The sequence below is a fragment of the Streptomyces sulphureus DSM 40104 genome (assembly GCF_000381025.1).
GTDB lineage: Bacteria > Actinomycetota > Actinomycetes > Streptomycetales > Streptomycetaceae > Streptomyces > Streptomyces sulphureus.
Genome location: NZ_KB905816.1, coordinates 684,854 through 742,524, shown reverse-complemented (window position 1 = coordinate 742,524; position 57,671 = coordinate 684,854). Strand labels below are relative to the sequence as shown.

Sequence of the window (57,671 nt, the reverse complement as noted above, 5' to 3'; positions counted from 1 at the left end):
ACAGCAAGGACCGCGCCTCCGGGAACATGCCCACCGTCTCCTGACAAGGGCGCTTCGCCGGCAGAGACCTTCACTTGCTTCCATGCTCTCCCGAAGGCCGTCCATGCTCCCGAACTCCCCGCCCCCGCCTGCCCCTCGGACCGCCGCGCGCATGGCAGGGTGGCGTCGCGAGTCGGGTCGTCCCGCGGGCGGCCCGCGGGGACCGACAGGGCGTGCGTGCGTCCGGGAAGGGGGCCGTGATGCCACCCGAGCCGTTGACCGAGCAGGAGACCGCCGAGGCACTCGGGGCGTTGCCCGGCTGGGAGGTCTCGGGCGGCGCGCTGCGCCGTACCTACTCCTTCCCCGGGCACCTCGCCGCCGCCGCGATGGTCGTCCATGTCGCGGCGATCCAGGAGGAGTTGGACCACCACTCCGAGCAGACGCTCGGCTACGCCTCCCTCGCCGTCTCGGTGAACACGCACAGCGCGGGCGGCGCGATCACCGCGAAGGACACCGAGTTGGCCCGCCGCGTCGAGGAGATCGCGGCGGGCCACGGGGCGGTCTGAGACGTGCCCGGGGCCGGGCACCTGCGTGGGTGTCCGGCCCCGGGGTGCGTGCGTCAGCCGGTGGTGAGGCTGAGGCCGTACACGGAGAGTGCCGGGTTGACGGGCTGGTAGTAGGTGGTTCCGCCGGAGGAGCAGTTGCCGGAGCCGCCGGAGGTCATGCCCTGGGCCTGGCTGCCGGAGATGAAGGAGCCGCCGGAGTCGCCGGGCTCGGCGCAGACCGAGGTGCGGGTGACGCCGTTGATGGTGCCCTCGGGGTAGGTGACGCTGGTGTTGTGCTGCTGGATGGTGCCGCAGTGCCAACCGGTGGTCGAGCCGGAGCGGCAGACCGTCGAGCCGACCGCCGCCTGCTGCGAGCCGGAGACGCGGACGGCGCCGCCGTTGACGTACGGGGTCGCCGTCCAGTTGCTGTTGGTGGCGACCCAGGCGTAGTCGTTGCCGGGGAAGGTGGAGCCCTGGAAGGTGCCCTGCGCGACCTGGTTGTAGCCGGTGGTGCTGGCGCCCGGCCTGCCGCAGTGGCCCGCGGTGACGAAGCCCTGCTGGCTGCCCTTGGTCACGGAGAACCCGATGGAGCAGCGCGAGGTGTTGTTGATGTAGTAGGCGTCGCCGCCCACGAGGTCGTAGTACGTGCGGGGCGCTTCGGCGGACTTCACCGTGCGCACCGCGCTCGGGTCGACGCCTGCCTTCTCCACGATCCGCTCGGCGGCCGCCGTGTCCGAGGTGCGGACGGTGACCGCGTTGTGTCTGACGTCGACCGACCGGACGGCGGCGTCTCTCTCGACGCCTGCCGAATCGAGGGTCTTCTGCAGGGACTTGAGGTCGCTCAGGCTGTGGTCGACGACCTTGGCGACCGCGCCGCGCGCCTCGATGGCGCCGACCTCGGCCGCGTCGGTGGTGGCCACGGTGAGCTGCGCGTCGGCGCCCGAGACCCAGGCGCCGCCGAAGCTGGCGCCCAACTGCTCGGCGAGCGCCTCTTCGACGTCGGCGGCCTCGGCCTCGGCCGCGAGGCGCTCGGTCACCTGGCCCTTGCTCAGGCCGAGGTCGCGCTGCATGGCGTCGAGCATCCCGGCGGGGAGCTCGGCGGCCGTGGGGGAGCCGGCGGCGGAGTCGGGGGCCGGCTGGCCCGCGTTGGCGGGGAGTGCGGTGAGCGCGAGGACGCAGGCGGCAGCGAGTGCCGAACCGGCGGCCATGCTACGTATCCGTACCATGTTGCCTCCTCGTGTGGGGGTGCGCGGCTCAACGTAGCCACCGCTGTTCCAGCCGTGTACCTGTCAAGTTGACCCTCTCATGGTGCGATGGAAACCCTGCGTTGGCTGTCAACTCCCGTGGAAGCGCTACCGGAAGAGGCCCGGACGAGGTTGCACGGAAGGGTGATATGCCTGGCGACGCTTCGTGGCGGTGCCGGAAGCCGGGGATGCTGGTCTCGGCAGCACGTCGGCGAGGAGGAGACATGACGAGTCCGGCGTACCACTCGATCCCCGTACGCCCCGGTCGTCTGCGTGAGGCTGCCGAGCAGATCGAGGAGGCCACCGGCATGCGTGTCGAGATCGTCGGAGGAAGCCTGTCGATGTCTCCGAGCCGGACGGGCGAGCATGTCGGGATCGTCATCGACCTGAGGGACGCCGTTCGTCCCCATCTGCCGGGAGAATACGAAGCCTTCGAAAACATCTCCCTTCCCATGGCAGGGAACGACGACGACTACGCCACCCCGGACCTCACCGTGGGCCCGAGGGCCTTCAAGGACATGGACGATTGGCTACTGGAGTCCGAGGAGGTGCAGTTGGCCGTCGAGGTGGTCTCCCCGAGCGAGCGCCTGAAGGGGATCAACGAGAAGACCGCCTGGTACGCGGCGGCCGGTGTCCGGATCCTCCTCCGGGTCGATCCCCGCACCGGCACCTGGTCGCTCTTCGGCCGCCCCGACCGGCCGGGCTCCGAGTACCGCGGCGTCGAGCACGGCAAGTACGGCGAATCGGTGCCGCTCCCCGCGGAGTTGGGCGGCGAACTGGAGACCTCCGGGCTCGCCCGGTACACGCGCTGAGTCAGCCTGCCGCGGCGTCGAGGCCGGTCCCACGCGCGCCGTGTCTTCGCTCGGCGAGCCATCTGACGTACGCCGGATTGCGCGCGGCGGCCTCCCGGTGCGCCCGCCGTGCCTGGTACGTCACCGAGGGGGCGGCGTCGGCGGCGGCGGACTCGGGGTGCCAGCCGAGGAGGTGGCGCCAGCGGAGCGGGTTGCCCGCGAGGGGGACGGTGACGACGCCAGGCGTCGGCGCGAACGTCGCCCGGCACAGCCCGACGGCGCGGCCGACGCGGACGAGGTGCGTGCACGAGACGACGTCGGCCTCGTGGAGCGCGGCCGGTGTGAACCCGGCGCGTGCGCAGGCGGCGGCGAAGCAGTCGGCGAAGCAACCGTCGCCCGGTGCGCAGACCCACCACTCGCCGGCGAGCGTGCCGAGCTCCAACTCCCGCTCGGCAGCGAGCGGATGGGTCTCGGGGACCATCGCGAAGACGGGGTCCTCGCCGATCTCGCGCCAGGCGAGGCCGTCGCCGGCCGGGGGAGGGCTGTCCCCGCAGACGCCGACGAGGACGTAGTCGAGGCGCCCCGTGGCCGCCATCGCGCTCAGCTCCGTCACCGACCACGAGGTGCGCGTGCTCAGCGGGGTGTGCGGGCGGGCGGCGGCGAGGCGGTCGACGAGGCCGCCGAGGAGCGGACCGTGCGTCGCGCCGATCCGGAACCGTGGCGCGGTGTCGAAGCTGGCGGTGAAGCGGGCCGCGTCGTCCTGGAGCCGGTGGACGGCGGGCAGCAGGACCCGCGAGCGGTCGAGGACGAACTGGCCGAGCGGGGTGGGCCTCGCGCCCGTGCGGCCGCGGTCGAAGAGCGGGCCGCCGAGGGTGCGTTCGATACGTTTGAGCTGACCGCTGAGGGCGGACTGGGCGAGGCCGAGTGAGGTGGCCGCTCGGGTGAGGCTGCCGGCGTCCGCTATTGCATGAACTAGCCTGAGGTGACGCAACTCCAGCTCCATACCCGGAATTTATGCTTCCCGATGGTTGCGGGCAACGGGCCCGAGAGCGGACGAACCCCTCGTCCAGCGGGACGAGGGGTTCGTCGTACTCCGTCGACGGGAGCTGGACGCCCGGCGGTTCAGCCGACGAAGTTGTTGGTGTCCGGGTCGGGGCCCAGGCGTGTGTCGGTGTTGAGGCGGGCGATCGCGTCGAGGTCGGCCCGGTCCAGCTCGAAGTCGAAGATGTCGAAGTTCTCCACGATGCGGGAGGGCGTCACCGACTTCGGGATGGCGATGTTGCCGAGCTGGAGATGCCAGCGGAGGACGACCTGCGCCACCGTCTTGCCGTGCTTCTCCGCGGTCTCGGTGAGCGTCGGCTCGTCGAGCAGCCCCTTGCCCTGGCCCAGCGGTGACCACGCCTCCGTCGCGATGTGGTGGTCGGTGTGGAAGGCGCGCGGCAGCGACTGCGCGAGCTGCGGGTGGAGCTCGATCTGGTTGACGGCGGGGACGGTGCCGCCCAGGTCGATCACGCGCTTGAGGTGCGCCGGCTGGAAGTTGGAGACACCGATCGCCCTCGCGCGTCCCTCGGCGAGGAGGCGCTCCAGGGCCCGCCAGGTGTCTAGGTACTTGTCGACCCCCGGCATCGGCCAGTGGATGAGGTAGAGGTCGACGTGGTCGAGGCCGAGCTTCTCCAGCGAGGCGTCGAAGGCGCGGAGGGCCGTGTCGTACCCCTGGTCGGCGTTCCAGAGCTTGGTGGTGACGAAGAGCTCGTCGCGCGGGATGCCGGAGGCGGCGAGCGCCCGCCCCGTTCCGGACTCGTTCTCGTAGGCGGCGGCCGTGTCGATGCTGCGGTAGCCGGCCTCGAGAGCCCTGCCCACCGCGCGCTCCGCCTCGTCGTCGGCGACCTGCCAGACGCCGAAGCCGAGCTGCGGCATCTCGACGCCGTTGTTGAGGGTAATGGTGGGAACGTTGCTCACGCCTCAGGTCCTCACGTGCGAATCGACAGTCTTGCTCGTCATCGTCAACGATCAAGCACGCCGGTGCATTCCCAACGCGCCCTCGTCGGCGCCCGGCTCACCGGTACAGGCCCGCGATCTCGTCGGCGTAGCGCTCCTCGATCGCCCTTCGCCGCAGCTTCAGCGACGGTGTGAGAAGGCCCTCGTCCTCGGTGAACTGCCCGGCGAGGACACGGAAGGTGCGGATCGACTCCGCCTTGGAGACGTGCGTGTTGGCGGCGACGACGGCCCGGCGGATCTCTCGCTCCAAGTCCGCGTCGCGGACGAGTTCGGCCGGGCCGAGCTCCGGTTTGCCGCGCATCGACAGCCAGTGCGCGACCGCGTCCCGGTCGAGGGTGATCAGCGCGGCGACGTAGGGCCGGTCGTTGCCGACGACGAGGCAGTGGGCGACGAGCGGGCTCGCCCGTACCCGCTCCTCCAGCGACGCGGGGGAGAGGCTCTTTCCGCCCGCGGTCACGAGGATCTCCTTCTTGCGGCCCGTGAGGGTGAGATAGCCGTCCTCGTCGAGCGAGCCGAGGTCGCCGGTGGCGAACCAGCCGTCGTACAGGGCGATTCCGGTCGCCTGGTAGTGGTGGAGGTAGCCGGAGAAGATGTGGCCGCCGCGGAGCCACACCTCGCCGTCGGAGGCGACCGAGACGGAGGTGCCGGGCAGCGGGGTGCCGACGGTGCCGAAGCGGATGCGCCCCGGCGGGTTGGCGGTCGCCGCCGCGGTGGTCTCCGTGAGGCCGTACCCCTCGTAGATCGGCAGCCCCGCGCCGTGGAAGAAGAGTCCGAGCCGGCGCTCCATCCCCGAACCGCCGGACATGGCGCTGCGGCACCGGCCGCCCATCGCCGCCCTGAGCTTCCCGTAGACGAGCTTGTCGAAGAGCTGGTGCTGCATCCGCAGGGACGTGCCGGGCCCCGGCCCGGTGCCGAACGACCGCTGTTCCACGGCCTCCGCGTACCGCACCGCGACGTCCTCGGCCTTCTCGAAGGGGGCGAGCCTTCCCTCGGACTCCGCCTTGTTCCGCGCAGCGCGGTAGATCTTCTCGAAGAGGTGGGGCACCGCCTGGATGAACGTCGGCCGGAAGGAGGCGAGATCGGGGAGGAGCGCGTCGGCGGTCATGCTGGGCTGGTGGCCGAGGACGACCCGGCCGCGGAGCGCGGCGACCTCCACCATGCGCCCGAAGACGTGCGCGAGCGGGAGGAAGAGCAGCAGCGAGGGCTGCTCGCCCGGCTTGGCGAAGACCTCGCCGTAGCCGTCGAGCACGCTGTCGGCCTCGGACATGAAGTTGGCGTGGGTGAGGAGGCAGCCCTTGGGGCGGCCCGTCGTGCCCGAGGTGTAGATGACGGTGGCGACCGAGTCGGGGGTGAGGGCGAGGCGGTGGCGGTTGACGACCTCGTCGTCGAGTCCTGCACCGCGCTCGCGGAGTTCGGCGACGGCACCGGAGTTGAGCTGCCAGAGCCGGGAGAGCTTCGGCAGGGAGCCGATCACCGAGCCGACCGTCATCGCGTGGTCCTCGTGCTCGACGACGGCGGCCGAGACCTCGGCGTCGTGCATGATCCAGCGCACCTGCTCCGCCGAGGACGTCGGGTAGACGGGCACGGGTTGGGCGCCGATCGACCAAAGCGCGTAGTCGAAGAGCGTCCACTCGTAACGGGTGCGGGACATGATCGCGACGCGGTCGCCGAACCGCACCCCCTCGCTGAGCAGCCCCTTGGCGAGCGCGAGGACCTCGTCCCTGAACTCGCCCGCGGTCACGTCCTGCCATCCGCCGCTCGCGTCCTTGCGCGCGAGTGCCACCCGGCCGCTCTCGCGCTCGGCGTGCTCGAAGACGGTGTCGGCGAGGCCCCCGGCGTGGGGTGTCGTCGACACGGCCGGGACGGTGAACTCCTGCAATGGCTCTGCTCCTCGACGTGCCTCCGAAGCCGGGCGTACAGCCCTCGGCTGCGGACCCGGCGCGAGCGACCGTAACCGATCCGCAGCCGGTCGGGGGAGCGATCTTCCCTGGTCAGTCTCGCAATTGGAGCGGTTACGACGGGTTGGACGCACAGTCGTTGCCAGGCCCGCCGGTAATCTGCACGGAACCTTTGCGAGCTTGCGCCGCGTCGACCGAAGGGGGAAGGTGCGGAAGTACAGTTCCGCAGAGCGGCATTGCCGGCGTCGGCCGCCCGGCGTTCGGGCGCGGTCGGTCGCCCCCCGGCCGCCCGACCGCGACGAGGGAGCACATGCGCCGCCTGGCCGGTCTCGTAGACCCCTTCATCCTGCTGCTCTTCGGCACGGTCCTCGTCGCCGTCCTCCTCCCCGCCCAGGGTGGGGTGGCGGACGGCTTCTCCTGGGCCACCAAGATCGCCGTCGGCCTCATCTTCTTCCTCTACGGCGCCCGCCTCTCGACGAAGGAGGCTGTCGACGGGCTCCGCCACTGGCGGCTCCATCTCGCCGTGCTGCTCTGCACGTTCGCGCTCTTCCCGCTCCTCGGCCTCGCCTCCGCCGGGCTCGTTCCGCACGTCCTCACGCCGGAGCTCCAGACGGGGCTGCTCTTCTGCTGCCTCGTCCCCTCGACGATCCAGTCCTCGATCGCCTTCACCTCGATCGCGCGCGGCAACGTCCCGGCGGCGATCTGCGCCGGTACGTACTCCAGCCTCTTCGGCGTCGTGGCGACGCCGCTCCTCGCGGCCTGGCTCATCGGCGGCTACGCGGGGCTGTCGGCGACCGCGCTCGTGGAGATCGGCTGCCAGCTCCTCGCGCCGTTCCTCGCGGGGCAGTTGCTCCGCCGCTGGATCGGCGGCTTCCTGACCCGGCGCCGCAGGATCACCTCGACCGTCGACCGCGGTGCGATCCTGCTGGTGGTCTACACGGCGTTCAGCGAAGGCATGGCCGAGGGGGTCTGGGGCGCTGTCACGCCGCTGCGGCTCGGTGCGCTCCTCGCCGTCGAGGCCGTGCTGCTCGCGGTGATGCTGCTGCTCACCTGGTACGGCTCGAAGCGGCTTCGTTTCGTGCGGCAGGACCGGGTCGCGCTCACCTTCGCCGGCTCCAAGAAGTCGCTCGCCGCGGGACTGCCGATGGCGAGCGTCCTCTTCGGCAGCGGCGCGGCGCTCGCGGTGCTGCCGCTGATGCTCTTCCACCAGATGCAGCTCGTCGTCTGCGCATTCCTCGCCCGGCGTTGGGGACGTGCCGCGCCGGCCGAGGAGCCCGAGGTCGCCCACGCGCCGGCCGGCGGGCAGCCGGCCTCAGCCGGTGGGGGCGTGCGCGGGTAGCGCGATGCGTTCCGCGCCCGCGTAGACGTTCATCGAGCGCCCGCGGAGGAAGCCGACGAGCGTCGTGCCCGTCTCCGCGGCGAGGTCGACGGCGAGCGAGGAGGGCGCGGAGACGGCGGCGAGCGCCGGGATGCCGGCCATCACCGCCTTCTGCACCAGCTCGAAGCTGGCCCGCCCGGAGACCATCAGCACGGAGTCGCGCAGCGGCAGCAGGTCGCGCTGGAGCGCGGCGCCGACGAGCTTGTCGACGGCGTTGTGGCGGCCCACGTCCTCCCGGACGTCGAGGAGTTCGCCTTCGCTGGTGAAGAGCCCGGCGGCGTGGAGGCCGCCGGTGCGGTCGAAGACGCGCTGCGCGGCGCGGAGCCGCTCGGGCAGCAGCGGCAGCACCTCGACGTCTAGGCGGGGCGCCTCCGGTGCCTCCGGCTCCCAACGCGCCGTGGTGCGGACGGCGTCGAGGCTCGCCTTGCCGCAGACGCCGCACGAGGAGGTGGTGTAGACGTTGCGCTCCAGGGTGAGTTCGGGCACCGCGACGCCTTCGGCGAGGCGCACGTCGAGGGTGTTGTAGGTGTTCTGTCCGTCGACGAGCGCGCCCGCGCAGTAGGCGATCCGCACCAGCTCCGACGCGCGGCCGAGAACGCCTTCGCTCACCAGGAAGCCGGCGGCGAGCGCGAAGTCGTCGCCCGGGGTGCGCATGGTGACGGCGAGCGGCCTGCCGCCCAGCCGGATCTCCAGCGGCTCCTCGCCCGCGAGGGTGTCGGGGCGCTCGCTCACCGCGCCCTCCCTGATCCGCAGCACCTTCCTGCGCTCGGTGACCCTTCCCATGCCGCCGCTCCCGCTGCCGTGGTCGAAGGGCGCCGGGGTCCCGCCGCCCGTGCGCTCCATTCTCCGTCATCGCAAGACCGCGACCGAGGTGCCTGCACGGGGTTCGGGCAGGGGTTCCGTGGTTTGCGTCAACTTGCCCGGCGCGCGCGGACGTTGGCGTCCGGCAGGCTCCGGGCGGGAGCGTTGCGTCCCTGCTTTGTCCTCAACCGGGAAGAAGTTATTGCGATTCGCGCAGAACTTCTTCCCAACTGTGGGCGTCGCTGCTACGTTCCCTGAGCAATCCGGTCGACGCCGGCAACGGCCCACCCGCAGCCGGGAATTCGGCGGCGCGTGGCCGGCTGCGCGTCGCCACGTGAGCCCAAGAGGAGGAGCGGTGAGGCGGATGACGGCCCGGCCCGCGAACGTGCACCAGGCGCGTCTGCTGCGTCTGCTGCGCGACGGCGGGCCGAGCTCCCGCGCGGAGCTCGGCGACCGCGTGGAGCTGTCCCGCTCCAAGCTCGCCGTCGAGGTCGACCGCCTGCTGGAGACCGGCCTCGTCGTCGCTGACGGCCTCGCGGCCTCGCGCGGCGGGCGCCGCTCGCACAACATCAGGCTCGCGCCCGAACTCCGCTTCCTCGGCGTCGACATCGGCGCCACGTCGGTCGACGTCGCCGTCACCAACGCCGAGATGGAGATCCTCGGCCACCTCAACCACCCGATGGACGTGCGCGCGGGCCCGGTCTCCGTCTTCGGCCAGGTGCTCGCGATGGTCGGCAAGCTCCGCGAATCCGGCGTGGCCGACGGGCTCGACGGCGCGGGCGTCGGGGTGCCGGGGCCCGTCCGGTTCCCCGAGGGCGTCCCCGTGGCGCCGCCGATCATGCCGGGTTGGGACGGCTTCCCCGTGCGCGAGGTGCTCAGCCAGGAGCTCGGCTGCCCCGTGATGGTCGACAACGACGTCAACCTCATGGCGATGGGGGAGATGCACGCCGGGGTCGCGCGCTCCGTGCAGGACTTCTTCTGCGTCAAGATCGGCACCGGTATCGGGTGCGGCATCGTCGCAGGCGGCGACGTGCACCGCGGCACCACGGGGAGCGCGGGCGACATCGGGCACATCCAGGTGGAGCCCGAAGGGCGCCCGTGCGCCTGCGGCAACCGCGGCTGCCTGGAGGCGTACTTCGGGGGTTCCGCGCTCGCGAGGGACGCCGAGCTGGCGGCGAAGGAGGGGCGCTCGGAGGAGCTCGCGGGCCGCCTCGCCGGCGCGGGCAGCCTCACCGCCGTCGACATCGCCGCAGCCGCCTCCGCGGGCGACGGCACCTCGCTCGACCTGATCCGCTCCGGGGGAGCCCGGGTCGGCCAGGTGATCGCCGGGCTCGTCAGCTTCTTCAACCCCGGTCTCGTCGTGATCGGCGGTGGGGTGACGGGGCTCGGGCACACCCTCCTCGCCAGCATCCGCTCGCAGGTCTACCGCCAGTCGCTGCCGCTCGCCACCGGCAACCTCCCCATCGTGCTGGGCGAGTTGGGACAGCTCGCAGGAGTGACGGGGGCCGCCAGGCTCACCAGCGACCACCTCTTCTCGCCGGCCTGACCGGCGAGCGCACCACAGGCACCACGGCACCACCCGCACGGTCCGCACCACCCGCACCGCAGGCACGTCCCTGGCGCAACACCGCACCGCAGCAAGGAAGTCCGTACGCCGACCCCGGCCCCGGAGTGGACGCTCCCGGCGCCGCGGCGGCCCGAGACCGCACCGAGCCGACACCAGCCGCCCACCGCGACCGGTCCGCCGACGCGCGACCGCTCAGGACAGCCGCGCCGTCGGCCACCGCCGACGCGCGAGACCAGTCGCACGGCGACGGACCCGAGTCCGCCGCACCGCCCACCACCGCAACCCGCGCGACCCAGGCACCGATCCCGCCCGTACGCACGGAAGGCCCGCCATGGCACCACTCCTCACCATGTCAGGAATCACCAAGTCCTTCCCCGGTGTGCGCGCCCTCGACGGCGTCGAACTCGACGTGGAGGCGGGCGAGGTGCACTGCCTGCTCGGCCAGAACGGCGCGGGGAAGTCGACGCTGATCAAGGTGCTCGCCGGCGCCCACCGGCCGGACGAGGGCGAGATCCGCTGGCAGGGCGAGCCCGTCGCGCTCGACGCGCCCGTCGCCGCGATGCGGCTCGGAATCGCCACGATCTACCAGGAGTTGGACCTGGTCGAGCACCTCTCCGTCGCCGAGAACGTCTTCCTCGGCCACGAGGTGGCGAGCCGCGGATTCGTCAGGCCCCGCGCGGCCCGCTCGCGTACCGCAGCGCTCCTCGCCAGGCTCGGGCACCCGGAGATCGACCCGAACACGCTCGTCGGCGCGCTCTCGGCGGCCGGCGCGCAGGTCGTCTCCATGGCCCGCGCCCTGTCGCACGACGTCCGCCTCATCGTGATGGACGAGCCGTCGGCCGCGCTCGATCCCGATGAGGTCGACAACCTCTTCCGGATCGTCGCAGGACTCACGGCGGAGGGCGTCGCGGTCGTCTACATCTCGCACCGCCTGGAGGAGATCCGGCGCATCGGGGACCGCGTCTCCGTGCTCAAGGACGGCCGGGTCGCCGCGCGCGACCTCCCGGCGGCGGAGACGCCGACCGAGTGTCTCGTCTCCCTGATGACGGGCCGCGACGTCGAGTACGCCTTCCCCGAGCGGCCCGCCGAGCCGGCCCGCGCCGACCCGGTGCTCCGCGCCGAAGGGCTCGCGAGGGAGGGCGAGTTCGCGCCGCTCGACCTGGAGCTGCGTCCCGGCGAGATCGTCGGCCTCGCCGGACTCGTCGGCTCCGGGCGCTCGGAGATCCTTGAGACGCTCTACGGCGCCCGCAAGCCCACCGCGGGGCGCATCCTCGTCGACGGGCGGGAGCTGCCGGCGGGGCGGATCACCGCAGCCGTACGGGCGGGGATCGGGCTCGCGCCCGAGGAGCGCAAGTCGCAGGCGCTGCTGATGCTGGAGTCGGTGACGAGGAACGTCTCGGTCTCCTCCCTGCCGAGGTTCTCCCGCGGCGGTTGGCTCGACCGTGCGAAGGAACGGGCCGCCGCGCACCGCCACACCTCCGACCTCGCGCTCAGCCCCGACCGCCCCGACCGGCCCGTGCGCACCTTCTCCGGCGGCAACCAGCAGAAGGCCGTACTCGCCCGGTGGCTGCTGCGGGAGTGCCGGGTCCTCCTCCTCGACGAGCCGACCCGCGGCGTCGATGTCGGCGCCCGCTCCGAGCTCTACGCCGTGATCCGGCGGCTCGCCGACTCGGGGGTCTGCGTACTGCTCGTCTCCAGCGAAGTGCCCGAAGTCCTCGGCCTCGCCGACCGCGTGCTGGTGCTGCGCGAGGGCCGCGTCGTACACACCGCCCCCGCCCGGGAGCTCGACGAGCACCGGGTGCTCGACCTCGTCATGGAAGGGAGCCCCTCGTGCTGAACTCTCCCAAGGGCGCCTCGGCCGAGGGCCGGCAGGCCGACCCGCCCGTCGACCCCGGAAAGCCCGTGCCCCCGCCTGCGGGCACGGGCTCGGGACTGCGGGGCCTGCTCGCGGGCAGCCGGCTCGACGGGCGCCAACTCTCGCTCGTCGGCGTCCTGTTGGTGCTCGCCGCGATCGGCGCCTTCACCAAGCCCGACGACTTCCTCACCGGGGACAACCTGCAACTCATCCTCACCCAGGCGTCGGTGGTCGGCGTCGTCACCGTCGGCGTGACGTTCGTGATCATCGGGGGCGGCATCGACCTGTCGGTCGGCTCCATGGTGGCGCTCGCGTCGGTCTGGGCGACGACCGTCGCCACGCAGGACCTCGGGCTCGGCGGGATGCTGCTCTGCTCCGTGCTCGTCGGGCTCGGTGCGGGGCTCGTCAACGGACTGCTGATCGCGTACGGGCCGATGGTCCCCTTCATCGCGACGCTCGCGATGATGGCTTCGGCGCGCGGCCTCGCGCTCCAGATCAGCGGCGGCGAGACGCAGGTGGTGACGGTCGACGCCGTCCTCGAGCTCGGCGTGCCCGAGTCGTACGTGCTGGGCGTGCCGCCGCTGGTGCTCATCTTCGTCGCGGTGGCCGTGCTCGGCTGGCTCGTCCTCAACCGCACCACCTTCGGCCGCCGCACCGTCGCCACGGGCGGCAACCCGGAGGCGTCCCGGCTCGCCGGCATCGCCGTCAAGCGGCAGCGGCTGCTGCTCTACCTCCTCTCCGGGCTCTGCTGCGGCATCGCCGCCTTCATGCTCGTCGTGCTGACGGGCTCGGGCCAGAGCACCAACGGCAACCTCTACGAACTCGACGCCATCGCCGCCGCGATCATCGGCGGCACGCTGCTCAGCGGCGGGCGCGGCAGCATCCTCGGCTCGGTCCTCGGGGTGCTCGTCTTCACCACGATCACCAACCTGTTCGCGCTCAACAACCTCCAGACCGACGTTCAGCAGATCGCCAAGGGCGCCATCATCGTCGCCGCAGTCCTGGTACAGAAGGGGCGTAACTCCCAATGAGTGCAGAGAAACCGACACCGCTCGCCAGAACCAGCCGCCGCAACCTCCTCTTCGGCACCGCGGCGGGGGCAGCGCTCCTCGCCACCGGCTGTACGAGCAACGAGAGCAACGACGACAAGGCGTCCGGCGCGGAGCAGGCGCAGATCGCCGACGACAAGCCGGGCAAGAAGGTCACCATCGGCTACGCAGGACCGCAGGCCGACCACGGCTGGCTGAAGGCGATCGACACCCAGGCGAAGAGCCGCGCCAAGAATTACGAGGACGTCACCATGGAGGTGACCGAGGGCTCCAACGACAACGCCACACAGGTCGGCCAGGTCGAGACGCTGATCAACAAGAAGGTCGACGTCCTCGTGGTGCTGCCCGCGGACGGCAAGGCGCTCACCCAGGTCGGGCTCAAGGCGATGCGCGCCGGCATCCCCGTCGTCAACCTCGACCGCATCTTCTCCTCCCCGCAGGCGTACCGGTGCTGGGTCGGCGGCGACAACTACGGGATGGGGCTCAACGCCGGGCACTACATCGGCGAGCAGCTCAAGGACAAGAAGAACGCACGCGTCGTGGAGCTGTCGGGCCCCGACAACCTGGAGCTCACCAAGCAGCGCACCGCGGGCTTCGACGACGCGCTGAAGAACTACCCGAACGTCAAGAAGGTGGCCCGCCAGGCGGCCGACTTCACCGTCGAGTCGGGACAGTCGAAGATGTCCCAACTCCTGCGCGCCGAATCCAAGTTCGACGCGCTCTGGAACCACGACGACGACCAGGGCGTCGGCGCCGAGCGGGCGATCAAGCAGGCCGGGCGCGACGAGTTCATGATGGTCGGCGGCGCCGGCTCCAAGCGCGTCATGGAGGCGATCAAGAAGGACGACGGCGTCATCAAGGCGACCGTCCTCTACCCGCCGACGATGGCGGCCTCCGCGATCGACCTCGCGCGCGCCCTCGGCCAGGGCAAGGGGATCGGCGGCCTCTCCGAGTTCGAGATCCCCGCGCAGATCACGCTCTACTCCGCGGTGGTGACCAAGGAGAACGTCGACCAGTACCTGCCGATCGGCTTCACCTGATACCGCCGCGCACCCCGGCAGCAACACCGAACGACACACGCCCGACAGGGAGGAGCCCCATGCCGCACGAGACCGACGAGCCAGACTCCGCACCACCGCCACTCGGTGTGGGCATGGTCGGATACGCCTTCATGGGCCAGGCGCACTCCCAGGGGTGGCGCACGGTCGGCCGGGCTTTCCGGCTCCCGCTCGACCCGGTGATGGCCGCCGTCTGCGGGCGCGACCCGCAGGCGGTGCGCGCCGCGGCCGACCGGCTCGGCTGGGCCGCCACCGAGACCGAGTGGCGGGCGCTGATCAACAGGGACGACGTCCAGCTCGTCGACGTCTGCACCCCGGGCGACAGCCATGCGGAGATCGCCGTCGAGGCGCTGGCGGCCGGCAAGCACGTGCTCTGCGAGAAGCCGCTCGCCAACTCCGTCGGGGAGGCGGAGGCGATGGTCGCGGCGGCCGAAGCGGCCAAGGAGCGCGGGCAGTTGGCGATGGTCGGGTTCAACTACCGGCGCGTCCCCGCGGCTGCGTTCGCGCGGCAGCTCGTCGCCGAGGGGCGGCTGGGGGAGATCCGGCACGTCCGCGCCCACTACCTCCAGGACTGGCTCGTCGACCCGCGGGCACCCATGGCGTGGCGGCTGCGGAAGGAGACCGCGGGTTCCGGTGCCCTCGGCGACCTCGGCGCCCACGCCGTCGACCTCGCGCAGTTCCTCGCGGGGTCGCCGCTCTCCTGGGTATCCGGGCAGTTGGAGACGTTCGTCACCGAGCGCCCGCTGCCCGACGGGGACGGCGGCACCGGGACCGTCACCGTCGACGACACCGCCCTCTTCCACGGCCGCACCGCGGCCGGAGCGCTCGCCTCGTTCGAGGTGAGCCGCGTGGCGGCCGGCCGCAAGAACGCGCTCATCGTCGAGCTCAACGGCACGCTCGGCTCGCTCCGCTTCGACCTGGAGCGCCTCAACGAGCTGGAGTTCCACGACAACACGCTCGCCGAGCGCGAGGCGGGGTTCCGCCGCATCCTCGTCACCGAGGCGGACCATCCCTACCTGGAGGGCTGGTGGCCGCCGGGTCACGGCCTCGGGTACGAGCACACCTTCACCCACCAGGCCGCCGACCTGATCCGCGCCATCGCGGGCCGCACCGAGCCCGCGCCCACGTTCGCGGACGGGCTCCAGGTGCAGCGCGTCCTCGCGGCCGTCGAGGAGAGCGCGGCGAAGAACGGCGTGCACACGCCGGTCGTACCACTCGGCTAGCGGTCGTTCCCGTACACCGTCAGGAGGTCACCGTGCCAAGAAAGTTCACCCTCTTCACAGGACAGTGGGCGGACCTGCCGCTTGAGGAGGTCTGCCGGCTGGCGAGCGAGTTCGGCTACGACGGGCTCGAACTCGCCTGCTGGGGCGACCACTTCGAGGTCGACAGGGCGCTGGCCGAGCCGGACTACGTGGCGGGCCGCAAGGCGCTGCTGGAGAAGTACGGGCTCGAGTGCTGGGCGATCTCGTACCACCTCGTCGGCCAGGCGGTCTGCGACAACCCGATCGACGAGCGCCACGAGAACATCCTGCCGCCGCGGATCTGGGGCGACGGCGACCCCGAGGGCGTGCGGCAGCGCGCCGCCGCCGAGATCAAGGACACGGCGCGGGCCGCGGCGAAGCTCGGCGTCGACACCGTCGTCGGGTTCACCGGGTCGTCGATCTGGCACCTGGTGGCGATGTTCCCGCCGGTGCCGCCCGGCATGATCGACCGGGGATACCAGGACTTCGCCGACCGCTGGAACCCGATCCTCGACGTCTTCGACGCCGAGGGGGTGCGGTTCGCGCACGAGGTGCATCCGAGCGAGATCGCGTACGACTACTGGACGACGGCCCGCGCGCTGGAGGCCGTCGACCACCGCCCGGCGTTCGGGCTCAACTTCGACCCGAGCCACTTCGTCTGGCAGGACCTCGATCCGGCGGGGTTCCTCTGGGACTACCGGGACCGCATCCTCCACGTCGACTGCAAGGAGTCCCGCACCCGGCTCGACGGCCGCAACGGGCGGCTGGGTTCGCACCTGCCCTGGGGCGACCCGCGGCGCGGGTGGGACTTCGTCTCGGCGGGGCACGGGGACATCGCGTGGGAGGACATCTTCCGGATGCTCCATGCGATCGGCTACGCAGGCCCGGTCTCCGTCGAGTGGGAGGACGCGGGGATGGACAGGCGCGCGGGCGCTCCCGAAGCGCTGCGCCGCCTCAAGGCGTTCGACTACGACCCGCCCGAGGCGTCGTTCGACGCCGCCTTCAGTAGCTGAGGCGACGGCCGCGGCCGTGCGGGAGGCGGGGCGCGCCCGCGTGCGCGTCCCGCCTCCCGGCCATTCCGGTTGTCCGCGATCCGGAAAGACGGCGCTGCCCCACGGCGCTCTTTGTCCCCCCGGTGGATAAAGCCAACTTCCCTGCTGCCGTAGGGGTTTCCGTAAGCGACAAAGATGGCTACCGTCCTTGATGTGTTCCGGACATGAGCCGCCCACCCCCTCTCTTCCGGGCTCCGGACACATCGGGACGACCCCCTACCCGGCGCGACGGCGCGCGCCTGTGCAGAGCACGACGGTCAACGACACGTCCGTATCCGTCACCTTTCGTGATCTTCCCCAGGAGGAGACGCGTGCACAGGAGATTCCGCACACTCCGAACCCGCCTCGCGGCAGCCGCGGGAGCGTTGACGATCGGTGGCGCACTCGTCGTCACCGGCATCCCCGCCTCCCAGGCCGCCCCCGCGGACGACCGGCCGGCCGCTGCCGAGCTGCAGCAGGTCGAACTCGCCAAGGGCGTCGAGGAGACGGGCGAGCCGATGACGCTCGCCGTGCTGCCCGACGGCGACGTCCTCCACACCGCCCGCGAAGGCACGCTCTGGCTCACGCAGTCGGACGGCAGCGGCACCTCGCAGGCGGGCAAGCTCGACGTCTACGACCACGACGAAGAAGGGCTCCAAGGAGTCGGCGTCGACCCGGACTTCGAGCAGAACCGCCACATCTACCTCTACTACGCGCCGCCCCTCGACACCCCCGAGGGCGACGCACCGGAGACGGGCACCGCGGCCGACTTCGAGCCGTTCCAGGGCTACAACCAGCTCTCCCGGTTCACCCTCGACGAGGACGGCACGCTCGACGCCTCCAGCGAGACCGAGATCCTCCGGATCGACACCGACCGCGGCCAGTGCTGCCACGTCGGCGGCGACATCGCCTTCGACAGCGACGGCAACCTGCTGATGTCGACGGGCGACGACTCCAACCCCTTCCAGTCGGACGGCTTCACCCCCATCGACGAGCGCGAGGACCGCAACCCGGTCTTCGACGCGCAGCGCTCCTCGGGCAACGCCAACGACCTGCGCGGCAAGCTCCTCCGCATCCACGTCGAGGAGGACGGCTCCTACACGATCCCGGAGGGCAACCTCTTCGAGGAGGGCACGGAGGGCACCCGCGCCGAGGTCTACGCGATGGGCTTCCGCAACCCCTTCCGCATCTCCGTCGACCCCGCCACCGACCACGTCTACGTCGGCGACTACGGGCCCGACGCGGGCGAGGCCGACCCCGCGCGGGGACCGGGCGGACAGGTCGAGTTCAACAAGGTGACGGAGCCGGGCAACTTCGGCTGGCCGTACTGCACCGGTGACAACGACGCCTACGTCGACTACGACTTCGCCACCGAGGAGTCCGGCGAGTCCTTCGACTGCTCGGCCCCCGTCAACGACTCGCCGCACAACGACGGCATCGAGGAGCTCCCGGCCGCCAACGCGGCGTGGATTCCCTACGACGGCGACTCCGTCCCCGAGTTCGGCGACGGCTCCGAGTCCCCGATGGGCGGTCCCGTCTACCGCTACGACGCCGACCTGGACTCGCAGGTGAAGTTCCCCGAGGAGTTCGACGGGGACTTCTTCGCCGGTGAGTTCGGACGGCAGTGGATCAAGCGCATCGAGCAGGACGACTCCGGAGCCGCCGGCACCATCAACGACTTCCCCTGGGAAGGCACCCAGGTGATGGACATGGAGTTCGGCCCCGACGGCGCCCTGTACGTCCTCGACTACGGCACCGGCTACTTCGGCGGCGACGAGAACTCGGCGCTCTACCGCATCGAGAACGCCGAGGGCGGCGGCACCCCGGGCGAGCAGCTCACCGCGACCGCCGAAGGCGACGTCACGAGCGGTCCCGCACCCCTGGAGGTCACCTTCACGGGCGAGGGCAGCGACCCGAGCGGCGAAGAGCTCAGCTATGCCTGGGACTTCGGCGACGAGACCACGGGCGAGGGTGCCGAGGCCAGCCACACCTACGAGGAGGAGGGCACCTACCTGGCGCAGCTCACCGTCACCAACGAGTCGGGCGACACCGCGTCGGCCAACGTCCAGGTGACGGTCGGCAACACCGCGCCCACCGTCGAGCTCAAGCTGCCGGCCGACGGCCAGCTCTTCGAGTTCGGTGACGAGGTGCCCTTCGAGGTGACCGTCACCGACCCGGAGGACGGCGAGATCGACTGCGAGGACGTGACCGTCAACTACATCCTCGGCCACGACCAGCACGGGCACCCGCTCACCTCCGCCAACGGCTGCGAGGGCACCATCAAGACCTCGACCGACGGCGGCCACGACGCCGCCGCCAACGTCTTCGGGGTCTTCGACGCCCAGTACACCGACGGCGGCAACGGCGACCTGCCCCCGCTCACCGTCCACGACCAGCACACGCTCCAGCCCAAGCACCGCCAGGCCGAGCACTTCTCGGACGCCGCAGAGGGCGTCACGAAGGGCGCGGCCGAGGGGGCCGAGGGCGCCAACGCCGTCACCGACGTCCAGGACGGCCAGTGGATCTCCTTCGACCCCTACCTCCTCACCGACGCGAGCGAGCTCTCCGCGCGGGTGCAGTCCGAGGGCGACGGCACCATCGAGGTGCGCGCCGACGCGCCCGACGGTGAACTCCTCGGAACCGTGGAGGTGTCGGCGACCGACGGCTGGCAGGAGGTGAGCACGGCGCTGGAGAACCAGCCGGAGACGAGCGGCAGCCTCTACCTCGTCTTCGGGGGCTCCGGATACACCTTCGACAGCTTCACGTTGACGACGGAGTGACCCGGTCGGGGCGGGCGAGCCTCCGCCCGCCCCGACCCGACCGCCCGACGGCGCCGGCGGCGGCGCACCCGGTGCGGTGCCTCGCACGCACCGCGCCGGGTCCCTCCGCCCGCCGCGCCGAGGAGTTCCCGCAGTCTTCCCCAGGAGGAGACGTGCTCGACAGCGAAGCCGCAACCAAGCGAAGAGTCCGGACAGCCCCGCCGCACCCGGGACGTGCATACCTCGGGAGCGAACTCCCGCGACGGGCAGCGGAGTTGCTCCGGTGAGCCCCCGACTCCGCACCGGGCGAAGGGAGCCGCGCATGCGCCGCACGGCATGGACCGCACTCGCCGCGTCGGCACTCCTGCTGGCGTCCACCGCAGTCCCGGGGCACGCCGCGCAGCAGGGCGAGGAGGCGGAGGGCGAAAGCGTCCTCGTCTTCTCCAAGACGGCAGGGTTCCGACACGACTCCATCGAGGACGGCATCGACACCGTCCGGCAGCTCGGCGAGGAGCACGGATTCAGCGTCGAAGCGACCGAGGACGCAGGGGAGTTCACCCCCGAGAACCTCGCCAGGTTCGACGCCGTCGTGTGGCTCTCCACGACCGGTGACGTCCTCGACGACGCCCAACAGGACGCTTTCCAGGGCTACATCCAGAACGGCGGCGGATACGTCGGTGTCCACGCGGCGGCCGACACCGAGTACGACTGGCCCTGGTACGAGGGGTTGGCGGGCGCCTGGTTCGACTCGCACCCGGAGATCCAGGAGGCCACGGTCGCCGTCGAGGACCACGACCACCCGGCCACCGCGCACCTCGACGACACCTGGGTGCGCACCGACGAGCTCTACAACTACCGCACCAACCCCCGCGAGGACGCGCACGTCCTCGCCACGCTCGACGAGTCCACCTACAGCGGTGGGAACATGGGCGACCACCCCATTAGCTGGTGCAAGGAGTACGACGGCGGCCGCTCCTTCTACACGGGGCTCGGACACACCAAGGAGTCCTTCGCCGAACCCGCTTTCGTGCAGCACGTCCTGGGCGGCATCCAGTACGCCACGGGTGCCGCGGACGCCGACTGCGACCCCGAGCAGGCGCCCGGAGAGGAGGGTTACACGCAACTCTTCGACGGGACGTCGCTCGACGGCTGGTCCCAGGCCGGCCCCGGCTCCTTCGAGCTGAACGGGGACGGCACCATGACCAGCACCGGCGGGATGGGCCTCCTCTGGTGGGAGGAGCAGGAGTTCAACGCCTACTCGCTCAAGCTCGACTGGAAGATGGAGGGCGACGACAACTCCGGTGTCTTCGTGGGCTTCCCGCCCTCCGACGATCCCAACTCGGCCGTGGACAAGGGCTACGAGATCCAGATCGACGCGACCGACAGCGACGACCGCACCACGGGCGCCGTCTACGGCTTCCAGTCCGCCGACCTCGAAGCCCGCGACGCCGCGCTCAACCCGCCGGGGGAGTGGAACGCGTACGAACTCGTCGTCGAGGGGCAGAACCTCAAGATCTACCTCAACGACGTCCTGATCAACGACTTCACCAGCACCGACCCCGAACGCAGCCTGGAGAGCGGCCACATCGGGCTCCAGAACCACGGCGACGACGACACGGTGAGCTTCCGCGACGTGCGCATCAAGGAACTCACGGGTGAGGAGGGCGGAACCCGCTGACGGAACGCCCGCCGCCCGTGGCGCGCAGCAAGCGCACGGGAGCAGGCCGCCCGCCGCCGCGATCCGAGGGGGAGCGTGGACGGCAGGCAGCCGCGGTACGGCACACCGCAACGGCCGCACCGCGGATCGGAGGCGGGGAGGAGGACGCCGAACTCCTCCCCGCCCACCCGGAGTTGCACCCCCTCCTGCCACCGCCAACGACCGCACCAGCCGACCGCTGCCCGCGCCCGTCCCTCCGCTCACAGGGAGCCGGACGGTCGCCGGAGGGCGCGGAGACCGCCGTACGGGGAGCCGCCCCGCGCCGCCCCGGCAGCAGGGCACACCCACCGAACAGGGAGGCAGGCCGTGACCGACACCAGGCACAACCCCACCACCTCGCGCGAGCGCACCGGCGTCTGGCTCGTCGGCGCCCGCGGCTCCGTCGCCACGACGGCGGTCGCCGGGTGCGCAGCCGTCACGGCCGGGCTCCATCCGCCCGTCGGGATGGTCACCGAGACGGGCTTTTTCAGCGGCAGCGGACTGCCCGCCCTCGACACACTCGTCTTCGGCGGCCACGAGACCGCCTGCGGGAGCCTCGGCAAGCGCGCCGAGCAGCTCGCAGACGCCGGGGTCCTGCCGCACGGGCTGCCCGCCGCCGTCCGCGGCGAACTGGAGCGCGCAGACGCCGCCGTCCGCACGGCGAGCCCGTACGGCGCCCACGCGGACGACGAGGCGGCCATCGAACAACTCGCCTCCGACATCAGGGAGTTCAGCGAGGCCCACGAGGTCGCGCGCACGGTCGTGGTCAACGTCGCCAGCACCGAGGCCGCGCCGGAGGACGACCCCGCAGCGCCCCTCCCGCCGAGCTCCCGCTACGCCGCTGCCGCACTGCGCGCCGGGTGCCCGTACGTCAACTTCACCCCGTCGACGGGGCTCCACCACCCGAGGCTCGCCGCGCCCGCGCGGGAGAGCGGGCTGCCGTACGCGGGCCGCGACGGGAAGACCGGCCAGACGCTGCTGCGCTCCGTGCTCGCGCCGATGTTCGCGCAGCGGGCGCTCGCCGTACGCGCCTGGTCGGGCACGAACCTGCTCGGCGGAGGCGACGGCGCGGCACTCGCGGAACCCGGCGCCGCCGCCGCGAAGAACGCGGGGAAGGAGCGCGTCCTCAGCGACACGCTCGGGCAACTCCCCGACGGGGAGGTGCACATCGACAACACCCCCGCCATGGGCGAATGGAAGACCGCCTGGGACCACATCGCCTTCGACGGCTTCCTCGGCGCCAGGATGTACCTCCAGACCACCTGGCAGGGGTGCGACTCCTCCCTCGCCGCCCCGCTCGTCCTCGACCTCGTCCGAATCGCCGCGCGCGCCCACGAGTTGGGGCTCACCGGCCCGATCGAAGGGCTCGGCTTCTACTTCAAGGACCCCGATGCGGGCCCCGCCGACCTGCCGGACCAGTGGCGCGCGCTCCTCCACCTCGCAGATCGGCTCGGTGAGCGCCGGTGAACGACGAAGCACGCCGACGCACCACGGCCTGGCTCCAACTCCTGCGCGTCTCGGCGCTCTTCACGGTGCCGGGGGACGCCCTGGCGGGCGCCGCGGCCGTAGGGGGCCGCCCAGGCAGGGGGACGCTCCTCGCCGCCGGCTCCTCGCTCTGCCTCTACGAGGCGGGCATGGCGCTCAACGACTGGGCCGACCGTGAGGAGGACGCCGTCGAACGCCCCGAACGGCCCCTGCCTTCCGGACGGTTGGCGCCGTCGACGGTGCTCGCCGCTGCCGGTGGACTCACCGCGGCGGGGCTCGGCCTCGCGGCAGCCGCCGGACGCCGAGCCGGTCCCACGCTGCCGGTCGCCTCGGCGCTCGCGGCCACCGTCTGGGCGTACGACCTGCGGCTGAAGCACACCCGCGCGGGTCCCGCCGCCATGGCGGCGGCCCGCGGCCTCGACCTGCTGCTGGGCGCCGCGGCCACCGCCCGCGGACCCGGGATGCGGCGGGCGCTCGGTCCCGCCGGACTGCTTTCGGCGCACACGCTCGCGGTGACCGGAGTCTCCCGCGAGGAGACGCGGGGCGGTTCCGCCAGGGCGCCACTGCTCGCGCTCGGCACCGTGGCCGGCGTCGCCGCGGTTGCGGGCAGGCGGCGTCAAAACCCGTCCGACACACGTGGGTTGAGCGGCGCAGGCCGCTCCACTCGCTGGGCCGCCGCGTCGGTCCAGGCCGCCGCCGGGCTCTACGGGGCCGCGGCGGCACGCCCGTTGGCGCACGCCGCGCTCAACCCGTCCCCGCCGCTGGTGCAGCGCGCGGTGGGCGGCGGCATCCGCGCCATGATCCCACTACAGGCCGCGCTCACCGCCAGGACCGGCGCCTGGCGGACGGCCCTGCCGCTGCTCGGCCTCCTCCCCCTCTCCCGCCGGCTCTCCAGAAAGGTGAGCCCCACGTGAGCACTCCCCCTCGCACCGAATTCCGCTCCGCCCAGGGGCGGTTGAGGTACGCCTACGGCACCAACGGCCTCACCGACCTGCGGCTCCCCGACGCCCTCGCACTCCTCGCCGACCTCGGCTACGACGGCGTCGGCCTCACCCTCGACCACATGCACCTCGACCCCGAGACACCCGGCCTCGCCCGCCGCACCGCCGAGGTGGCCGCCCTCCTGGAGCGGCACGGGCTCACCGTCACGGTCGAAACCGGCGCCCGCTACGTCCTCGACGCGCGCCGCAAGCACCATCCCACCCTCCTCGACGCGGACGCCGACGCGCGCGCCCGGCGAACCGCCCTCCTCCTCAAGGCAGTTCGCGTCGCCGGGGACCTCGGCGCCCACGCCGTGCACTGCTTCAGCGGTGTCCTGCCGGAGGGCACCCCCGAGCACCTCGGCTGGCAGCGGCTCGCCGACGGCATCGGCACCGTCCTCGCCCCCGCGCAGGCGCTCGGGGTGCCACTCGCCGTCGAACCCGAACCCGGCCACCTCCTCGGTGACCTCGCCGGGTTCCACCGGCTCCGCGACGGACTCGGCGACCCGCAGGGGCTCGGTCTCACGCTCGACCTCGGGCACTGCCTCTGCCTGGAGCCCCGGACCCCCGCCGAGTGCGTCGCCGCAGCCCGGCCTTGGCTGCGGCACGTGCAGATCGAGGACATGCGCCGCGGGGTGCACGAGCATCTCCCCTTCGGCGAGGGCGAGATGGACCTGCCGCCCGTGCTCGCCGCCCTCCGCGAGGCCGAGTACACCGGGCTCGTCACCGTCGAGCTGCCCCGCGACTCGCACGCGGGGCCCCGACTCGCCGCCGAGTCCCTCCGGGCCCTCACCGACGCCGAGTCCGCTTCCGCGCAGCCAGGACCGACGCGCCCCGCCGAGTCCGCCACGGCCGGAGGGAGGCGCCGACCGTGCTGACGCCGCTCGCGACCCTGCGCACCGCCCTCGAACTGCGCCTCGACGCCGCGGCCCGTACCTGGCTGCACACCGCCCTCTCCGACGCAGGCGAGGCGGATCAGCGCGAACTCCCGCGTTGGGAACGGCACTTCGCCGCTGCCGGACGCCGGTGCGCCACCGCGGAAGGCCCCGCGCACCATCTGCCCGCCGCCGACGCCGCCCGGGTCCTCCTCCTCCACGCTGCGGGCGTCGACGCCGACACCGCGACGCGCCTCTACCGCGAGGGCACCGCCGACGAACGCCGCGCCGTCCTCCACGCGCTGCCCCACCTGGACCTCGGCGACGCGGGGCTCCCCCTGGTGGCCGACGCGCTGCGCACCAACGACACACGGCTCGTCGCCGCGGCCGTCGGCCCGTACGCGGCCGAGCGCCTCGACGCGCACGCCTGGCGCCAAGCCGTCCTCAAATGCCTCTTCACACAGGTCCCGCTGAGCGCCGTGGCCGAACTGCCAGCACGCGCCGCAGGGGACGCCGAACTCGCCCGCATGCTGCGCGACTTCGCACGGGAGCGTACCGCCGCGGGACGCCCCGTACCGGAAGACCTCGACCGCGCCCTGGCCCTTGCCGAATCCCCCTCCGAGGAGTCCTGATGCGCATCTTCGACCCGCACATCCACATGACCTCGCGCACCACGGACGACTACCGCGCGATGCACGCGGCCGGCGTCCGCGCGCTCGTCGAGCCGTCGTTCTGGCTGGGTCAGCCCCGTACCTCGCCCGAGTCCTTCTACGACTACTTCGACGCCCTCCTCGGCTGGGAACCCTTCCGCGCCTCGCAGTTCGGCATCGCCCACCACTGCACCCTCGCGCTCAACCCCAAGGAGGCCAACGACCCCCGCTGCGCCCCCGTCCTCGACGCGCTGCCGCGGTACCTTCTCAAGGACGGCGTCGTCGCCGTCGGCGAGATCGGCTACGACTCGATGACGCCGGAGGAGGACGAGGCCCTCGCCCGGCAACTGGAGCTGGCGGCCGAGTTCGAGCTACCGGCCCTCGTCCACACCCCGCACCGGGACAAGGCCGCCGGCCTGGCGCGCACCGTCGACGTCGTCCGGGAGTCACGACTCGCCCCGGAACGCGTGGTGTTGGACCACCTCAACGAGACGACGGTGGACGCGGCGGCGGAGAGCGGCTGCTGGCTCGGCTTCTCCATCTACCCGGACACCAAGATGGACCCGGACCGCATGGTCCGCATCCTGCGGCGCCACGGCACGGAGCGCGTCCTCGTCAACTCCGCCGCCGACTGGGGCCACAGCGACCCGCTGAAGACCCGGCACACCGCCGAGGCGATGCTCGCGGACGGCTTCGCCGAGGAGGACGTCGAGCGCGTCCTGTGGCACAACCCGGTGGCGTTCTACGGGCAGAGCGGCCGGCTCGCACCCGAACTCGCCGCCGACGCACCGGCCTACGGCGCCTCCCACGCGGGCAACTCCGTCCTGCGCGGCGGGGAATGAGGAAGCGGGCATGCGATTCCGCCACCCCGACGGCTCGACCGTCCACGTCTCCTACTGCACCAACGTCCACGCCGCCGAGGACTTCGAGGGCGTCCTGCGCCAACTCGTCGACTACGCCGAGCCGGTGCGCCGCCGCCTCCACAGGGACCGGCTCGGCATCGGACTGTGGCTCGCACGCAGCGCCGCCCGCACGCTCAGCGAGGACCCGGGAACCGTCCGCACCCTCAGGACGGCGCTGGAGTCTGCGGGACTCGAGGTCGTCACGCTCAACGGCTTCCCCTACCAGGGGTTCGGCGACGACCGCGTCAAGTACCGCGTCTACCGGCCGGATTGGACCGAACGCGCACGCCTCGACCACACCACGGACCTCGCCCGCCTCCTCAGCTCGCTGCTGCCCGAGGACGTCACCGAGGGCACCATCTCGACTCTCCCGCTCGCCTGGCGCACCGAGTTCGGCCCCGAGGCGCGCACCGCGGCCCTCGCCAACCTGGGCACCCTCGCTCAACGCCTCGACGCATTGGAAGAGTTGACCGGACGCGCCATCCGCGTCGGACTCGAACCCGAACCGGGGTGCACGGTCGAAACGACGGCCGACGCCGTCGACGCGCTCACGGGGTCCGAGGCGCCCCCGCACCACCGAGTCGGCGTCTGCCTCGACACCTGCCACCTCGCCGCCGGGTTCGAGGACCCGGACGCCTCACTCGACGCGCTCGACGAGGCCGGGATACCGCTCGTCAAGTGCCAGCTCTCGGCGGCACTCCACGCCGAGCACCCGGCCCTGCCCGGAGTGCGGGCCGCACTCGCCGACTTCGCCGAACCGCGCTTCCTCCACCAGACCCGCGCCCTCACCCCCGCAGGGCTGCGCTACCGGGACGACCTGGGCGAGGCGCTCGCGCCAGGCGCCCTGCCCACCGCAGGCCCCTGGCGCTCGCACTTCCACGTCCCGCTCCACGCGCCGCTCGCGCCGCCGCTCACCGCGACCCTCGGCGAACTGCGGCGCACACTCGCCCGGTTGGTCGGCGGCCCCCGGCCGCTCACCCACCACCTGGAAGTGGAGACCTACACCTGGCAGGCACTCCCCGCCGCGCTGCGCCCGCAGAACAGGGCCCAACTCGCCGACGGCATCGCAGCGGAGCTCGGCGTCGCCCGCGAACTCCTCACCGAACTCGGCCTGAAGGAGCTGCCGTGACTTCCACCCGCACCCCGCACCCGCTTCTCGTGCTCGACGTCGTCGGCCTCACCCCCGCGCTGCTGCGGCACATGCCGCGGCTGCGCGCACTCGGCGACTCCGGGAGCCGCACCCCGCTCCGCACGGTCCTGCCCGCCGTCACCTGCGCCGCCCAGTCGACGTTCCTCACCGGCGAACTCCCCTCCCAGCACGGGATCGTGGGCAACGGCTGGTACTTCCGCGAGCTCGGCGACGTCCTCCTGTGGCGGCAGCACAACCGGCTCGTCTCCGGCGAGAAGCTCTGGGACGCCGCCCGCGAGCGCCACCCCGGGTACACCGTGGCCAACGTCTGCTGGTGGTACGCGATGGGCGCCGACACCGACTGGACGGTCACCCCCCGCCCCGTCTACTACGCCGACGGCCGCAAGGAGCCCGACTGCTACACCCGCCCGCCCGAGCTCCACGACGAACTCACCGCGGAACTGGGCACGTTCCCCCTCTTCCACTTCTGGGGCCCGGGCGCCGACCTCGTCTCCTCCCGGTGGATCATCGACGCCACCCGCCATCTCCTGCGCACCAAGCGCCCCGACCTCGCCCTCGCCTACGTCCCGCACCTCGACTACGACCTCCAGCGGTACGGCCCCGACGACCCCCGCTCCCACCGCGCCGCCACCGAACTCGACGCCGAACTGGGCCCGTTGCTCGACCAGGCGGCCGAGGAGGACCGCACCGTCGTCGTCCTCTCCGAGTACGGCATCACACGCGTACGCCGGCACGTCCACCTCAACCGCACCCTGCGCCGCGCCGGGCTGCTCGAGGTCCACACCCAGGACGGGATGGAGTACCTCGACCCCTGGACCTCCCGCGCCTTCGCCGTCGCCGACCACCAGATCGCGCACGTCTACGTACGCGACCCCGCCGACCTCCCGCTCGTCCGCGAGACCCTCGCCGACCACCCCGGCGTCGACCAACTCCTCGACGAGAGCGGAAAGAAGGCGCACGGGCTCGACCATCCGCGCGCGGGCGAACTCGTCGCCGTGGCCGCACCCGACGCCTGGTTCACCTACTACTACTGGCTCGACGACGCCCGTGCCCCGGACTTCGCGCGCCTCGTGGAGATCCACAAGAAGCCCGGCTACGACCCCGTCGAACTCTTTATGGACCCACTCGATCCCTATGTGAAGCTCCGCGCCGCCGCTGCCGTCGCGCGGAAGAAGGCCGGCATGCGCTACCTGATGAACGTCGTGCCGCTCGATGCCTCACCGATCCGCGGCAGCCACGGCCGCCTCCCCTCGCGCACCGAGGAGGGCCCCGTACTGCTCTGCTCCCGTCCCGACGCCGTGCCCGCGAGCGGCGCGCCCGAGGACCCGTTCCCTGCCACCGAAGTGAAGCGGCTGCTTCTCCAACTCGCCCTGGGAGACTCTCGATGACCCGCAGAACCCGCAACGAGAACCCCGCCCTCGACCACCGCCTGCGCCGCCGCAACTTCCTCGGCGTCGCGGTCGGCGCCGCCGCCGCTGCCGCGCTCGCGGGGAACGGCGCCGCCCAGGCGGCCCCCGCCGGGCGCGGCCACCGTCCGAAGGGGCCGCTCGTCCCGGAGGGACGGCTCGGCATCCAGCTCTACACGCTGCGCGACCAGATCGAGGAAACCGGCTTCGGCCCCGTCTTCGAGGCCCTGGCCGAATACGGCTACGACACCGTCGAGTTCGCCGGCTACACGCACGGCACCGGCGAGATCACCCTGCCGGAGCTGAAGGCGCTCACCGAGGCGAACGGCCTGCGCGGGATCGGCAGCCACGTCGGCTACTACTCCGACGACCCCGACGGCTACACCTTCGCGGGGCAGCTCGACCAAGTCATGGAGGACGCTGCCGAGTTGGGCCTCCCGTACATCGGCACCGCCTCGGGCCCCGACCGGTACGGAAACACGGTGGAGGGCTGGAAGCGCGTCGCCGAGGAGTTCAACACCTACGGCGCAGCCGCCCGCGATCTCGGGATGAAGTTCTACCAGCACAACCACCAAATGGAATTCGCCTTCGCGGAGGACGACCCGGAGACCCGCCTCTACGACGTCCTCCTCGCCGAGACCGACCCCGAACTCGTCTACCTGGAGATGGACATCTTCTGGGCGTACTGCGGCCAGTACCGCTTCAGCACCCGCCCCGACGGCACCCCCGCTCCCTTCGAGCCGCTCGACTACGTCCTCGCCCAGCCCGACCGCTACCCGCTCTTCCACGTCAAGGACGGTGAGCACGACGGGGATTCGGCCGACGGATACCAGATGGTCGACGTCGGCGACGGCGTCATCGACTACGTCTCCTTCCTCCGCGCCGCCGTCGAGGACGGCGCCGAGTCGGGCCACGAGTACCTCGTGGAACGCGACGACGCCGGCGACCCCGAGCTGAACCCGCCCGGTTCGCTCCACTCGGCCGAGCAGTCGGCGGCGTACCTCCTCAAGGACCACCGCCCCGGGCGCCCCGGACGCCCGGGCCACGGGCACGGCCACGGGCACGGCTGATCCCCCGACGCCCCTGCCCGGCACGGCCGTTCGCGAGGGGGCGGGCGTGCCGGGCGGGGGTTCGCGCGCGGCGGTGTGGGGCCCGGGAACGCCTCACCCGATCCCCTGCCGGTCCGCGGTGAGCGCGAAGTCCCGTTCGCCCTCGTCCGCCACCGTCCGCGCCACCGCCTGCTCCAGCAGCTCCAGTTCACGGCGGAGCACGCCCTGCCGGTCGTGCGCCGCCAGCCGGAGCAGGTCCTCCAGCGCCGCCCTGAGCCGCCGGGTCACCTGGCTGTGGCCCGCGCCTGCCGGGCGGATCTCGGAGAAGGCGAGCTGCACGAGGCCGCGCCAGCCCGGCAGGTCCTGCGCGAGCCGCACGGCACCGGCGCGGTCGCGGTGGAGCAGGATGCCGAGCGGGTGGTCGACCGCTGCCGTGAGGAACTCCTGAATGCGGTCGATCGCCTGCACGGCCGTCGTCGGATCGTTGACGGCGGGGGAGAGCGCCTTCAAGGCGATGTCGACGAGCTGCCGCAGCCCGAACCCCATGTCCTCGTGGAACGTCCGCTCCGCCCCCGTGTTGAGCGTCCGCAGCACCGCGCGTTCGTCCAGGGCCGACCTCGGCTTCCCGTGCACGGCGAACACGGGGGCGCCGGGCACCAGGTAGTCGCCGATCCGCGGCAGCAGGTGCACGACGACCTGCTGCCGCTGCGCGATCCGACACAACCGCGCCACGTGCACGTCACGCAGGACCCCCGCGCGCCCGCGGTACGCCAGCGTCCCGGAGACGGGCGCCGTCCGGTCGAAGACGGCGGGCTCCGACCGCAGCGCGAGGATCTTCGCCGCGTCCCGCGAGATCTTCTCGATCACCCGGCTCACCCGCAGCAGCGACACCGTCGTGCTCACGTACGCCACGAACAGCATCAGGCTCACCAACACCAGTGCCACGGCCACCGCACTGGTGACGAACGGCACCTCGCGGGCCGTCGCCGGGTCCCGCGATCCGCCCCCGTTGAGGAACTGTGCCCACAGCGCGAAGACGAACGTGGCGAGGAACGCGGAGAACGTCGCCTTGGCCGTCCGGTCCCGCACGTAGAGCCGGACCACCCGCTGCGACCACTGCGCCGAGACGATCTGCACCGCGACGAGCGAGATCGAAAACACGACCCCGACGAGCGACAGCATCCCCGAGGCGATCGTCCCCACGACCGCCTCGGCGTTCGCCGTCCAGTCGATGAGGCTCCTGATCCCCGCCAGGTCCCGCTGCTCCCGCAACCGCGCGAGCACCGCGTCGTCGACGATCCCGCACACCCCCGCGAGCACCGCGGCCCCCACCAGCCCCACGGCGGGAGCGAACCAGAAGGTGTCCCGCAGATGCTCCCGCAACGACGACAACGGACGGGGTCGGCGGAGCGCAATCTGCGCGGTCGCACGATTTACAGAACGGGACGAATCGGTCATCCATCGACGATACGGCGAAAATCCCTGGTGAAGAGCACTCCCAGAGCTTGGTATGGTTTTCCATGTCGCCGCGGGGAGCCCACCGGCTCGACCGCAAGGTGCGACGCCCAAGTCCGGGTGGCGGAAATGGCAGACGCGCTAGCTTGAGGTGCTAGTGCCCTTTACAGGGCGTGGGGGTTCAAGTCCCCCCTCGGACACCGGCTGAGACCCCACTTCGCGTGGGGTTTTCTGCTCTTTTGGGCAGTGGCGTGACCGACCACGTGACCAACGGCCCAGCGAATCGCCTGGTCGGAACCACCGACAGGCCCCGGCGGCGGAGGTGCCGGAACGATTCCAGCGTCCGCAGCGCGGAGTTGAGCATCGGACGGTAGCCAGAGCAGGGGCGCTCAGTGGGCCGCGCCACCACTTCCCAGCACGCCATGCAGCGCTTCACCCCGGCATGCTCCGGGTCGCTCTCCACGCTGCCGCCGCACCGGGGGCACTCCTGCATGACGACTCCCTACGCCGGGACGTCGAACTCCCCCAATTTGGCGCCGCTCAGGAAGCCGGTCCACTCGTCGGCGGTGAACTCGGCCGTCCGGCCGGTAATGGTATGGCGTACCGCCACTTTGCCGGACACGTTCGTCGCGACCTCCACGCACCGGGAGTCGTTGTTGTTGTACCGGCAGGCGCTGGACGTGCGGAACTCGAACTCGGAAACCGCCGTCATCATGCGTGGCCCTTCTCCGTGAGTGCGAGGAAGCGGTCCCCGGCGCCGAACTTGCCCCAGCCGCTCGACCTGTCCAGGGTTTCCGTACCGGGCGGCTTCCGCCGCCCCTGCCGGAGTCTCGAACGGACACGGGGGAGCCCGTTTCGATACGTCCGGCAAGGACGGAGAACGTGGGTCACCGTCTGACCGGCTCCAATGTGCCGACCGAGCAGATGGGGCACGGAACCTTGGAAGTGCGGTTGCACGTCTCGCATCCCGCGAACCCAGAGCAATCAGAGCACCGAATGGAGCGGTGCCCGGCGCATAGCCCGCAGCAGGTCGCCGGGGCCGGTTGTGCTGTGGCCACCGGCACAGGCGGGGACCATTTCCTACCCGGCGGCTTGGCGCTTGGTCGAATGACCGTCTGCGGGCTTACGGCTTGCCCCCACGCTCCGCTCGTTGGCTCCCGCCACCTCCGAGCGGAGAGCATCGCCAACCGCGCCAGGGCGAGCCTGGTAGTCCGGGCATCTTGGGCTGCCGCATTCGCACTTGGGCCACTCCAACCCGTCGACGGGAGTGACGTCGGCCCCCTCTGATCCGTGGCTGCGCTTGCGGGCCACGAGCACGCCGCCGCTTCCCAGAGCGCTGGAGAGACGGGAGAGGAACTGCCGGGCCTCACTGCTGCCCATCCGGTCGGTCGGACCGATGTCGCGCGCCTCGGTATCGCCCACTGTTGCCGCCCTCCCGATCGGATTTCGCGTCGATGTGGCGACCGTGGGAAGTGGGCTGCGGCAGGGCTCTAGCCGAATCCGGTTGAGTCGCCTACTTGCCAGATACGGGAGCCGGTCTCGCGGGGTTGGTAATGCGGACGTTGAGGCCGATGTTCTCCCGACTGGCGTTCCGAAGAGTTGGCGAACTCATACGAGTTCATGTTGTGTTCGAGTACGGCGAGGCAGAGGTGGCCGTCGTCGAGGTGGAGCGCGCGTCCGCGGCCTGAGCTGGTTGCCGGACTTCAAGGACGTAGGTGACCCGGACGCACGGGTGTTGGTGGTATCCCGTACTGACTATGACCTGTTCATCAAGAGAGTCCAGTCAGGGCAGCGGGAGGACCTGTTCCCCTGACCGACAGCGGATCAGGGGCGAAGCGGAGAGTTCGAGGCCCCTCGCACACCGGTGAGGCCCCTACGGCCATGCGCAGGTCGTGGGGGCCTCGGTGTGTGGCCGGGCGTGACGTCGGTCAGCCAGGGCCGCCCACGCCGCCACAGCAGCAACTCCGCCGGCTTCGGCAGCAGTTCGGGGCCGCCCGCACCGCGGTGCATCTGGGGCAGTCGTCCCGATGCACCGCGGTGTTGTGTCCCGTTCAGGGAACGACCAGTTCGATCTCCGACACCCTGGCATCCGCACCTGGCGCAACACCTCCGTGCACCGGGACCACACGTACCGCCGGTGTGCGGGTACCGTCCCAAGTTCCCGCGGCGAGGACATCGCTCAGTACCTTCGTCACGTCGAAGCTGAGGGTGTGCCCGTTGTCGTCGTGGGCGCCCAGCCGTTGTCCGACGGCGCCGAAGAAGACCAGGTTGGCGACGTAGGCGCTGCTGTCCGCGCCGGTGTCGCCGCGTTCGTCGCCGAGGAAGAACCGGAAGGTCTCGCAGACCGGCTCGTCCGCCCGTACGCCGTGCAGGACGAGCAAGACGTTTCCGTCTCCCTGGAGCGCGTCCCGGAGCTGGTTGTTGCTGCGGTCGTTCTCCGGGTTCAACGCGATGACGGTCTGCTGCCGCGACAGGCGGGTCTCCGTGCCGGCCGATGCGGCGGCATCGGCGGTCGACGGCTGCCGCCCCAGGTAGTCGGCCGCCGGTGGGCGACCCGACCCCGTGCCCTCCGTCAGCGAGTCGTAGGCGTACGCGTGCTGCGGGAAGTCGAAGACCGGGCCCTTGAGCACGCGGCTCTCGTTGTTCTCGTCGCGGAACACGAAGGGCAGGTCAGGGGCGTCCGGGTTGTTCTTGTGGCGGGGCCACGCCTTCGGCCACTGCCAGTCCGTCGGCAGGGTGTGGCCGTCGCGGGAGAGCCAGGCGCACCACATCCGGTCGATGTTGCAGTGGTGCATCCAGAACACCGGGTCCTGGGCCGCGGTGGGCACCTGGCCCATCAGGCCGCCGACCGCGTCGTGGACGACCCCGTGCGGGTACTCCTCCAGCCAGACGGAGAACCCGGGCGGCGACTCCAGCGTGTCGGTCTCCCGGAAGAAGCACTGCTGGCTCATGGCGCCGTCCGGGGAGACGGTTTCCTCGGACATCGCTTGGTCCTTGTCGATGCACCGGCCCCGGGGGTCGCCGAACGGCCGGTAGAGCGGATTGCGCTCGCGCCGGCCCCCGAGACCAGGCGGCAGGTACTCCTCCCGGAACGCGAGCGGGACCTTTCGGAACTCCTCCGCCGGTGGGCCGCCCGGCCGTTCGGTGTAGGCGTAATTCCAGTACGGAAGGGCCCAGTTGCGTTGGTCGTACCGCCCGAACTCGGTGACGATGACGTCACGGACGATCCGCTCGAAGTAGTAGACGTACCAGCGGTGCCAGGGCAGGAAGTACTTGTTGCCGTGGGGGCACTGGCGCCACTCCGGCGGCTCGGTCCCGTCCGCGGGGAGTGGGCTGCCGTGCGTGTACGCCTGGAACAGCCATGAGTTCCACCGGTCGGCCGGCTGCTCCATCATCCAGCCGACGGCCTTGGCGAACCAGTAGAGGGCCGGGTCCCACTCGCCCGTGAGCGGGTCGACAAGGGTGGCGAGGTCCCGTCGTACGTACCGGCTGCCGGCCTGCTGCTGCGGCAGACCCGTGGCCGCGGCGGCCGGCCGGCTGGTCAGGCCGATCCCCAAGGCAGCGGAAGAGGCACCCGCGGCCAGGATCGAACGCCTGGAAACCGTCATGCGTTTTCACCTTTCTTGTGGTGGTTTGCACCGACAGAAAGGCAGTATCCGGCCCTTGATCATCGGGCGGCGGCAGACGTCACGGAGTGGCGGATGTGCAGCAGAGTGTTCTCTCGACGGGTTCGGGCAGTGGGCTACCCGGCGCCGAGCGCTCCCCGCTGTTCGCGTGCCGGCAACAGCGCCGCACGCGGGGACGGGAAGACCCTCGCCTTCGGGTCCGACTCGCCCTGGGGCATGCGTACTTGGCGGTGGGCGGCCACCGGTTCCGGCCGATGTGGACGTACCGCCGCCCGAGCATGCCGCGGGTCTCGGTCCTGGCTGCGACCGTACTCGGCCGCCCGACGCTCACGGCTTCAGCAGCGTCTTCACCATCCCGTCCTCCTTGCGCTGAAAGGTGCGGTACACCTCGGGTGCGTCCTCCAGCGGGAGGCTGTGGGTGGCGAAGCCCTCCACGCCGAGCGGGTCGTCGTCGCCGAGCAGGGGCAGCAGGTCGTCGAGCCAGTGGCGGACGTTGGCCTGGCCCATGCGGAGCTGTATCTGCTTGTCGAAGATTTTCAGCATGGGCAGCGGGTCCGTCGCGCCGCCGTAGACGCCGCTCAGCGACACCGTGCCGCCGCGTCGGACGCAGTCGAGGGCTGCTTCGAGCGCGGCCAGGCGGTCGACTCCGCTCCGCTCCATGAGCTTCCGCGCCGCGCCCTCCGGCAGCAGGCCGATGGCCTGCTGCCCGGCTTGCGCTACGGGTGCGCCGTGCGCCTCCATGCCGACCGCGTCGATCACCGCGTCGGTGCCGCGGCCGTCCGTCGCCTCGCGGACGGCGTCGCCGAGCTTCTTCCCGTGCTCGCGCAGATCCATTACGTGCACGCCGCGCCGCCTCGCCCGCTCCAGCCGCTCCGGCACGATGTCGACGCCGATCACCTGCGAGGCGCCGCGATGGAGGGCGATCCGGCACGCCATGTCGCCTATCGGGCCGAGGCCGAGGACGGTGACGGTGCCGCCTTCGGGGACGGCCGCGTACGCCACGGCCTGCCATGCGGTCGGCAGCACGTCGGAGAGGTAGACGAACCGCTCGTCGGGCGGGCCGTCCGGAACCTTGATCGGCAGGTGGTTGCCGAACGGGACGCGCAGGAACTCCGCCTGACCGCCCGGGACTTGGCCGTACAGCTTGCTGTAGCCGAAGAGCGCGGCTCCGGTGCCGTGCTCGTGTACCTGGGTCGTCTCGCACTGGGAGTGGAGGCCCTGGCTGCACATCCAGCAGGTGCCGCACGAGACGTTGAAGGGCACCACGACGCGGTCGCCGACGGAGAGCTCCGTGACGCCGGGGCCGACCTCCTCGACGATCCCCATCGGTTCGTGGCCGAGGACGTCCCCGGCGTCCATGTAGGGACCGAGCACCTCGTAGAGGTGGAGGTCCGAGCCGCAGACCCCGCTGGAGGTGACCCGCACGATGACGTCGTCCGGCTCCTGGATGCGCGGGTCGGGGACCGTGTCCACGCGGATGTCGCGTTTCCCCTGCCAGGTCACAGCACGCATACCGCCTCCCAGAGTCGCCCGGTCGGCGGCCGGGTGCCCCGGACCGCGGCTGTGAAACGCGGTCCCAGGGACGTGGCGAGGCGTGAACTCGCAGCGTGACCGGATGCGCGCGGCGGGTGTGATCGGATGGGGCGACGCAACTGTAGCCGTGTGTACGTGAGTTGGCGCCTGGCCATCATCCGGCCCGACGAAAAGGAGAGTTGGCCCGTCCTCTTGACCTGCCTCCTCCCCGCCGTCATCTTTTATACGTTTCAACGCTCCACCGGCGAAGTCCTCAACGCCCGTTCTCTGCCTGCCCGTTCGTCCCCCTGTCCGACCGAACCGCGCCCCGGCGAGCGCCGTACCCGAACCGTCGACGAAGGAGTCCCCGGTGACGTCTCTCGAATCCGCCCCGACCGGAAGACACGGTCCCGAGGGCGGCGGCTCGGTCTCCAAGCAGCAGTGGAAGTGGACGGTCCTCGCCGGGATGGCCTCCTACCTCGACGCGGGCTCGATCGTCGCCCTCGGCTCCGGACTCGCCCTCTTCCAGGACCGGTTGGGGCTCTCCGGCACCGCGGTCGGCGTCCTCGCCGCGATCGGCCCCAACGCCATCGGCGCGGCGATCGGGGCGTTCATCGGCGGCCGGCTCGGCGACAAGCTCGGGCGGAAGCGCATCTACCAGTACGACCTCCTCCTCTACGCCGCCGCCATCCTCCTCATCGCCTTCGCGGCCAACCCGTCGATGCTCTTCGCCGGCACCTTCGTGGTGGGCGTCGCCGTCGGGGCCGACGTGCCGACCTCGCTGGCGCTCGTCGGGGAGCTGTCGCCGTCGAAGGCGCGGGGGAAGCTCCTCGGCCTCACCCAAGTGACCTGGAATCTGGGGCCCGTTGTGGTGCTGCTCCTCGCCTTGGCGATGGCGCCGCTCGGACTCCTCGGCATCCGTATCGTCTTCCTCCATCTCTTCGTCGTGGCGATCGTGACGTATCTGCTGCGCCGCGGCATGACGGAGTCGGCGGTGTGGAAGGCCGCCCGCTCCTCCGGGAGGGCGGCCGGTGCCGGGGTGCGCTACCTGCTGCGCGGGCCGCACCTGCGCGCCCTGGTGTGGACCGGCGGCATCTACCTGACCTGGAACCTCATGGCGGGGACCAATGGGATCTTCACGCCGTACATGGTCAGGACGCTGGGCGCGGGGGACCAGGCGACGAGCGTCGCGCTCCAGTGCGCGAGCTTCACGCTCGCCATCCTCGGAACCGTCGCCGTCTACATGCGCTTCGCCGACTCCGGGCATCGCCACCGCAGGGTGATGTGGGTGATCGGCGCCTCGATGCAGGTCGCCGCGTGGGGGCTCTTCCTCGTGCTGCCGTTCACCGTCCCCGTGATCCTCTGCAACGTGCTGCTCTTCGGAATCGGCCAGACCATGGCCGGCGAGGGCTTCTACAAGACCGTGAGCCAGGAACTCTTCCCCACGATGCTGCGGGGCACGGCGCAGGGGATCACGTTCGGCGTCGCGCGGGTCGTGCTCGGGATCTGGTCGTTCTTCGTGCCGGTGCTCGCGGCGACCGGAGTGACGGCGGTGGCAGCGTTTCTCACCGGGTGTCTCGTCGTGTGCGGGGCGCTCGGGTTCTTCATGCCGAACACCACGGGGAAGACGCTCGACGAGATCGAGGCCGAGCGGGACGTCAACGCATGGGCGAGCAGGACGAGTTGAACCACCGGCCGGACCGACTGCCATGAATCGATTCATAAAGGAGAGGCATGACGGAACCAGAACTCGCGGCGGTGCGGGATACGTTGCGGACGCAGACGATCGAGACCCCGTCGTGGGCGTACGGAAACTCCGGAACGCGCTTCAAGGTCTTCACACAACAGGGCGTCCCCCGCACGCCGTTCGAGAAGGTGGAGGACGCGGCGCAGGTGCACGCGTACACCGGGGCCGCCCCCGTCGTCTCCCTCCACATCCCCTGGGACCGGGTGGCGGACTACGGCGAACTCGCGGCGTACGCACGCAGCCTCGGCGTGCGCATCGGGATGGTCAACGCCAACGTCTTCCAGGACGACGCCTACCGGCTCGGCTCCGTCGCCAACCCCGATCCGGCCGTGCGCCGCCGGGCCGTCGCACATCTCCTGGAGTGCGTCGAGATCACGGCGGCGACGGGCTCGCAGGAGGTGAAGCTGTGGTTCGCCGACGGCACCAACTACCCGGGCCAGGACGACATCGCGGACCGCCAGGGCCGCGTCGCCGAAGCGCTGGAGACGGTCTACGCGCGGCTCGGTGCCGAGCAGCGGCTCATCCTGGAGTACAAGCTCTTCGAGCCGTCCTTCTACACCACCGACATCCCCGACTGGGGCACCGCCTACGCCCACTGCACGCGCCTGGGGCCGAAGGCGCAGGTGTGCGTCGACACCGGACACCACGCACCGGGCACCAACATCGAGTTCATCGTCGCGCTCCTCCTACGGGAGGGGAAACTCGGCGCTTTCGACCTCAACTCCCGCTTCTACGCCGACGACGACCTGATGGCGGGCGCCGCAGACCCGTTCCAACTCTTCCGCCTCATGTACGAGGCCACGCGCAACGGCGGCCTCGACCCGTCGCGCCGGGTGCGTTTCATGCTCGACCAGTGCCACAACATCGAGCCCAAGATCCCGGCCGTGATCCGCTCCGTGATGAACGTCCAGGAGGCGACGGCGAAAGCGCTCCTCGTCGACGCGGACGCGCTCGGCGCAGCCCAGCGCGAGGGCGACGTCCTCGCCGCCAACGCGGCGCTGATGGACGCGTACAACACCGACGTGCGTCCCCTCCTCGCCGACCTCCGACGCGAAGCCGGCCTCGACCCCGACCCGCTGCGCGCCTACCTCGCCTCGGGACATCAGGAACACCTCGCCACCCATCGGACCGGCGGTCGGCAGTCCGGATGGGACGCCTGAACGCCCGTACTCACACCCGCAGTTGAGAGAACCGCAGGAGGACGCCCGTGCCCGAGACACCCCCGGACGTAGCCGCGCTCCTGAAGCGCGCGCACACCCTCGGCTCCGACCCGCGCAACACCAACTACGCCGGCGGCAACGCCTCGGTGAAGACGAGCGGGACCGACCCCGTCACGGGCCGACCGGTGGACCTGCTCTGGGTCAAGGGCTCCGGAGGCGACCTCTCCACCCTGACCAGGGACGGCCTCGCGGTCCTCCGCCTCGACCGGCTGCGCGCGCTCCCCGGCGTCTATCCGGGCCCCGACCGCGAGGACGAGATGGTGCCGGCGCTCGACCACTGCCTTCACGGCAAGGGCGGCGCGGCCCCGTCGATCGACACCGCGATGCACGCCTTCGTCGGCGCCGCACACGTCGACCACCTCCACCCGGATTCGTGCATCGCTCTCGCCTGCGCGGCCGAAGGCGAGGGGCTCACCGCCGAGTGCTTCGGCGACCGGGTGGCGTGGGTTCCCTGGCGGCGTCCCGGATTCCAACTCGGCCTCGACGTCGCCGCGGTGCGGGAGGCGAACCCGCAGGCGGTCGGCGTGGTGCTCGGCGGGCACGGCATCACCGCCTGGGGCGACACCTCCGAGGAGTGCGCACGCAACTCGCTCTGGATGGTCCGCGCCGCCGAGTCGTTCCTCGCCCGGCGGGGACGCCCGCAGCCGTTCGGCTCCGAGTCGGAAGGGTACGGTCCGCTCCCCGCCGCTGAACGCACAGCGCGCGCCCTCGAGTTGGCGCCCGCCATCCGCGGTCTCGCTTCGACGGACGGGCTCCGGGTCGGCCATTTCACCGACGCCGCACCGGTGTTGGAGCTGCTGGCGGGTTCCGAGCACCCGCGTCTCACGGCGCTCGGCACCTCCTGCCCCGACCACTTCCTCCGCACGAAGGTCCGCCCGCTCGTCCTCGACCTGCCCGCCGATGCCCCTCTCGACGAGGCGTTGGCACGCCTGCGTACTCTGCACGCCGCCTACCGCGAGGAGTACGCCGCCTACTACGCGAGACACGCAGCGCCCGACTCGCCCGCGATGCGCGGCGCCGACCCCGCCGTCTTCCTCGTGCCGGGCGTCGGGATGTTCTCCTTCGGCAGGGACAAGCAGACGGCGCGCGTGGCGGGCGAGTTCTACGTCAACGCCGTCCACGCGATGCGCGGCGCGGAGTCCGTCTCCACCTACGCGCCGATCCCCGAGGCGGAGAAGTTCCGCATCGAGTACTGGTCGCTGGAGGAGGAGAAACTTCGCCGGCTCCCTCCCGCGAAGCCGCTCGCCGGACGGGTCGCGCTGGTGACGGGCGCCGCGTCGGGGATCGGGCGGGCCGTTGCGGGGCGGCTCGCCGCGGAGGGGGCCGGCGTCGTCGTCGCGGACCGGGAGCGGGACCAAGCCGAGGCGGTGGCAGGCGAGTTGGGCGGTCCCGACCACGCGGTGTCCTGTCCCGTCGACGTCACGAGCGAGGCGCAGGTCGCGGCGGCCGTCGACGCGACCGTGCGCGCTTTCGGCGGCGTCGATCTCGTCGTCAACAACGCTGGAGTGTCCCTCTCCAGGCCGCTGCTGGAGACCACCGCGCGGGACTGGGACCGCCAGCACGACATCATGGCGCGCGGCTCCTTCCTCGTCTCCCGCGAGTCCGTCCGCGTCATGAAGGACCAGGGGCTCGGCGGGGACCTCGTCTACGTCGCCTCGAAGAACTCGGTGGCGGCCGGCCCCGACAACATCGCGTACTCCGCCGCCAAGGCTGATCAAGCCCACCAAGTCCGCCTGCTCGCGGTCGAGTTGGGGGAACACGGCATCCGCGTCAACGGCGTCAACCCGGACGGTGTGGTGCGCGGCTCCGGGATCTTCGCCGGCGGATGGGGAGCGCAGCGCGCCGCCGTCCACGGCATCGAGGAAGAAGAATTGGGCGAGTTCTACGCCCGACGCACCCTGCTCAAGCGCGAGGTGCTGCCGGAGCACGTCGCCGCCGCCGTCTTCGCGCTCACCGGCGGCGACCTCACGCACACGACCGGGCTGCACATCCCCGTCGACGCCGGAGTCGCGGCTGCCTTCCTCCGGTGAGTCGCTCAACACGCCATGTTCTGTACCGGATTGGAGGAGCCGCCGGTGAAGGAAGCGGCCTCGCGCCAGGACGTCGCCGTGTTCGCCGCCGTCGACCTCGGGGCGACGAGCGGACGCGTGGTCACGGGCACGGTCGGCCCGGGGACACTGCACCTCGCAGAGGTGCACCGCTTCCCCAACGTCCCGGTGCGGCTCCCCGACGGCCTGTACTGGAACCTTCCGGCGCTCTACCTGTCGATGCTCGAAGGGCTGCGCGCCGCCGCGCGCAGAACCCCCGACGTCACGTCGATCGGCGTCGACACCTGGGGCGTCGACTACGCCCTCCTCGGTGCGGACGGCGCCCTCCTCGGGCTGCCCCGCCACCACAGGGAGGCCCGAACCGACGAAGCCGTTCCCGCCGTGCACGCCCTCTGCTCCCCGGCCGAGCTCTACGCCGTCACCGGACTCCAGCACCTCCCCTTCAACACCGTCTACCAACTCCACGCCGTCCGGGACCGGTTGGCGGGCACGGCGGCCGGCACCCTGCTGCTCCTGCCCGACCTGCTGGCCCACTGGCTCACCGGAGCCGTCGGGGCCGAGGAGACCAACGCGTCCACGACGGGCCTCCTCGACGCGCGCACCGGCAGGTGGTCGGAAGAGCTCATCTCCCGCCTGGAGATGCCCCGTTCGCTCTTCCCCGCCCTGCGCTCCCCGGGGCAACGGGTGGGGACGCTCCTGCCCCACGTCGCCGAGGCAACTCAACTCCGCCCGCACACACCGGTGGTGACGGTCGCCTCGCACGACACGGCCTCAGCGGTCGCAGCCGTCCCCGCGGCGGACGGCGTGTGCGGCTACGTCTCCTGCGGTACGTGGTCGCTCGCCGGGCTGGAACTCGACGCACCCGTACTCACCGAGGAGTCCCGCGCGGCCAACTTCACCAACGAGCGCGGCATCGACGGCACCATCCGGTACCTCAGGAACATCACGGGCATGTGGCTGCTGGAGGAGTGCCGCCGCACCTGGGACCGCGAAGACGCCGCCAACCGGACTGCGCACGACGCGAGTTCAAGCCTCGGCGCGCTGCTCGCCGCTGCCGCGGAAGCGGAGCCGTTCGCCGCGCTCGTCGACGCGGACGCGCCCGACCTCCTGCCGCCGGGCGACATGCCGTCCCGGCTCCGGAACCTCCTCCGCCGCTCCGGGCAGACGCCGCCGCGCGCCAGGGGCGGGCTCGTCCGCTGCGTCCTGGAGAGCCTTGCGCTGGCCCACCGGCGCACCCTGCGCGAGGCCGCCCGGCTCTCGGGGCGCGCGCCGAGCCGTGTCCACCTCGTGGGCGGAGGCTCCCGCAATACCCTGCTCTGCCAATGGACCGCCGACGCGTCGGGTCTCCCCGTCACGGCGGGCCCCACCGAAGCGACCGCGGTCGGCAACATCCTCGTCCAGGCCCGCGCCGCCGGCCTCGTGGGCGGCCTCGCCGAGATGCGCGCGCTCGTCGCCGCCACCCAGGACGTGCGCCACTATCGTCCGCGCGGCGACCCGAGCCGGTGGGACGAGGCCGAGTCCCGTCTGCACGGGCCTGCGGGTCAGGAATGCACCCGCCGCGAGGTGTAGACGTCCGCGACCGCGACGACGAGTGCGCCGAGCACGAAAGCGAGCGCGGTGAGCAGCCCCGCCTGGAGCGCCCCCGACCAGTCGTGCGTCTCCGCGACGTGTGCAAAGAAGACGGCGCCCACCGAGGCGATCCCCGCAGCCGAGCCGATCCGCTGACCGGTCTGGAGCATCCCGCCCGCCGTGCCGCCGCGCGCGACCGGTACGTCGTGGAGCGTCAGCGTCTGGTTCGGCGAGATGACCAGCCCCGACCCCACACCGGCGGCGAAGAGCGGCGCCGCCAGCACCCAGCCGACGTGCCCCTCCGGCACCCACCGCACCGTCAACAGCGCCCCGCACAGCCCGAAGAAGACGAGCACGAGCCCCATGGCGACGAGCGGCCGCCCCACCCTGGTGACGATCCGCCCGCCGAGCCCCGCGCTCAGCGCCGAGCCGAGCGCGAACGGGGTGAGCGTGAACCCCGCCTGGAGCGCCGCGTAGCCGAGGCCCTGCTGGAGGTAGAGCGTGAAGATGAAGAAGACCGTAGTGAACCCGGCGAAGTACAGCAGCGCCAGCACGGTGCCGAGCGTGTACGAGCGGCGGTTGAAGAGCGAGAGGTCGACGAGCGGTTCCCGCCCCTTGCGTGTGTAGTGCCGCTCCCAGAACGTGAAGACGACGAGCAGGACCACACCACCTGCGGCGAGCAGCCACTTGCCGCTCCCCTTCCACTGCTGCTCCTCCACGAGCGGCAGCAGCACGGCGAGCACCCCGGCGCCGAGGAGCGCGATACCGACGGGGTCGAGCGACGTCCGCCCCCTGCTCACCTTTTCGGCGCACGCCGGCGGGACGAGCCAGAGCGCCAGCAGGAAGGCGCCGACCCCGATGGGCAGGTTGACGAAGAAGACCCACCGCCAGCCTTCGTCGGCACCGAACGCCTGGATGAGGAGTCCCCCGGCGAGCGGCCCGACCGCGGTCGAGACGCCGATCGTCATGCCGAGCAGCCCGAACGCCTTGCCCCGCTCGGCCCCGCGGAAGAGTTGCTGGATCATGCCGGAGATCTGCGGGTTGAGGAGCCCGCCTGCCATGCCCTGGCAGAGCCGCGCAATCACCAGCCACGCCGCGCCCTGCGCCAGCCCGCACGCGGCGGAGGCGACCGTGAAGAGGACCAGCCCGACGAGGAACGCGGTCCGCCGTCCGAAGGCGTCTCCCAGCCGGCCCGCTGGCACGAGCACGAGGCCGAAGGTAAGTGCGTATCCGGAGACGATCCAGGAGAGCGCCGACTCCGAAGCGCCGAGGCCCTTCTCGATCGAAGGAAGCGCGACGTTGACGATCGAGACGTCGAGCAGCGCCATGAATCCCACGGTCAGGCAGACGCTGAGGGCTTTCCAACGCCGCGGATGCGGCTCGTAGTCGGCGGTCACCCGGCCGGTCGCCTCCCCGCTCCGGGCGTCCGCTCCCTCCGTCGGCTCCTCGTCAGGCCGGCCCGACTGCCCCGCGTCCATTCGCCGCTCCTCACCCGCGTCGCCGGTGCGGGCCGCAGGGCCCGCCTCCTGTGCGTACGGCGTGGCCGGGCGGTGCTCGGCCGGCCACGCCGTCGTCTCGCTCGGCGAGTATCCCCGTGCCCCGGGCCTGATGCCGGGATGCGGGGAGTTGCGTCGGGGGTGTGCCTCGTCCGTCAGGGCATCATCCCTCCGATGACGTGTGCCTGAAGGAAGACCAGCGCGCAGAGCGCAAGGAGGAGGACGAGGCTCCAGCCGATCGCCTTACGGAAGAGTTCGGACTCGCGCCCGAGGAGGCCGACGGCCGTGGCGGCGATGGTGAGGTTCTGCGGGCTGATCATCTTGCCGACGACGCCGCCCGAGGTGTTCGCCGCGACGAGCAGCGTCGGGTCGAGCCCCGCCCTGCCCGCTGCCGTCTGCTGGAGCGTGGCGAAGAGCGCGTTGGCGGAGGTGTCGGAGCCGGTGACGGCGGTGCCGAGCCAGCCGAGGATGGGGGAGAGGAACGCGAAGGCCGCGCCCGTGCCCGCGATCCAGGTGCCGATGGTGATCGTCTGCCCGGACAGGTTCATCACGTAGGCGAGCGCCAGCACGGAGGCCACCGTGAGCAGCGCCCACTTCAACGAGGCGACGGTGCGCCCGAATTCGACGACGGCCTCCCTGACCCGTACCCGGTAGACGGCGACGACGAGGATGCCGCAGAGCAGCAGCAGAGAGCCGGGCGAGGAGAGCCAGGGCAGCACGTAGACGGTCGTGGTGGACTGCTCGCCCGTGGCGGTGAGCACCTCGCCGTCGAGCCCGGGCCAGCCGAGGGAGACGTCCGTGCCGGCGAGGAACTCCTCGACGGGGTCGGCGAGTTTGGCGAGCGAGAAGACCGCGATGACGATGAGGTAGGGGACGAACGCCATCGTCATCCGGCCGCCGGCGAGCTGCGCCGCCGGCGCCGTGGCGTTCTCGGGGCCCGCTTCCTCCTCCGGCCCGTCGTCGGGCGCCTCCGGCTGCCAGACGCGCAGGAAGAGGACGACGGCGGCGAGCGCCACCAACGAGGCGATGATGTCGGTGAGTTCGACGGAGATGTAGTTGGCGCTGACGAACTGCGCCACGGCGAAGGCGCCGCCGCACACGAGCGCCACGGGCCAGCTCTGCCTGATGCCGCGCTTGCCGTCGACGAGTGCGACGAGCAGCAGCGGCACGAAGAGCGCGAGGAGGGGAGTCTGCCGGCCGGCGTAGGCGCCGATCTCCTCGTAGGAGATGCCGGTGAGGTTGCCGGCGGTGATGATCGGGGTGGCGATGGCGCCGAAGGCGACGGGCGCGGTGTTCGCCACGAGGACGGTGATGGCGGCGCGTACGGGCGAAAAGCCGAGGGCCATGAGCATGACACCAGTGATGGCGACCGGAGCGCCGAACCCCGCGAGCGCCTCCAGCAGCGCGCCGAAGCAGAAGGCGATGATCAGCGCCTGCACCCTCCGGTCGTCGCTCACCAGCCGGAAGGCCGAGCGCAGGTCCTCGAACCTACCGCTCACCACCGTGAGTTGGTATACCCACAGCGCGGCGACCACGATCCACATGATCGGTACGAGCCCGAAGGCCGCCCCCTCCGTACCGGAGAGCAGCGCCAGTTTCACCGGCATGCCGTACGCGGCGACCGCCACCACGACGGCCACGCCGAGCGCCGCCAGCCCGGCCCAATGCGCCTTCCACCGCAGCCAGCCGAGCAGGACGAAGAGCGTCAACAGCGGCAGCGCCGCGACGAGAGCGGACAGCGCCAGACTGTCCGCGATGGGATCGAGGTCGGGACGGTACACGAGGCCCCCTTGCCCATGGGTGAACCCCGGCGTGATCGCCGCAAGTTGGGGGGCAGTGTGCGGCAGCAGGACAGTCCAGGCCAAGACCGTTGCAGCAGGTGAATACGACCGCCCCGGCGCCGTGCGGCGCCGGGGCGGTCCTCGCAACCCGGGGGCTAGGAGCCGGAGTTGGCCGCGGTCTCGGCCGGGGGCGTCGCCTTGGGCGCGGCGATGCCCTGTTCCTCGGCCATTTCGCGGGCCATCCGCGGCGCCGTCCACAACGTCGGCAGCATGACGAAGGCGACCGGCACGGCCGTGACGACGATGAAGGATTGGAGGGCGGTGATCCCGCCGTCGCCCACGACGATGAGCACCGCGGCTGCTGCGCCCATCAGCAGGGCCCAGAACGCCCGTACGGCGACGCTCGGTTCACCGGACTCGGTACCCGCCGTCGCAATGCTGTACGACATCGAGTCGGTGGTGGTGACGACGAAGGTGAGGGTCAGCAGGAGCACCATGGCGGCGACGGCCGTCGACAGCGGAAGGTTGTCCGCCATGGCGACGACGGCCGCGTCCATACCGACCGCCTCCAGCGGCCCGGAGATCGCTCCGGGGTTCTTCTGCTCGAGGAAGATGCCGGTGCCGCCGAAGACGCTGAACCACACCATCGTCGCGACGGGCGAGAGGAGCGCCGTGCTGCACACGAGGTCGCGGAGCGTGCGGCCGCGCGAGATCCGTGCGACGAAGATCGACATTAGCGGGCCGTAGCCGAGGAACCAGCCGAAGTAGAAGATCGTCCATGTGCCGAGCCAGCCCTGGTCCTCGCGCCCCAGCGCGAGCGGCACGAAGTCCCGTGCGTACTCGCCGAACCCGGCGAGGAAGCCGTCGAGCACGAAACCGACCGAGCCGAGGGCGAGCAGCACCACCATGGTGAGGCCGGCGAGCCAGAGGTTGAACCGGCTGAGGATCTGGATGCCGCGGTGGATGCCGGTGATCACCGACGTGACCGCGACCACCGTGAGCAGCACGATGATGCCGAGCTGCACCGGATAGGAGTTGGGTATCCCGAAGACGTGCGAGAGCCCGTAGGAGACCTGGAGTCCGAGGAAGCCGATCGGCCCGACGGTCCCCGCGACGACCGCGATGATGCAGACGACGTCGACCGCCTTGCCGAGCCGCGAGTGCACGATCCGCTCGCCGACGAGCGGGTAGAGGAGCGTGCGGGGCCGCAGCGGCATGCCCTTCTCGGCCGCGCGCATCAGCACGATGGTGCCGAGCGTGCCCAGCACGGCCCAGGCGAGGAAGCCCCAGTGCGCGAAGCTCTGCGCGAGCGCCGAGTCCCGCGCCGCGTTGGAGCCGGCCTCGACGCCCTCGTAGTACGGCGGCGTCTCGGCGAAGTGCTGCACGGGTTCACCCGCGGCGAAGAACACCCCGCCCCCGGCGAGCAGGGTGCTCATGATCATTGCGATCCACTGGAACCTGCGGTATTCGGGACGCCCGAAACCGCCCAGCCGCACCCGTCCGTACCGTGAGAAGGCCAGTGCCACGGCGACGACGAAGAACGCCAGCAGCAGCACCTGCCACAGCGGCCCGAACCACCGCGCAGCGGCGTCGAAGAGCTTCGTCACCACGGTCCCGGTGCCGCCCGGCGTCACCAGCGCCACCACGACGAAGGCGGCGAGGAGTCCGCCGCTCACCGCCACCACGGGCAGGTCCGTACGGCGCGCGCCGGGGGGCGTGGGTTTTCCGGGAGGCTCCGCGGCCTTCGCGGCGCCTTCGCTTGTCGCCCCTTCTTGCCCGTCCTGGGCGTCCGCTTCCGCGGCGCCACCGGAGGCGGCAGGGGCAGGGGTGCTCGGCATGTTCGTCCTCGGGGAAGGGAGCTTCGGCACAGGCAGTCACGACCGACCGTCCAAGGCACGAGGCGAACGGGACCGAGCGCCAGCGTGCACGCGCAGCGGGGTCCGCGTTCTCCGGCACGTCGTGCGCGTTCAGAGATGTCGAGCGACGGCGTCCGTCCGCAGGGGACTGCCTCCCGCCGTAGCAGGAGAAACCGTCGTGAGCTGTGCGCTTGTCGACAGAGGAGCCTGCCTGGCGGGGGCGGGCCCGGTCAAATTTTGTGACCTGCGTCTCAGCGGTACGCGCACGGTTCCGTGTGCCCCTGCGGGACCGCTACCGAGGAGGACGCGGTCGGCGGGGCGGCCTTTGGTCACTCGCAGTGACGCTCTTACGTCCCTTCCACCTCCACGACCAACCCCCGCAGTTCATAGCTCCCGATCGACGACTTGAAGCCGACGTCCGGGGTGCTGGACATGCGGAGGCCGGGGAGGGCGAAGAGGCGGGTGAGGAAGACGTCCGTCTCCAGGATGGCGATGTCGCGACCCGGGCAGCGGTGGGGGCCGTCGCCGAAGGAGAGCCCCGTGGAGGCAGTGCCGGAGGGGAGCGGGCGTGCGGGGCAGAGGTCGTGGGGGGCGTCGCCGACGGCGCGGGGGTCGGTGTTGGCGCTGTCGAGGCGGATGTCGACGAGGGTGCCTGCGGGGACCGTCACCTCGCCCTCCTCGCCGGGGAGGGCGACGGGCGCCGTGGTGCGGCGGCGCAGCAGGTTGACGACGGGCTCGATACGGAGGATCTCGTGGAGCACCGCGAGGCGCTCGGGCTCGTCGGCCCTGCGGTAGCGGGCGAGCAGTTCCGGGTCGTCGAAGAGGTGCCAGGCCGCGACGTTGACGAACTCGCGGGTGGTGATCATGCCTGCGGCGGCGAAGGTGAGGCACTCGCTGAGGATCTCGACGGTGTTGTACTCCTCGTCGAGGAGGTGCGAGATGAGGTCGTCGCGGCGGTGCTTGCGGCGGGCCCGTACCGCGGGGCGCACGTCGGCGAGGTGGAGGCGCAGCCAGTTCTTGACGAGCCGTCCGGACCAGCGCAGCCCGTGCAGGCTCGTGAACCCCGGGGTGCCGAACTGCTGGGGGAAGAAGGCGTCGAGGCGCTTGCGGATGCCCGGCCTGCTCTCGGTGAGGCCGATCACGGCCGCCGCCACACCGATCGCCAACTCGAAGCTGAGGTCGGAGAGTTCGGCGGTGCGCCGGGTGCGCAGGACGTCGAGCTGCTCCTCCGCGACGCGCTCCATGGTGCCGCGGTACTCCTCGTCGACGCGGCGGGGCGTGAAGAAGCGCGCCGTCTGCCGGCGGTGGTCGCGGTGGCCCTCGCCGTCCTGGTAGAGGACGGGGCGGCGGACGCTGGAGGGGATGATCCGCGCCGTCTCGATACCGAGGCCGGCCTGGAGGGTCCCGCTGCTGCGCAGGAGGGCGCGTGCCGTCTCGTGCCCCCGCACCTCCCACACGCCGTCGGCCCCCTTCCCGACGGGGCATCCGGTGGCGGGCGGCGGGACGGGGCCGGTCTTGCGGGTGCGCGTCCGCTCGACGCTCATGACGTCAACTCCCCTGCGCTGTCCGGTCGGTGGGCGACGCAACGCAGTCTCCCAGGGGGATCACGGCGCGGGTAGGGGCGGACGGCGGCGGCCCGGGTGCTCCGGCGTGCAGGGGGTGATCAACGCGGCGCGGTCGCGTATGTGCAGAATGTGTTGCATGGAACTGCACGGAGAGAAAGTCGTCCTTCGTCCGGTGGAGGACAGCGAGACGGAGACGCTCGACCGCATCGTCAGGGAACCCGAGGTCGCTGCGTGGTGGTCGCCCCCGAACGACTACCGGAACACCTTCGCCGTCTTCCTCGACGACGAGATCATCGGCGCCGTGCAGTTCACCGAGGAGAGCGACCCCGAGTACCGGCACGCCGGGATCGACGTCTTCCTCACCGCCCGCCGCACCGGCGCCGGACTCGGCACCGACACCGTGCGCACCCTCGCCCGCTGGCTCCTCGACGACCGCGGGCACCACCGCCTCACCATCGACCCCGCGGCGGAGAACGCACCGGCGATCGCCAGCTACCGGAAGGTCGGGTTCCAGCCGGTCGGCGTGCTGCGCAGGTACTGGCGCGACCACCAGACGGGCGAGTGGCGCGACGGGCTGCTCATGGACCTGCTCGCCGACGAACTCGCCTGACCCGCCGGCAGGTTCACGCGTCCTTCAGGAAGGCGACCCAGGCCGCCCAGGAACGCCGCGGGACGAGGAGGACAGGCCCCTCGGGCGCCTTGGAGTCGCGCACGGGGACGGGCCCTCGGACGCCGTCGGCGACCTCCAGGCAGTTGCCGCCGTTCTGTCCGCTGCGGCTGCTGCGGCGCCACGACGCGGCGGGGACTTCCTCCATGACGGGCTCCCTCCGGGTCGACGCCCCGGCGCGCGGCGGAACCCGCGCGCCGGGGCCGGTGTGATCGTGGATACAGAAGTACAGGGGCGTAGGCCGTGAGACAAGTGGCAGTCGGAGCTTGCGGGGTGAACGTCGTGCGCAACGTGCCCTGCCGCAGGCCCCGCTGGATGCGCGCTCACCCGCCGGAAGCGCGGACGAGCACTTTCAACTCCCCGCCTCCGCCCGCCGCGTCGAACGCTTCCCCCGCGCGCTCCAGCGGGTGGACGGAGGTCACCAGCCGGTCCACGGGGACGGCGCCGTCCGCGAGGAGCTCCACGGCCCTGCGGACGTCGTCGGCCACGTACATCAGGCACCCGCGCAGCGTCAGCTCCCGGTCCTGGACCAGATCGACGGGGACGGTCTGCGGCCCCGTCGGCACGCCCACGACGAGCACGGTGCCGCCCTTGTCGACCGAGTGCACCGCTTGCGTGAGCGACGCGGAGACGGAGACGCAGTCGAAGGCGGCGTCGGCCGGGCCGCCGAGGAGCTGACGGGCGCGCTCCGGCAGGTCCGGCGCGTCCGCGGGGAGGGCCGCGTCGGCGCCGAACTCCCGTGCTGTCTCGCGCTTTTCCGCCGCGAGGTCGGTGGCGACGACGACCCCCGCCCCCGCCGCCCGTGCCGCGACGACGGTCAGCAGGCCGATCGGCCCCGCACCCAGGACGAGGACCCGCGCCCCGGAGAGGTCGCCTGCGCGGCGCACGGCGTGCACGGGGGTCGCGAGCGGTTCGACGAGCGCCGCCTGGAGGTCCGAGAGCGCCTCGGGCACGCGGTGGAGGCGGTCGGCGGCGACGGTGAAGGCGTCCGCGAGCGCACCGGCCGTCTGGCAGCCGAACACCTTCAGGTGCACGCAGATGTTGTAGCGGCCCGAGCGGCAGTGCCGGCACTCGCCGCACGCCAGGTTGGGTTCGAGGACGACCCTGTCCCCTTCGGCGAGCACGTCGACGCCCTCGCCGAGCGCGGCGACGATCCCGACGGCCTCGTGCCCCGGACGGTAGGGAAGCGCGATGAACGGGTGCTCACCGCGCCGCGCATGGACGTCGCTGCCGCAGATCCCCACCAGCCGCGTGCGGACGAGCACTTCACCGGCGGCGGGCACCGGCATCGGCACCTCTTCGAGGACGACGTCCCCTCCCGCGCTCACTGCCACCTGTCGGACGGGGTCGGGAACGTGTGCGGCGATGGTGCTCATGGGGTGTGCCCTCCGTCGTCAGTACGTGCCACCTCCCCACCTACACCGCGCCGCGCGCCGCACGCCAGGTCCGCGGCCGTCCCGACCGTGCCCGTTCCGTGCCCGCGCTTGACCTTCACGCCGGCGGAAGGGTTTGAGGATGCCGTCATGGAGACCAACACCACTGGCACCGCGAGCGGTTCGTCCGCGCGCGAGCGGCGCATCACCGTCGTCACCGGCGCAGGCACGGGCATCGGCAGGGCGACGGCGAGGACTTTGGCGGGGGAGGGCGCGCACGTCCTCGCCGTCGGCCGGCGGCCGGAGCCGCTCCGGGAGACGGCGGACGGGCACGACGGCGTACAGGCGCTCGCCGCCGACGTGACGTGCGCAGAGGGACGCACACAAATCGCGCACGCCGTCCGGGAGCGGGGCGGGGGACTCGACGTACTCGTCAACAACGCCGGCATCGTGCGCTCCAGCCGCCTCGGCACGTGCACGGAGGACGACCTCACGGCGCAGCTCGCGACCAACCTGACGGCTCCCGTCCTGCTCACACAAGCGCTCCTCGCACCGTTGCGAGCGGCGCGGGGCGTCGTGGTCAACATCAGTGCGGCTCTGGGGCAGAGGGGTTGGCCCGGCGCCTCCGTCTACGCGGCGAGCAAGGCGGGACTCGACACGCTCACGCGCAGTTGGGCAGTGGAACTCGCCGCGGAGGGCGTGCGGGTGGTGGGGGTGGCGCCCGGCGCGACCGAGACGCCGATCGGCGAGCACCAGGGCCTCTCCCGTGAGCAGCGCGAGGAAGTGCGCCGGTGGCAGCTCGCTGCCACACCGGCGGGCCGCGTCGGGCGCCCCGAGGAGGTGGCCCGGATGGTGACCCAACTTGCTGCCCCTGCACAGGAATTCGTCACCGGAGCCGTGGTGCCGGTGGACGGCGGCGCGATGGTGCGGTGAGACTGGTGCGCCGGAAGGGGGCCGATATGCGGATCGGGGAACTCGCTGCGGCTACCGGCGCCACGCCCCGCGCGCTTCGCCACTACGAGCAGGCCGGCCTCCTCACCGCCGACCGCGCCCCCAACGGCTACCGCATCTACTCGCACAGCGCGCCCGTCCGCGTACGGAACATCAGGTGCCTCCTCGACCTCGGACTCACGCTGGAGGACGTCCGCTTCTTCCTCCCGTGCCTCGACGGCGACGTGACGCAGGCGTCCCCCTCGTCCGAGGGCCTCGCGGTGGCGCGACGGCGGCTCGCAGTGCTGGATGCGCGGATAGCGGCGCAGGGTGCGTTGCGTGACAGGTTGGCGGAAGCGCTGGAGGAGCGGGCGGGGGAGGGGCGCCACGCAGCCTGAGGAGCGACTATCTCCCTCGGCGGGGCGGCGCGCTCGTGGAAGGGGCTGCCGGGCGCGCTGAGTACAGGCGGCCCACGTCGTCCTACGGGACATCGTTCGACATGGGCGGGCGGGCCTTCGCCTTGCGGGTGCGCCGGTGCTGCGAGCGCGCTGTCGGCGGAGGCGGCAGTTTCACCGCGCGGTGTCGGGTTCGGCTCATCGGTGCAACGGGGGGCTGTGTGATGCAGAGTTGACGGTCGAAAGTGTGTCGGCGCCCCGGGTGCGGGACGTGTGGAGGGGCCGTTGTCACGGTGGGCGGCTCGGCGTACTGGGAGATCGCGCGGAGGGCACCGGTCGGAGAGCCGCCCCGCAGCAGTGCCCGACTACCTGGTCTCGAGGGGGCGTTCGGGTAGGCGGGAGCCCCTGTGGCCGACAACGGGGGAGCGGCCACAGGGGCGATACGGGCTAAGTGGGAGGTGCCGGACAGGTTGCCGGGCGTTGGCCGACTCCGGCGTCCGGCCTGTGAGAAGTGCACGCACGGTCAGCGCACTTCTGGCCGGCGTACGCATCTCGGCGGGGGCAGGCGCTCCCGGTAGTGCGCCAGCATGCCGGGACCAGAGGTGAAGTCTTCAAGGTTGCTGTGCGACTCAGCCCATTTTTCGATTCCTACGCTGGGGCTGCGGAGCCGCCCGTGTCGGTGTCCGTCCCGGCCAGTGGTCGCTCATCCGAGTCGGTGGGCGGCCCGTTCACCCGGCTCAGCGGCCGTTCACCGGAGTCGGGCATCCCGCATTTCACAGCGGCCGTCCATCCTGACGTTGCGACACCTCGGGGGTGTCCGCTCGAGCTCGGGGCGGGTCACCCTGTGCCGAGCTGTCGCACAGCCAGGTGCGTTCCTCCGTAGGCGGCGACCAGCAGAAACCGGCTCTTGAGCGGCAGGCTCCACGGTCGGCCTTGCGTACCGGGCCTGTGCCTTCGCGGACGACGTGGACGCCGTCCGCACGTCAGCCACGGCGAGATCGTCCCGAAGGCCGATGGCATGGAAACATGGCCACCATGTCAAGTCAGGTCTGGGGGTCACTCATATCGCTGGGCGGCGTCGTCCTCGGAGGCGTGCTCTCCTACCTCGTTCAGCACAGGACTCAATTGTCGGCGGAACGCGCTGAACGACAACGCCAGCAGAACGCCCTCTCGGAGGCTCGGCGCGCCGAACGGCTGGCGCTGCTGGAGCGATTCGTGGAGGTGGGGGCCGAGGCCGAACGCTACGCGTTCAGCCGGCCTTCCGAGTTCGACGACACCCACCCCTGGTACCTCAAGACCCAGGACGCCATGAACAGGCTGTGGGTCGTCGAGCGGCTCGTTCGTATCCAGTTCCCCCTGGCCGTGCACGACGCGGCACGTGCGTACTTCCTCGATCTCAACCGGACGGTGTGGGAGGGCTTGCCCGACGGCGAGAGCGTGCGGGACTACTTGGAGGAGAACCGGCTGGCGTTCCTCGACGCGGCCCGAGCGGTCATGGACTAGCCCACCGCCGAGCCCGGACAGCCTTGTGAGGCAGTCCCGAGTGTGAGGCCAACACCAGGCCCTTCTGGCACGCAAAAAGAATCAGTGCTCTCCCGAGGCCCGTGCTTCCCCGCAACCGCCACCGAGATCGGCCCCTCGCCCCGCTGCGACACGGCCCCGGGCCGCCCTCGAAATGCCGTTGCTCGCGCCCGGACCGGCGCATACCGTCTGCGTTCCCGCCCTTCCGTACCGCAGAGGTCCCCATGGCCCAACTCGCCGATGTCGTACACCTGGTGGAGCACGTGCTCGGGCCGAACGTGCTCGGCGCCTACCAGTACGGTTCGGCCGTACTCCGCGGCGGGCTGCGCCCGTACAGCGACCTCGACGTGCTCGTCGTCACCGGCCGCTCCCTGGGCGCGGAGGAGCGGCGCGCGCTCGTCGACGGGCTGCTGGGCGGGGTCTCGGCACCACCCGAAGGGCAACGAGAGCTGCGGCCCGTGGAGTTGACGGTCGTCGTGGAGTCGGACGTGCGGCCGTGGCAGTACCCGCCGCGCTGCGACTTCCAGTACGGCGAGTGGTGCAGGGAGCATTACGAGCGCGGTGAGGTGCCGCAGCCGGGGAGCGACGAGGACGTGGCGGTGCTCCTCGCCATGGCTCTGGCAGCCGATACCGCGCTCGCCGGTCCGCCGCCGCGGTGCCTCCTCGATCCGGTGCCGTGGCGGGACGTGCGCCGCGCCAGCTTGGCGGCCGTTGAGCCGCTGCGTGCCGAGGCGGCGGAGGACACCCGCAACGCCGTCCTCACCCTCGCCCGTGTTCACGCGACGCTCAGCACCGACCGCTTCCGCTCGAAGGCGGAGGGCGCCTCATGGACGCTCGGCAGGCTCCCGCAGCAGTACCGCCCGATCCTCGCACAGGCGCTCGCCGTCTACGAGGGCGAAGCCGAGGAGCCTGCCGCGTGGCCGGCTGCCGAACTCGACGCGTACGTCGCCCACATGGCCGCGGAGATCACCCGTCTCGCCGAGGGGGACTGAGCGGGCGCCCGGGGCGAACTCCGGGGGAGCGCACCGTCTGCGGACAGACGGAGCCCCAACCCGCCCGGACGCCAACACGGTTGAACGGTGAGCGGACAGCGCCCAGGCTCACCCCGCGTCCCTCGTGGCGATCAGCACCGAAGCCTCCCGCTGCTCGTCGTGCGCGACCTCGGGGAGGAGCCCGGCGTCCCTGACCGCCGCCGTTGCCGCGGGGATCTGGCGCTCGCCTGCCTCGAAGAAGAGCCTTCCGCCGGGGGCGAGCCACTGCGGTGCCTCGGCGACGACCCGGCGGAGCACGTCGAGTCCGTCACGGCCGCCGTCGAGGGCGCGCCGGTCCTCGTGGAGCCGCGCCTCTCCGGGCAGCAGCGCCAACTCGCCCGTGGGCACGTACGGAACGTTGCAGAGGAGCACGTCGATGCGGCCGCGCAGACCGGCCGGGAGCGCGTCGAAGAGGTCGCCGCTGTGGACGACGCCGCCGTACGCGGCTGTGTTGACGCGGGCGCAGGCGACGGCCTCCGCGTCGACGTCCGCGGCGTGGAGCTGCACCGCGGGGCGGAGCCGCGCGAGCGCGGCACCCAGCGCGCCCGTGCCGCAGCAGAGGTCGACCACGCACGCCGCCTCGGGGGTCGCTTCGGCGGCGCGCTCGACGAGGAACTCCGTACGGCGCCGCGGCACGAAGACACCCGCCCGTACGGTGACGCGCAGTCCGCTGAACTCCGCCCAGCCGAGGAGGTGTTCGAGCGGGAATCCGGCTGCGCGGTCGGTGACGAGGCGGTCGAGGTGTGCGGCCGAGTCGGCCGCCGCGTGGAGGAGGCGTGCCTCGTCCTCGGCGAAGACGCACCCTGCGGCGCGCAGTGCCCGCACGGTGGTGTCGTACGGCGGAAGTGGTGGGGCGGAGTGCATGGGCGGGCCTTTCGAGAGACCGTTCCGGCCGGTGCGTCAGCGCATCGACCCGGCGGTGGGATGCGCACGGTGGCAGCCTGCTGTGCTCTCACCCACCTCCGTCTCTGCCCCCTCCACGGGCTCGGTCCGCGGCGGCTTCCCGCCGTCGGGCGGACACTACGCCAAGCGCGGGCAACTGCGCCCCCCATCGAGGCACCCGCACCTTCGGGCACTCACCCGCGCCCGGCGGGCTCCGACGGGACTTCGCCCCGGCCCAGCTTCAGACGGAGCTGCGCCGCCTCGCGCGCGTTGAGGCGGTCGAGCAGCTCCCTCGCGTCGGCGTCCGCCGCACCCGCCTCCTCGGTGCGGCCCATGCCGCGCAGGGCGGCCGCGAGCAGCGCATACGCCTCCGCCCTCGAGAGTGGATCCAGGTGCTCGCCCCCGGAGAGGGACGTCCTGGCCCACTCGGCGGCCTCGGCGAACTCCTCCCGGAACATGTGGTACTCGCCGAGCGAGTGGGCGGTGTTGGCGCGGTACGCGGGTGAGGTGGTGCCGCGGTAGTTGTGCAGCAGCAGCTCGTACGCCTGCTCGTGGTCGCCGAGGTGGAGGTAGCACCTGCCCAGGTTGTTGCGGATCGACATGACGAGCGGCCCGGGGCCGTGCACTTCGACGGTCCGCAGCGCGGACTCACCGACCTCGATGGCCTCACGCAGCAGCCCCTGTGTCGCGAGGCAGGGCACGAGGTTGCTTCTGGCGACCGCCATCTGCCGCCCCATCCCCAGCTCGGAGAAGAGCGCGATGCTGCGTTCCAACAGGGGGGTGGCGGCTACCGGTTCGCCCCGCTGGCCCGTCACCTTCCCGAGCCGGGAGAGCGCCTCCGCCTGTCCGTAGCGGTCCCCGCGCCGCTCCGCGACCCGCAGCGCCGTCTCGGCCAGGGTGCTCTGTGCGCGCCAGCGGGCCTGCCGGGCGAAGAAGGTGTCCAGCGCGGTGAGCGCCTGGAGCGCGAAGTCGTCCAACGTCCGGCCGTGGAGCGGTGTCTCCTCGGGGCCGAGCGCGGCGGAGTCGGCGAGTTGGGCGGCGAAGCGGACCACGTCGTCGCAGGCGGTGTCGGCCCAGGCCACCGCTTCGTCAACGGCCGTGAAGGAGCGGCCCGTTGTGTAGTGGGCGAGAGCCTCACGGCTGAGCTCCGTGTTGATCTCGTTGCCGGCGAAGGGTTCGTTGACGCGGTGCAGGGTGCCCAGGTACCAGCGCGCGAGCCCGGTGAGGGCCTCGCCGACGCGTGTGCGCGGCAGCGTCTCCGCCTCGCCTGCGGCGGTCGCGCGCACCAGGTCGTGGAAGGCGTACTGGCCCGGCCGCGGGCTGTCGGCGAGCTGTGCGTCGGTGAGCCGCTCCAACGCGCCTTCCACCGCGCCCGTTTCGGCGCCGGTCAGCGCTGCCGCCGTCTGCGTCGTGTGCCGGCTGATGGCGGCCACGCCCAGCAGCGGGAAGAGTTCGGCGGCGCCGCGATCGAGGGGGTCACCGCTCGCGCGGAGCTGCTCGATGCTGACGAGGAGGCTTGCGCGGACGTCGCGGTCGGCGACGACGAGTTCGGTGAGGCGGCGGCGCTCGTCGCGCAGTGTCTCCGTCCAGTCGGCCACCGACCAGCGCGG

Annotated in this window: 45 protein-coding genes and 1 tRNA gene (1 of these 46 cut by a window edge); 29 read left to right on the top strand and 17 right to left on the bottom strand. The window is 71.8% G+C overall.

Going from position 1 to position 57,671, the window contains the following annotated elements; genetic code table 11:
• Window positions 1-239: 239 nt before the first annotated feature.
• Window positions 240-545 carry a 4a-hydroxytetrahydrobiopterin dehydratase gene (locus tag F603_RS0115180; RefSeq protein WP_019546863.1) on the top strand — a complete coding sequence of 102 codons (306 nt, stop codon included), beginning with the start codon at window positions 240-242 and terminating at the stop codon, window positions 543-545.
• A 53-nt stretch (window positions 546-598) separates the two neighbouring features.
• On the opposite strand, the gene F603_RS0115175 is transcribed toward F603_RS0115180, so the two are convergent.
• On the bottom strand, window positions 599-1,750 hold the full coding sequence (locus F603_RS0115175; protein ID WP_469818193.1) for a S1 family peptidase: 1,152 nt from the start codon (window positions 1,748-1,750) through the stop codon (window positions 599-601).
• A gap of 242 nt (window positions 1,751-1,992) precedes the next feature.
• On the opposite strand from F603_RS0115175, the gene F603_RS0115170 reads away from it, so the two are divergent.
• Window positions 1,993-2,580: a Uma2 family endonuclease gene (locus tag F603_RS0115170; protein ID WP_019546861.1), complete on the top strand. Its 588-nt coding sequence runs from the start codon at window positions 1,993-1,995 to the stop codon at window positions 2,578-2,580.
• A 1-nt stretch (window position 2,581) separates the two neighbouring features.
• Here F603_RS0115170 and F603_RS0115165 read toward each other — a convergent pair whose 3' ends face one another.
• From F603_RS0115165 to F603_RS0115155, 3 genes are all read right to left on the bottom strand, one after another.
• Window positions 2,582-3,562 carry a LysR family transcriptional regulator gene (locus F603_RS0115165; RefSeq protein ID WP_019546860.1) on the bottom strand — a complete coding sequence of 327 codons (981 nt, stop codon included), beginning with the start codon at window positions 3,560-3,562 and terminating at the stop codon, window positions 2,582-2,584.
• Between the two features lie 119 nt (window positions 3,563-3,681).
• Window positions 3,682-4,518 (bottom strand): aldo/keto reductase, encoded by an 837-nt coding sequence (locus tag F603_RS0115160; protein ID WP_019546859.1) that lies wholly within the window; start codon window positions 4,516-4,518, stop codon window positions 3,682-3,684.
• A gap of 97 nt (window positions 4,519-4,615) precedes the next feature.
• Complete coding sequence (locus F603_RS0115155) at window positions 4,616-6,436, bottom strand: AMP-dependent synthetase/ligase (protein ID WP_019546858.1); 1,821 nt, start codon at window positions 6,434-6,436, stop codon at window positions 4,616-4,618.
• Between the two features lie 329 nt (window positions 6,437-6,765).
• On the opposite strand from F603_RS0115155, the gene F603_RS0115150 reads away from it, so the two are divergent.
• A complete protein-coding gene (locus F603_RS0115150; RefSeq protein WP_019546857.1) occupies window positions 6,766-7,794 on the top strand; it encodes a bile acid:sodium symporter family protein in 1,029 nt (342 codons plus the stop codon).
• On the opposite strand, the gene fdhD is transcribed toward F603_RS0115150, so the two are convergent.
• Window positions 7,768-8,616, bottom strand: coding sequence for a formate dehydrogenase accessory sulfurtransferase FdhD (fdhD, locus tag F603_RS0115145; RefSeq protein WP_026328435.1), 849 nt, complete (start codon window positions 8,614-8,616; stop codon window positions 7,768-7,770). The genes F603_RS0115150 and fdhD overlap by 27 nt on opposite strands.
• Window positions 8,617-8,998: 382 nt before the next feature.
• Here fdhD and F603_RS0115140 point away from each other — a divergent pair, with 382 nt between their 5' ends.
• From F603_RS0115140 to F603_RS0115065, 16 genes are all read left to right on the top strand, one after another.
• Complete coding sequence (locus tag F603_RS0115140; RefSeq protein ID WP_019546855.1) at window positions 8,999-10,180, top strand: ROK family transcriptional regulator; 1,182 nt, start codon at window positions 8,999-9,001, stop codon at window positions 10,178-10,180.
• A gap of 352 nt (window positions 10,181-10,532) precedes the next feature.
• Window positions 10,533-12,038: a sugar ABC transporter ATP-binding protein gene (locus tag F603_RS0115135; protein WP_019546854.1), complete on the top strand. Its 1,506-nt coding sequence runs from the start codon at window positions 10,533-10,535 to the stop codon at window positions 12,036-12,038.
• Between the two features lie 65 nt (window positions 12,039-12,103).
• Complete coding sequence (locus F603_RS0115130; protein ID WP_245600789.1) at window positions 12,104-13,087, top strand: ABC transporter permease; 984 nt, start codon at window positions 12,104-12,106, stop codon at window positions 13,085-13,087.
• Window positions 13,084-14,145 (top strand): substrate-binding domain-containing protein, encoded by a 1,062-nt coding sequence (locus F603_RS0115125; RefSeq protein ID WP_019546852.1) that lies wholly within the window; start codon window positions 13,084-13,086, stop codon window positions 14,143-14,145. Before F603_RS0115130 ends, F603_RS0115125 begins: the two co-directional genes overlap by 4 nt.
• A 59-nt stretch (window positions 14,146-14,204) precedes the next feature.
• Window positions 14,205-15,386 (top strand): Gfo/Idh/MocA family protein, encoded by a 1,182-nt coding sequence (locus F603_RS0115120; protein ID WP_019546851.1) that lies wholly within the window; start codon window positions 14,205-14,207, stop codon window positions 15,384-15,386.
• A 32-nt stretch (window positions 15,387-15,418) separates the two neighbouring features.
• Complete coding sequence (locus tag F603_RS0115115; RefSeq protein ID WP_019546850.1) at window positions 15,419-16,417, top strand: sugar phosphate isomerase/epimerase family protein; 999 nt, start codon at window positions 15,419-15,421, stop codon at window positions 16,415-16,417.
• Between the two features lie 350 nt (window positions 16,418-16,767).
• On the top strand, window positions 16,768-19,215 hold the full coding sequence (locus F603_RS0115110; protein WP_019546849.1) for a PQQ-dependent sugar dehydrogenase: 2,448 nt from the start codon (window positions 16,768-16,770) through the stop codon (window positions 19,213-19,215).
• Window positions 19,216-19,516: 301 nt separating this feature from the next.
• Window positions 19,517-20,872 carry a ThuA domain-containing protein gene (locus F603_RS0115105; protein WP_019546848.1) on the top strand — a complete coding sequence of 452 codons (1,356 nt, stop codon included), beginning with the start codon at window positions 19,517-19,519 and terminating at the stop codon, window positions 20,870-20,872.
• A 345-nt stretch (window positions 20,873-21,217) separates the two neighbouring features.
• Window positions 21,218-22,357 (top strand): inositol-3-phosphate synthase, encoded by a 1,140-nt coding sequence (locus F603_RS0115100; RefSeq protein ID WP_019546847.1) that lies wholly within the window; start codon window positions 21,218-21,220, stop codon window positions 22,355-22,357.
• A complete protein-coding gene (locus tag F603_RS0115095) occupies window positions 22,354-23,289 on the top strand; it encodes an SCO3242 family prenyltransferase (protein WP_019546846.1) in 936 nt (311 codons plus the stop codon). Before F603_RS0115100 ends, F603_RS0115095 begins: the two co-directional genes overlap by 4 nt.
• Window positions 23,286-24,233, top strand: a complete 948-nt coding sequence (locus tag F603_RS0115090) for a sugar phosphate isomerase/epimerase family protein (RefSeq protein WP_019546845.1) — start codon at window positions 23,286-23,288, stop codon at window positions 24,231-24,233. Before F603_RS0115095 ends, F603_RS0115090 begins: the two co-directional genes overlap by 4 nt.
• Window positions 24,227-24,862, top strand: coding sequence for an EboA domain-containing protein (locus tag F603_RS0115085; RefSeq protein WP_019546844.1), 636 nt, complete (start codon window positions 24,227-24,229; stop codon window positions 24,860-24,862). Before F603_RS0115090 ends, F603_RS0115085 begins: the two co-directional genes overlap by 7 nt.
• Window positions 24,862-25,722, top strand: coding sequence for a TatD family hydrolase (locus F603_RS0115080; RefSeq protein WP_019546843.1), 861 nt, complete (start codon window positions 24,862-24,864; stop codon window positions 25,720-25,722). Before F603_RS0115085 ends, F603_RS0115080 begins: the two co-directional genes overlap by 1 nt.
• 10 nt (window positions 25,723-25,732) lie before the next feature.
• Complete coding sequence (eboE, locus tag F603_RS0115075) at window positions 25,733-26,911, top strand: metabolite traffic protein EboE (protein WP_019546842.1); 1,179 nt, start codon at window positions 25,733-25,735, stop codon at window positions 26,909-26,911.
• The gene (locus F603_RS0115070; RefSeq protein ID WP_019546841.1) at window positions 26,908-28,320 is read left to right on the top strand and encodes an alkaline phosphatase family protein; all 1,413 of its coding nucleotides are present in this window, start codon (window positions 26,908-26,910) and stop codon (window positions 28,318-28,320) included. The genes eboE and F603_RS0115070 overlap by 4 nt, the downstream gene beginning before the upstream one ends.
• On the top strand, window positions 28,317-29,408 hold the full coding sequence (locus F603_RS0115065; RefSeq protein WP_019546840.1) for a sugar phosphate isomerase/epimerase family protein: 1,092 nt from the start codon (window positions 28,317-28,319) through the stop codon (window positions 29,406-29,408). The genes F603_RS0115070 and F603_RS0115065 overlap by 4 nt, the downstream gene beginning before the upstream one ends.
• A 93-nt stretch (window positions 29,409-29,501) precedes the next feature.
• Here the strand turns inward: F603_RS0115065 and F603_RS0115060 are convergent, their stop codons facing one another.
• Complete coding sequence (locus F603_RS0115060) at window positions 29,502-30,845, bottom strand: DUF2254 domain-containing protein (RefSeq protein WP_037955932.1); 1,344 nt, start codon at window positions 30,843-30,845, stop codon at window positions 29,502-29,504.
• Window positions 30,846-30,956: 111 nt separating this feature from the next.
• Here F603_RS0115060 and F603_RS0115055 point away from each other — a divergent pair.
• Window positions 30,957-31,042 (top strand) — tRNA-Leu (locus tag F603_RS0115055).
• A 302-nt stretch (window positions 31,043-31,344) separates the two neighbouring features.
• Here F603_RS0115055 and F603_RS0115050 read toward each other — a convergent pair.
• From F603_RS0115050 to F603_RS0115035, 3 genes are all read right to left on the bottom strand, one after another.
• The gene (locus tag F603_RS0115050) at window positions 31,345-31,557 is read right to left on the bottom strand and encodes a DUF397 domain-containing protein (protein WP_019546838.1); all 213 of its coding nucleotides are present in this window, start codon (window positions 31,555-31,557) and stop codon (window positions 31,345-31,347) included.
• Window positions 31,558-32,893: 1,336 nt separating this feature from the next.
• Window positions 32,894-34,450: a tyrosinase family protein gene (locus F603_RS32220; protein ID WP_019546836.1), complete on the bottom strand. Its 1,557-nt coding sequence runs from the start codon at window positions 34,448-34,450 to the stop codon at window positions 32,894-32,896.
• A 345-nt stretch (window positions 34,451-34,795) separates the two neighbouring features.
• Window positions 34,796-35,980 carry an alcohol dehydrogenase catalytic domain-containing protein gene (locus F603_RS0115035; RefSeq protein WP_019546835.1) on the bottom strand — a complete coding sequence of 395 codons (1,185 nt, stop codon included), beginning with the start codon at window positions 35,978-35,980 and terminating at the stop codon, window positions 34,796-34,798.
• Between the two features lie 370 nt (window positions 35,981-36,350).
• Between F603_RS0115035 and F603_RS0115030 the strand changes: the two genes are divergently transcribed.
• The 4 genes from F603_RS0115030 to F603_RS0115015 are packed head-to-tail and all read left to right on the top strand — an operon-like array spanning window position 36,351 to window position 42,564.
• Complete coding sequence (locus F603_RS0115030; protein ID WP_019546834.1) at window positions 36,351-37,667, top strand: MFS transporter; 1,317 nt, start codon at window positions 36,351-36,353, stop codon at window positions 37,665-37,667.
• Between the two features lie 47 nt (window positions 37,668-37,714).
• A complete protein-coding gene (rhaI, locus tag F603_RS0115025) occupies window positions 37,715-38,887 on the top strand; it encodes an L-rhamnose isomerase (RefSeq protein ID WP_019546833.1) in 1,173 nt (390 codons plus the stop codon).
• Between the two features lie 47 nt (window positions 38,888-38,934).
• A complete protein-coding gene (locus F603_RS0115020) occupies window positions 38,935-40,977 on the top strand; it encodes a bifunctional rhamnulose-1-phosphate aldolase/short-chain dehydrogenase (RefSeq protein WP_019546832.1) in 2,043 nt (680 codons plus the stop codon).
• A 45-nt stretch (window positions 40,978-41,022) separates the two neighbouring features.
• Window positions 41,023-42,564 (top strand): rhamnulokinase, encoded by a 1,542-nt coding sequence (locus F603_RS0115015; protein ID WP_019546831.1) that lies wholly within the window; start codon window positions 41,023-41,025, stop codon window positions 42,562-42,564.
• Here the strand turns inward: F603_RS0115015 and F603_RS0115010 are convergent.
• The 4 genes from F603_RS0115010 to F603_RS0114995 all read right to left on the bottom strand — a co-directional run bounded on the left by F603_RS0115010 (window position 42,537) and on the right by F603_RS0114995 (window position 49,241).
• A complete protein-coding gene (locus F603_RS0115010; RefSeq protein WP_019546830.1) occupies window positions 42,537-44,042 on the bottom strand; it encodes an MFS transporter in 1,506 nt (501 codons plus the stop codon). The two genes, F603_RS0115015 and F603_RS0115010, sit on opposite strands and share 28 nt — an antisense overlap.
• Before the next feature lie 173 nt (window positions 44,043-44,215).
• Window positions 44,216-45,841 carry an L-lactate permease gene (locus F603_RS0115005; RefSeq protein ID WP_019546829.1) on the bottom strand — a complete coding sequence of 542 codons (1,626 nt, stop codon included), beginning with the start codon at window positions 45,839-45,841 and terminating at the stop codon, window positions 44,216-44,218.
• Window positions 45,842-45,996: 155 nt separating this feature from the next.
• Window positions 45,997-47,679, bottom strand: a complete 1,683-nt coding sequence (locus F603_RS0115000; RefSeq protein WP_245600779.1) for a BCCT family transporter — start codon at window positions 47,677-47,679, stop codon at window positions 45,997-45,999.
• 365 nt (window positions 47,680-48,044) lie between these two features.
• Window positions 48,045-49,241 carry a cytochrome P450 gene (locus F603_RS0114995; RefSeq protein WP_019546827.1) on the bottom strand — a complete coding sequence of 399 codons (1,197 nt, stop codon included), beginning with the start codon at window positions 49,239-49,241 and terminating at the stop codon, window positions 48,045-48,047.
• Window positions 49,242-49,398: 157 nt separating this feature from the next.
• On the opposite strand from F603_RS0114995, the gene aac(6') reads away from it, so the two are divergent.
• Window positions 49,399-49,872: an aminoglycoside 6'-N-acetyltransferase gene (gene aac(6') / locus F603_RS0114990; RefSeq protein WP_106431315.1), complete on the top strand. Its 474-nt coding sequence runs from the start codon at window positions 49,399-49,401 to the stop codon at window positions 49,870-49,872.
• Between the two features lie 13 nt (window positions 49,873-49,885).
• Here the strand turns inward: aac(6') and F603_RS0114985 are convergent, their stop codons facing one another.
• Together F603_RS0114985 and F603_RS0114980 are read right to left on the bottom strand one after the other, a co-directional pair.
• Window positions 49,886-50,077, bottom strand: a complete 192-nt coding sequence (locus F603_RS0114985; RefSeq protein WP_016907998.1) for a DUF397 domain-containing protein — start codon at window positions 50,075-50,077, stop codon at window positions 49,886-49,888.
• Between the two features lie 175 nt (window positions 50,078-50,252).
• Window positions 50,253-51,305, bottom strand: a complete 1,053-nt coding sequence (locus F603_RS0114980; protein ID WP_019546825.1) for a zinc-dependent alcohol dehydrogenase — start codon at window positions 51,303-51,305, stop codon at window positions 50,253-50,255.
• Window positions 51,306-51,452: 147 nt separating this feature from the next.
• Here F603_RS0114980 and F603_RS0114975 point away from each other — a divergent pair, with 147 nt between their 5' ends.
• The 4 genes from F603_RS0114975 to F603_RS0114960 all read left to right on the top strand — a co-directional run bounded on the left by F603_RS0114975 (window position 51,453) and on the right by F603_RS0114960 (window position 55,140).
• Complete coding sequence (locus F603_RS0114975) at window positions 51,453-52,235, top strand: SDR family NAD(P)-dependent oxidoreductase (protein ID WP_019546824.1); 783 nt, start codon at window positions 51,453-51,455, stop codon at window positions 52,233-52,235.
• Window positions 52,236-52,261: 26 nt separating this feature from the next.
• Window positions 52,262-52,630, top strand: a complete 369-nt coding sequence (locus tag F603_RS0114970) for a MerR family transcriptional regulator (protein WP_019546823.1) — start codon at window positions 52,262-52,264, stop codon at window positions 52,628-52,630.
• A gap of 1,023 nt (window positions 52,631-53,653) precedes the next feature.
• Entirely contained in the window at window positions 53,654-54,130 is a 477-nt protein-coding gene (locus tag F603_RS0114965) for a hypothetical protein (protein WP_019546822.1), read from the top strand.
• Between the two features lie 242 nt (window positions 54,131-54,372).
• The gene (locus tag F603_RS0114960) at window positions 54,373-55,140 is read left to right on the top strand and encodes an aminoglycoside adenylyltransferase family protein (protein WP_019546821.1); all 768 of its coding nucleotides are present in this window, start codon (window positions 54,373-54,375) and stop codon (window positions 55,138-55,140) included.
• 108 nt (window positions 55,141-55,248) lie between these two features.
• On the opposite strand, the gene F603_RS0114955 is transcribed toward F603_RS0114960, so the two are convergent.
• Window positions 55,249-56,043 (bottom strand): putative protein N(5)-glutamine methyltransferase, encoded by a 795-nt coding sequence (locus tag F603_RS0114955; protein WP_019546820.1) that lies wholly within the window; start codon window positions 56,041-56,043, stop codon window positions 55,249-55,251.
• 212 nt (window positions 56,044-56,255) lie between these two features.
• Window positions 56,256-57,671, bottom strand: partial view of an AfsR/SARP family transcriptional regulator gene (locus F603_RS0114950; protein WP_019546819.1) — the 3' end only. 1,491 nt of this gene lie beyond the right edge of the window; only the last 1,416 of its 2,907 coding nucleotides appear in the window; its start codon lies off the right edge, out of view; its stop codon occupies window positions 56,256-56,258.

Excerpts from the sequence above, each read along its gene's own strand:
- F603_RS0115140 (WP_019546855.1), top strand. The coding sequence starts at position 8,999 with ATGACGGCCCGGCCCGCGAACGTGCACCAGGCGCGTCTGCTGCGTCTG.
- F603_RS0115125 (WP_019546852.1), top strand. The coding sequence starts at position 13,084 with ATGAGTGCAGAGAAACCGACACCGCTCGCCAGAACCAGCCGCCGCAAC.
- F603_RS0114985 (WP_016907998.1), bottom strand. The coding sequence starts at position 50,077 with ATGGAGGAAGTCCCCGCCGCGTCGTGGCGCCGCAGCAGCCGCAGCGGA.
- F603_RS0115165 (WP_019546860.1), bottom strand. The coding sequence starts at position 3,562 with ATGGAGCTGGAGTTGCGTCACCTCAGGCTAGTTCATGCAATAGCGGAC.
- F603_RS0114975 (WP_019546824.1), top strand. The coding sequence starts at position 51,453 with ATGGAGACCAACACCACTGGCACCGCGAGCGGTTCGTCCGCGCGCGAG.
- F603_RS0115135 (WP_019546854.1), top strand. The coding sequence starts at position 10,533 with ATGGCACCACTCCTCACCATGTCAGGAATCACCAAGTCCTTCCCCGGT.
- F603_RS0115180 (WP_019546863.1), top strand. The coding sequence starts at position 240 with ATGCCACCCGAGCCGTTGACCGAGCAGGAGACCGCCGAGGCACTCGGG.
- rhaI (WP_019546833.1), top strand. The coding sequence starts at position 37,715 with ATGACGGAACCAGAACTCGCGGCGGTGCGGGATACGTTGCGGACGCAG.
- F603_RS0114995 (WP_019546827.1), bottom strand. The coding sequence starts at position 49,241 with ATGAGCGTCGAGCGGACGCGCACCCGCAAGACCGGCCCCGTCCCGCCG.
- eboE (WP_019546842.1), top strand. The coding sequence starts at position 25,733 with ATGCGATTCCGCCACCCCGACGGCTCGACCGTCCACGTCTCCTACTGC.
- F603_RS0115150 (WP_019546857.1), top strand. The coding sequence starts at position 6,766 with ATGCGCCGCCTGGCCGGTCTCGTAGACCCCTTCATCCTGCTGCTCTTC.
- F603_RS0115060 (WP_037955932.1), bottom strand. The coding sequence starts at position 30,845 with ATGACCGATTCGTCCCGTTCTGTAAATCGTGCGACCGCGCAGATTGCG.
- F603_RS0115050 (WP_019546838.1), bottom strand. The coding sequence starts at position 31,557 with ATGATGACGGCGGTTTCCGAGTTCGAGTTCCGCACGTCCAGCGCCTGC.
- F603_RS0115010 (WP_019546830.1), bottom strand. The coding sequence starts at position 44,042 with ATGGACGCGGGGCAGTCGGGCCGGCCTGACGAGGAGCCGACGGAGGGA.
- F603_RS0115035 (WP_019546835.1), bottom strand. The coding sequence starts at position 35,980 with ATGCGTGCTGTGACCTGGCAGGGGAAACGCGACATCCGCGTGGACACG.
- F603_RS0114960 (WP_019546821.1), top strand. The coding sequence starts at position 54,373 with ATGGCCCAACTCGCCGATGTCGTACACCTGGTGGAGCACGTGCTCGGG.
- F603_RS0115170 (WP_019546861.1), top strand. The coding sequence starts at position 1,993 with ATGACGAGTCCGGCGTACCACTCGATCCCCGTACGCCCCGGTCGTCTG.
- F603_RS0115065 (WP_019546840.1), top strand. The coding sequence starts at position 28,317 with ATGACCCGCAGAACCCGCAACGAGAACCCCGCCCTCGACCACCGCCTG.
- F603_RS0115120 (WP_019546851.1), top strand. The coding sequence starts at position 14,205 with ATGCCGCACGAGACCGACGAGCCAGACTCCGCACCACCGCCACTCGGT.
- F603_RS0115080 (WP_019546843.1), top strand. The coding sequence starts at position 24,862 with ATGCGCATCTTCGACCCGCACATCCACATGACCTCGCGCACCACGGAC.
- F603_RS0115175 (WP_469818193.1), bottom strand. The coding sequence starts at position 1,750 with ATGGTACGGATACGTAGCATGGCCGCCGGTTCGGCACTCGCTGCCGCC.
- F603_RS0114955 (WP_019546820.1), bottom strand. The coding sequence starts at position 56,043 with ATGCACTCCGCCCCACCACTTCCGCCGTACGACACCACCGTGCGGGCA.
- fdhD (WP_026328435.1), bottom strand. The coding sequence starts at position 8,616 with ATGGGAAGGGTCACCGAGCGCAGGAAGGTGCTGCGGATCAGGGAGGGC.
- F603_RS0115105 (WP_019546848.1), top strand. The coding sequence starts at position 19,517 with ATGCGCCGCACGGCATGGACCGCACTCGCCGCGTCGGCACTCCTGCTG.
- F603_RS32220 (WP_019546836.1), bottom strand. The coding sequence starts at position 34,450 with ATGACGGTTTCCAGGCGTTCGATCCTGGCCGCGGGTGCCTCTTCCGCT.
- F603_RS0114980 (WP_019546825.1), bottom strand. The coding sequence starts at position 51,305 with ATGAGCACCATCGCCGCACACGTTCCCGACCCCGTCCGACAGGTGGCA.
- F603_RS0114970 (WP_019546823.1), top strand. The coding sequence starts at position 52,262 with ATGCGGATCGGGGAACTCGCTGCGGCTACCGGCGCCACGCCCCGCGCG.
- F603_RS0114965 (WP_019546822.1), top strand. The coding sequence starts at position 53,654 with ATGGCCACCATGTCAAGTCAGGTCTGGGGGTCACTCATATCGCTGGGC.
- F603_RS0115000 (WP_245600779.1), bottom strand. The coding sequence starts at position 47,679 with ATGCCGAGCACCCCTGCCCCTGCCGCCTCCGGTGGCGCCGCGGAAGCG.